The sequence below is a fragment of the Chelatococcus composti genome (assembly GCF_014201415.1).
GTDB classification, from domain to species: Bacteria; Pseudomonadota; Alphaproteobacteria; order Rhizobiales; family Beijerinckiaceae; genus Chelatococcus_A; species Chelatococcus_A composti.
This window is the reverse complement of sequence record NZ_JACHEH010000003.1, coordinates 334,509-390,230: the sequence shown is the minus strand read 5'-3', so window position 1 is coordinate 390,230 and position 55,722 is coordinate 334,509. Positions and strand designations below refer to the sequence as shown.

Here is a 55,722-nt window from a genome sequence, read left to right as displayed (position 1 = left end):
TACGGCCGCCGTGTGGATGAAGCTGATGGTGGCGCACTGGGAGCGCCAGCGGCAGGCCGCCCGGGCCCTTGGGCTGGCCGTGCCCAGCCTTGGCCCCTCCCCCGGCTTTCGCGACCTCAAGTGGCTGAAGCCGGTCTTCGCCGGGGACGAGCTGACCTACACGGTGCAGATCGTGGAAGCGCGCCCCTCCGCATCGCGCCCCGGCTGGGGGCTCGTGACCCAGCACAGCACGGCCGTGAACCAGAAGGGCGAGCCGGTCTTCGCCTTCACCGGCACAGTGATGTGGCAGAGGGCTTCCGCTGGCTGACAGGAAAACGGATGGCCAGCCGGCGTTGAAAGCCGGCCCCCGATATGGTCCCCTTGCGGCGCGCAACGTGCCTGCGCGTCAGCCGCCAACTCGGGGACCTTTCGGGGATTCATGAAGCTTCTCATCACGTTCGCCTGGCTCTGCCTCGCCACTCTCGTCCTTGCGGCCGCGCCGGCGTCGGCCCAGATGCCCCCGGCCCTCGCGATGGGATCGAACGAGGCCTCGGCAAAGGCGGACGTAGATGCCCTCATCAGGATCCTTGAGGACGATGCCATCCGCCGGGTGCTGATCGAGCGGCTGCGCGCGGCCGCGGCCGAGCCGGCCCCGCCGGCCGAACCGCCGACTTTCGCCCGCTGGCTGGCCGAGCACACGGCCGACGCATCGGCTGCCATCAAGGACGCGCTCGCATCGGCTTGGACCTTCACCGAGCGCCTCGGCGAGGTGCTGTCGGGCACCGCCTCGCTCGACCTGCTGCGCCTGTGGGAGGTGCTCGCAAGCCTCGGCTCGGTGATGGTCGTCGCCTTCCTGCTGCTCTTCGCCGCGCGGCTCATCACCGGCCGGTCCCTGGACCGGACGGCACAGCGCGCCCAGGGCGCGCCACTCGTGACCCGCCTCGCCCTCGCACTCGTCGCGGGCCTGGTCGATGCCATCGCCGTCATAAGCGCCTGGGGGGCCGGCTATCTCATCGCGCTCCAGCTCGGCGGCGAGCCCGCCCTCAGCTTCGGCGAGACGCTGTTTCTCAACGCGCTCGTCATGCTCGAGCTAGGCAAGGTTGGCCTGCGCTTCCTTCTGGCGCCGCGCCACGCATCCCTGCGGCCGCTGCCGCTCGACGATACAGACGCCAACTACTGGTATTTCTGGCTGAGCCGCCTCGTCAGCCTCATCGGCTACACTTTTCTGTTCGTCGCGCCTCTCGTCGCGACGACCACAACCTTCGCCGCCGCGCGCGCCGTGCGCGTCATCGTTCTGATGGCGGCGCTGTTCATCGGCATCGCCATCATCCTGCAGAACCGGGACGGCGTCCGCGCGCGCCTGGCATCGGCGGGACGCGACTGGGGCCATGCAGCGCGGCAGGTTCTCCTCGTGCTCAGCCGCGTCTGGCACGTCCTCGCCATCGTCTATCTCGTCGCCCTATTCGCCGCCTGGCTGTCGAACCCGCTGACCGTCCTGCCCTTCATGCTCAAGGCGACGGTGCAGACGGGCATCGCGGTGCTTGTCGGCAGCCTCGTCATGGCCTTCATCTCACGGGCCCTGCGCGGCGGCATGTCCCTGCCGCAGGACGTGAAGGCACGCCTGCCCCTGCTGGAGGCGCGGCTCAACGCCTTCATTCCTTCGGTGCTGCGCGTTGCGCGGACGGTGGTGCTCGTCATCGTGATGCTGGCCATCGCCGACGCATGGGCCATTCTCGATCTCGAAGCCTGGTTCGCGAGCGAGACGGGCCGCAACGTCGTGGGCGCGCTGGTCTCAACCTCGCTCGTGCTCATCCTCGGCTGGCTTGTCTACGTCGCCGTGTCGAGCTGGGTGGAGTACCGGCTGTCGGAAGACTACGGCCGCGCGCCGAGCGCGCGCGAGCGGACCCTGCTCTCGCTCTTCCGCAACGCCTTCACGGTGGCGCTCGTCGTGCTCGTGGGCCTGCTCGCCCTGTCGGAGCTTGGGGTGAACATCGGCCCCTTGCTTGCGGGCGCCGGCGTCATCGGCTTGGCCGTCAGCTTCGGCTCACAGAAGCTGGTGCAGGACATCATCACCGGCGCCTTCATCCAGATCGAGAACGCCATGAACGAGGGCGACGTGGTGAGCCTCGGCTCGATCTCGGGCGTGGTGGAGAAGCTCACCATCCGCTCCGTCGGCATCCGCGACCTCGACGGCGTTTACCACCTCGTGCCGTTCAGCGCCGTCACGACCGTGTCGAACTTCATGCGCGGCTTCGCCTTCCATGTCGCGGAGATCCGCGTCGCTTACCGCGAGGACATTCCGCAGGTGAAGGAGGCCATGCAGGAGGCCTTCGACAGGCTGACGCAGACCCCGCACGGCTCCGCCATCATCGGCCCGCTCGAGATGCACGGCGTCACGGCCCTCGACGAATCGGCCGTGAAGGTGCGGGCTCGCATCCGCACCGTCGGCGGACAGCAATGGGCCGTCGGCCGGGCCTACAACGAGATCCTCAAGGCCGTCTTCGACGAGCGGGACATCGAGATCCCCTACCCGCACGTCACCGTTTACATGGGCCGGGACAAGAGGGGAGACGCGCCACCCCTGCGGCTCGCGACCGACGCGGCAGGCGACGGCGACACAGCCCGCAAGGGCGCGCCTGCCGCCTCAGACGGGCAGCCGCAGCGACGCCCTTCGCGCCGGCGGCGCTCCGCAAAAACCGCCTCGAAATCGGACCAGCAGGCGTCCCGCACCGGCGAAAAGGCCGGCGAGCCGTGAAGCTCAGTGCCCCTCGAAGGACATGAGCGTGCGCACGGTGACGCCGAGGCGGCGCAGACGCTCCGCGCCGCCGAGATCGGGCAGGTCGATGACAAAGACGGCCGCAACCACCTCCGCCCCCATCTTGCGCAGGAGCTCGACGGCAGCCGTCGCCGTGCCGCCGGTGGCGATGAGATCGTCGACCAGGATGACTCGCTCGCCGGGCGCGATCGCGTCGCGGTGCATCTCCATCTCGTCGACGCCGTATTCCAGCGAATAGGCGATTGTCACCGTCTCGTGCGGCAGCTTGCCCTTCTTGCGGATGGGTACAAACCCTGCCGCGAGCTGGTGTGCCACCGCGCCGCCAAGAATGAAACCGCGCGCCTCGATGCCGGCCACCTTGTCGATCTTGGAGCCGGGCCACGGCTGCACCAGCTCGTCCACCGCACGCCGGAAGGCACGCGCATCGCCCAGCAGGGTCGTGATGTCGCGAAAGAGGATGCCGGGCTTCGGATAGTCCGGAATCGTCCGCACCGCCGCCCTGAGATCGCTGCGCTCGTCCATGCCGTCGTTCCACCGCTTGGTTTCGCCGAAGTCATCCGCCCGGAGGCCTCGCTCGTCAAGGAGTACCAGGCCCCCAATGAAAAAGGCGCCCGAAGGCGCCTTTCTTGTCGATGATGGCCGGGTCAGCCGTGTGCTTCCTCGGCGTAGGCGCGGGCCCAGATCTTCTTCTTGGTGAAGTAGAGCAGAGCCGCGAAGACGATGAGGAAGATGATGACCTTGAAGCCCATGGCCTTGCGGGCCTCGAGATGCGGCTCGGCCGCCCACATCATGAAGGCCGCGACGTCGCGCGCATACTGGTCGACCGTCTCCGGCACCACCGGGTTGCCGGCCTCGTCCTTCGGATATTCCACCTGCCCGTCGCTGAGGGGCGGCGGCATGGCGATGGCATGGCCCGGCATGTACTCGTTCCAGTACTGGCCGGGCTGCAGGGTGGTGCCTGCCGGCGCCTCGCGATAGCCGGTCAGCAGCGCGTAGATATAGTCCACGCCGTGCTCGGCATATTCGAAGAACGGGATGGCATCGATGAGGAACAGCGGGAAACCGCGCTCATAGGTGCGCGCCTTGGCAAGCAGCGAGAAGTCCGGCGGATAGGCGCCGCCATTGGCCGCACGCGCCGCATTCTCGTTGGGGAACGGCGGCGGAAAGTGGTCGGCCGGGCGGCCGGGACGCTCGAACATGTCGCCGGCCTCGTTCGGCCCGTCCTGGATCTGGTACTCGGCCGCAAGCGCCTTGACCTGCCCCTCGGTGAACTCGGGACCGCCAGGCTGCGAGAGGTTGCGGAAGGCCACGCGGGTGAGACCGTGGCAGCTCGCGCAGACCTCGCGATAGACCTTGAAGCCGCGCTGCAGCTGCGCCCGATCGTAGGTGCCGAAGGGGCCGGCGAAGCTCCAGCTCTGGCGCGGCGGCTTGGCCTGCTCGGCCGCGGAGGCCGGCACCGCCGTTGCGACGGCGGCAGCGAGGAAGCCGGCGATGAGAAGGGTCGTCTTTTTCATGTCGTCATTTCCCCCGCGCCGCTAGGCGCGATCAGCCCCAATCTCAGCCCTTGGAATGCGGCTCGGCACTGGCGCCCGAGGCGAGGCCGACCGGCGCACCGCCATGCTTGCGCAGCACATCCTCGGCAATGCTGCCCGGCATGGGACGCGGCTTCTCGATGAGGCCGAGGATGGGCAGGATGACCAGGAAGTGCAGGAAGTAGTAGGCCGTCAGCACGCGCGCGGCGATGACATAGCCCCCCTCCGGCGGCTTGGCGCCGAGATAGCCGAGGCCGATGCAGCACAGCACGAAGACCCAGAACAGCTGCTTGTAGAGCGGCCGGTAGGTCGCCGAGCGCACCTTGGAGGTGTCGAGCCACGGCAGGAAGGCGAGGACCGCGATCGCGCCGAACATGGCGAGCACACCGGCGAGCTTGTCCGGAATAGCGCGCAGGATCGCGTAGAAGGGCAGGAAGTACCACTCCGGCACGATATGCGCGGGCGTCACCGCCGGGTTCGCCTCGATGTAGTTGTCCGCATGGCCGAGATAGTTCGGGATGTAGAACACGAACCATGCGAAGAAGATGAAGAAGCAGACGACGGCGAAGAAGTCCTTGATCGTCGCGTAGGGCGTGAAAGGTACCGTGTCCTTCTTCAGGTTCTTCACGTCGAGGCCGGCTGGGTTGTTCTGCCCCACGACATGCAGCGCCCAGATGTGCAGCGCGACAACGCCGGCGATCATGAAGGGCAGCAGGTAGTGCAGCGAGAAGAAGCGGTTCAGCGTCGGGTTGCCGACGGAGTAGCCGCCCCACAGCCAGGTCACGATCGGCTCGCCAACGATGGGCAGCGCCGAGAAGAGGTTGGTGATGACGGTGGCGCCCCAGAAGCTCATCTGCCCCCACGGCAGCACGTAGCCCATGAAGGCCGTGGCCATCATGAGGAGAAAGATGATGACGCCGAGGATCCACAGCACCTCACGCGGGGCCTTGTAGGAGCCGTAATAGAGGCCACGGAAGATGTGGATGTAGACCGCGATGAAGAACATCGAGGCCCCGTTGGCGTGCAGGTAGCGCAGCAGCCAGCCGTAGTTCACGTCGCGCATGATCTGCTCGACGGAGGTGAAGGCCAGCGACGCATTCGGCGTGTAGTGCATGACGAGCACGACGCCCGTCACGATCTGCGCCACGAGCATGAAGGACAGGATCGCCCCGAACGTCCAGAAGTAGTTCAGGTTGCGCGGCGTCGGATAGGCGACGAAGGACGAATGGACGAGGCCGATGATCGGAAGCCGGCTCTCGAACCATTTCGCCACTGCGCTCTTCGGAACGTAGGTGGAATGTCCGCTCATGGTCTTGGGTCGCCTGATGTTGCTCGGTATCGCGGGCGTGATGCTGGAAGCGCGTCAGCCGATCTGGATCTTCGTGTCGCTCACGAAGGTGTAGGGCGGGATCGGCAGATTGGTCGGCGCCGGCCCCTGACGGATGCGCCCGGAGGTGTCGAACACGGAACCGTGGCACGGGCACAGCCAACCATCGTAGGCACCCGCATGGCCGAGCGGCACACACCCGAGGTGCGTGCAGTTGCCATAGACGACCAGCCACTGGGCATGGCCCTCCTTCACGCGGGCCGAATCGGCCTCCGGATCCGGCAGCGAGGCGACGTTCACCTCCTCCGCGGCCTTGATTTCCTCGGGCGTGCGATGGCGGACGAAGATGAGCTTGCCGCGCCAGAAGAGCTTGACGATCTGCCCCTCGGCGATGGGCTCGAGGTCGACCTCGACCGGAGCACCAGCAGCGATGGTGGCAGCATCCGGGTTCATCTGCGCGATGAAGGGCCATGCCACCGCGGCAACACCAACGGCACCCACGGCACCGGTCGCGATGAAGAGAAAGTCTCGCCGGGTCGGTTCGGCGGTAGCGGTCTCAGCCACGTTGGCTCCCCAGTCTCACAATCCTGGCTCGGCGTTGCCGCCGCGACGGCCCCTCGCATACCCGCACACGGCAGGGTTCGCGGAATCCGTCGGTCACGGCGGCGCGCCGACTTCAAAGCATGGACGCGACAGCCCCGCAATGCGACCGGGAGTCGCCGCGCGGCGCGCTGTTTGGCATGGTTCCAGAAGCATGTCCATACTTTCCCGCGACAAAGCGGTGCGCTACGTCGTCGGGCCGGTCTTCTCCGCGCCCGCGCCTCCTTGCCCGACGCCGCCATGCCCGTCCGTCTCGCTCTCTTCCAGCCCGACATCCCGCAGAACACCGGCACGATGGTGCGCCTGTGCGTCTGCCTCGGCCTCGGGCTCGATATCATTGAGCCGGCCGGCTTTCCCGTGTCCGACAGGGCGTTCCGCCGGGCGGGGATGGACTATCTCGACGCGGTCGAGATCACCCGGCACACGAGCTGGAGGGCCTTCGAGGCCGCGCGCGCCACCGCCGGCCGGCGCCTCGTGCTCGCCACCACGCGCGCCGCCCAGCCCTACCACGCCTTTTCCTTCGCCCCCGGCGACATTGTGATGATGGGCCGGGAATCGGCCGGCGTGCCAGAGGAGGTGCATTCGGCAGCCGATGCGCGCATCCTCGTGCCGATGCGCCCCGGCCTGCGCTCGCTCAACGTCGCCGTGGCGGCGGCGATGATCCTGGGCGAGGCCCTGCGCCAGTTGGACGCCTTCCCCGGCGGGCAGGAGGCTTCTACACCGGCGGGGCGCTGACCGGCCCCCAGCCAGGGCCGCCGCTCGCACCAGGAAGCCGCGGAAGGAAGCACCATGACCGACGCCACGCAGATCGACCCTGCCCTCGTCGCGCGCCTCAAGGAGGAGGCGGGAAGCTGGTTTGCGGAACTGCGCGACGCCATCTGCGCCGATTTCGAGACCATCGAGGACGAGGCGCCGGGCCCGTTCTTCCCCGAGGCGGGCGGGCCGGGCCGCTTCGAGCGCACGCCCTGGCAGCGCACGGACCACACGGGCGCGCCGGGCGGCGGCGGCACCATGGCCATCATGCGCGGCCGCGTCTTCGAGAAGGTGGGCGTGCATGTCTCCACCGTCTTCGGCGAGTTCTCGCCCGAGTTCCGCGGCCAGATCCCCGGCTCGGCCGAGGATCCGCGCTTCTTCGCCACCGGCATCTCGCTCATCGCCCACCCCTGGAACCCCAACGTGCCCACGGTGCACATGAACACACGCTTCGTCGTCACCACGAAGCCGTGGTTCGGCGGCGGGGCGGACCTGACGCCGATGCTGGACCGGCGCCGCACGCAGGACGACCCGGACTCCGTCGCCTTCCACGCCGCCATGCGCCAGGCCTGCGAGGCGCACGCTGCCGTTGCCCCCTACGAGAAATACAAGGCCTGGTGCGACGAGTACTTCTTCCTCAAGCACCGCAACGAGCCGCGCGGCATCGGCGGCATCTTCTACGACTACCACTGGTCGGGAGACCCGGACGCCGACCTTGCCTTCACCCGCGCGGTGGGCGAGGCCTTCCGCGACGTCTACGGCCGCATCGTTCGCGCCAACTGGGCCACACCCTGGACGGAGGCGGACCGCCACGAGCAGCAGGTGCGCCGCGGCCGCTATGTGGAATTCAACCTGCTCTACGACCGCGGCACCATCTTTGGCCTCAAGACCGGCGGCAACGTCGCGTCGATCCTGTCGTCGATGCCCCCGACGGTAAGGTGGCCGTGAGACCTTGCCGAAAAACTGCCGCCATCACGGGAAATGAGAGAAGGGACAACGCCGGGAATTGCGGAATATTTGCCGGACTGCACCCGCGCTGGCCATGATTGTTCATCACAGGACGGTGACAAAACATCCGAACAAATACAGCAGCCTCCGCATTGGGTTAAGCGCCCTCAATCCGCGCTCGGCAGGCGCCGCATCGTGAACTCGATGCGGCCGTCGCCGAGGTCTCGCCAGCTCTCGACCTCCGTCATGTAGGCGGCCTTCGGGAAGCGCGCGAACCATTCGCGCGCCTTGGCCCTGGCGGCCTCGCGCTCAAGCACGAAAGTCTCGCGCCGCCAGGTGGCGCCGGTCTCGCCGCTCGGGCGGCCGGCCTGGGCCCTGTCGCGCCGCCCGGCGAGGCGGCGGGCCACATCTGCCGGTCCGTCTCCTGCCGCCGGTCCACGCCCTGCCCGTGCCATCGCCGTCCCTCCCAGAGAGCGTCGGCCGTGATGCCCGCCGCCGATGCTAGAACAGGACGCCGGCCGAGGGAACGTTCAGCCCTCTCGCACGGCAGCCACCGCCTCGCGCAGGATGCGCTCAAGCGCCGCCCTGTCCGCCGGGCAGTCCGCGTCGAGCCAGCGCTCCCGCGCGGCGGCGAGCACGGCGCCGACGCGCGGCCCCTTCTCCACCCCGGCGGCGACCACATCCCCGCCCGAGAGGGGGAAGGCCGGCACCACCTCCTCCCCCCGCGCCGCGGCGGCGAGCAGGTCCCGCCCGCGCGGCTCCACCTCGGTCTGCGGCGCAACCGCCGCGAAGGCGGCGGCGATGACCTCGGGCGGGAAGGCGGACGCGAGAGCCCTCAGGTCCCGCAGCCGCCAGGGACCGGCAGCTCCCCGCAGGCGCTCGGCAAGCGCCGCGAAGGCGTGGACGCGCCGCGTCTCGGCGTTCGACAGGCGCAAGCGCTCGCGCAGGCGCTCGGCATCCTCGGCAATCTCCGCGCCGAGCGCGGCGAGCCGCAGCACCGCATCCGGCGCACGGCCGGCGGCAGCCTCCCAGGCGGTGAGGCGGCCGAGGCGCTCCTCGTGGGTCACGCCGGCGAGGACGCGCTGCATAATGCCGGCCTCGGCCATGATGCGACAGGTCTCGAGCGCGCGGGGGGCGACGAGGAGCTTGGCGATCTCGGCCCTCAGCCGCTCGTGGGAGAGGCGATCGAGCCCCGCGCGCGCCTTCACGGCGGCGCTGAAGCCGGCGGCATCGATGTCCCCCGCCCCGTAGGCGGCATGGAAGCGGAAGAAGCGCAAGATGCGCAGATAGTCCTCGGCGATGCGGCGGGCAGGGTCGCCGATGAAGCGCACGTGCCGCGCGGCAAGGTCCGCGAGCCCGCCGACGAAGTCGTGCACCTGCCCCATACGGTCGGCGTAGAGCGCGTTCATGGTGAAGTCGCGCCGGCGCGCGTCGGCAGCGAAGTCGCGGCCGAAGGCCACCTTGGCCCGGCGCCCGTCCGTCTCCACGTCCTCTCGCAGGCTCGTCACCTCGAAGGGCGTGCCGTCGACGATGACGGTGACAGTGCCGTGCTCGACGCCCGTGGGCACCACGCGGAAGCCGGCCGCGCCGGCCCGGCGCATGGTCTCCTCGGGTGTCGCGGTCGTGGCGCAGTCCACGTCGCTCACCGGCCTGCCGATGAGCACGTCGCGCACCGCCCCTCCCACGATCCAGGTCGTCTCGCCGGCCCCGTCAAGCGCACCGAGCAGCTTCTGCAGCGCCGGGCGGGCAACGAGCGCGGCGACGGCCGCCCGGTCCACGGTCATTGGAACCGCCCCGGCACGAGTCGGCCGTTCTCCAGATGCGTCGGCACGTAGGCCCCCATGTGTCGCTCAGCCGTGAGGCCGAGATAGAGAAGCGCGCCAATCGCCAGCACCAGTCCGGCAATGACGAGCCAGGGCACGTGCCCGTCCCACGCGTGCCGCGTGAAGGGGTTGCGCCGGCGCAGCAGCAGGTAGATCCCGAACAGGATGAACGGAACGAAGAAGAGAACCAGCTCCTGCAGAATCGCCCGTGTCATGGGCCGTAGAGCCTCTCGTACAGATTGCGGATGATACCGGCCGTGACGCCCCAGATGTAACGCTCCCCGAAGGGCATGGCGTAATAATGCCGCAACGTGCCGCGCCACTCGCGCGAATGGCGCTGGTGGTTGGCGGCGTCCATCAGGAAGTCGAGCGGCACCTCGAAGGCCTCGTCCACCTCGGCCCGGTTGACCGTGAGCGTAAAGCCGGGCGTTACCTGCCCCACCACCGGCACGATGCGATAGCCGGTGGAGGAGAGGTATTCGTCGAGATAGCCGAGCGGCCGCACATGGCCGCTGTCGAGGCCGATCTCCTCCCGCGCCTCGCGCAGTGCCGTCGTCAGCGGCGTTGCATCCTCCGGGTCCATCTTGCCGCCGGGAAAGGCGATTTGCGCCGAGTGCTGGCGCAGGTGCGCAGCCCGCTGGGTGAGAAGCAGGCTGACGCCCGTGGCGCGGGTGACGACGGGCACGAGGACGGCGGCAGGGCGCGCCACCTCCACGGCCACCTCGGGCCGCCCGCCGGCAAGGTCGTGGTCGCCGCGCAACCGCACCGTGCCCGCCAGCGCAGGCGGATGCGGCAAGAGGCGCCGGCGCGCCCGCTCGAGAAAGGTCGCCTCGTCCACAATTGCGTTCTGGTCCGCCACTGGCTTTCCGTCCCCGCGCGCCTGCCCGATGCCCGTCACGCCCGGCCCGCCCCGTCCTCGGAGGGGATGGGGAAAAAGGCGCCGGCCGAGGCGATGCCCATCACCTCCGCGCCCGACGCGTCCTGCCGCGTCTCGACAAGTTCGGCAAGGTCGTGCGCGAGGGCGCGCGTCAGCCGCGCCCACAGGCCGCCGCGTATGTGGACATAAGGCTTCAGCCCGCCCTTCGCATCCGTCTCGAAGCGCATGGGATGCTCCGGCCCCGCCTGCACCACGTCGTCCACGTTGGTGCGGAAGCCGATGACGCGCTGGCCCGCCTCCTCGCTCACGGCCATCTCGACGGCGAGAAAGGGCACGTCCTCGACGGTGATGCCCACCTTCTCCACCGGAGTTACCAGCACATAACCGTCCGGGTCGCGCCGCAGGATGGAGGCGAACAGCTTCACCAGCGCCGGCCGGCCGATGGGCGAGCCCTGGTAGTGCCAGGTGCCGTCGGCCGCGATTCGCATGTCGATCGTGCCGCAATGGGGCGGGTTCCATTTCTCCACGGGCCGCGCCCCCGCAGCCGGCCCGGCGGAGGCGAGGAGCGTCGCAAGGCCCGGCGGCAGCCCCTGCGGCGCTGCCCCGCCGCCGTCCTGCGGCTTGCCCGTCTTGCTGGCCTCGTCGCTCACGTGTTCGTGTCCCCGCAACATCGGCGGCCCATTTCGGCGCGCGCCGCTTGTAATCTGGTTCGCGCCACTACTATCGCAAGAACGGGCGCGGCGGGGAACCTGCGGCGTCCGCCCTCAAGCGGCTTGAATAAGACATGATCGCCGATGCAGACTGCTCCCGCGGGGGCACAGAAGGAGAGTTGCCGATGACGAGCGGCACCGACCGTACCGCTGTGGCCCAGACGCCGACCACCATCGACGACGCCGTGATCCAGGCCGCCGAGGCCGCCCTCGACCACGTGGCCAGGGCGCGCAGCGCCATCGGCTCCGTCATCTTCGGCCAGGAGCACGTCGTCGAGCTCGCCCTCGTGACGGTGCTCGCCGGCGGCCACGGCCTGCTCGTCGGCGTGCCGGGCCTCGCCAAGACCAAGCTCGTCGAGGCGATGGGCACCGTCCTCGGCCTCAACGGCCAGCGCATCCAGTTCACGCCCGACCTGATGCCGTCGGACATCCTCGGCACCGAGATCCTCGACGAGAGCGCCGACCGGCAACGCAGCTTCCGCTTCATCAAGGGGCCCATCTTCGCCCAGCTGCTGATGGCGGACGAGATCAACCGCGCGAGCCCGCGCACCCAGTCCGCACTCCTGCAGGCGATGCAGGAATATCACGTGACGGTGGCCGGCGTGCGCTACGACCTGCCGCGCCCCTTCCACGTGCTCGCCACCCAGAACCCCATCGAGCAGGAGGGTACCTATCCCCTGCCCGAGGCGCAGCTCGACCGTTTCCTGCTCCAGATCGACGTCGGCTACCCGGACCGGGAGGCGGAGCGCCGCATCGTCCTGGAGACGACGGGCCTCGAGGAACATCGCCCGACCGCCGCGATGAACGCGGAGACGCTCATGGGCATCCAGCGCCTGGTGCGCCGCCTGCCGATGGGCGAGAGCGTGCTCGACGCCATCGTCTCGCTCGTGCGCTCCGGCCGTCCCGGAGATGGACCGGAGGAGCTGACGCGCGACCTCGCCTGGGGCCCCGGCCCGCGTGCCAGCCAGGCGCTGGCGCTCGCCGTGCGCGCCCGGGCGCTCATCGAGGGGCGCCTCGCGCCGTCGGTCGATGACGTGGCGGCCCTCGCGGAGCCGGTGCTGAAGCACCGCATGGCGCTGACCTTCGCCGCCCGCGCGGACGGCCGCACCATGTCCGAGGTCATCGCCCGTCTCGTGGAGCGGCTCGGCTAGGAGCGCCCATGGCCCGCGTCCGCACCCTCCCGGAAGCCGAGCGCGTACCCGGTGTTCCGCACGCCCTGGCGGCGCACGAGCTCAGCGCGCGGTTGCCGCACCTCATGCTGGAGGCGCGGCGCGTTGCCGCTTCCGTCAGCCACGGCATCCACGGCCGCCGGCGCGCCGGCCCCGGCGAGAGCTTCTGGCAGTTCCGCCCCTTCATGTCCGGCGAGTCGGCCTCGCGCGTGGACTGGCGGCGCTCGGCGCGCGACGGGCGGCTCTATGTGCGCGAGCGAGAATGGGAAGCGGCGCACAGCATCTACCTGTGGGTCGACCGCTCGGCCTCCATGGGCTTCGTCTCCTCCCTCGCCGCGCAGTCGAAGGTGGAGCGGGCGCTTGTCCTCGCGCTCGCGCTGTCCGAGGCGCTCGTCGATGCCGGGGAGCGCGTCGGCCTCATCGGCCTCGCGCCCCCACGCGCGAGCCGCAACATCGTCGAGCGTTTCGCGGAGCTCATCGCCAAGGACAGCGCCGGGCAGGACGCCGACTTGCCTGCGGCCGAGGCGCTGCCGCCCCTGAGCGAGGTCGTCCTCGTGAGCGATTTCCTGGTGGAGCCGCCCGCCTTCGACGCCGTCGTGGGGCAGCTCGCCGCCCGCGGGGCCCGCGGCCATGCAATCATGATCGTCGACCCCGTGGAGGAGAGCTTCCCCTTCACCGGCCAGGCCGAGCTGGAGGAGCCGGAGGCAGGCCTGCGCCTGCGCATCGGCGACGCGGCACGGTGGGGCGAGGACTATCGCCGCCGCATCGCCGCCCACCGCGAGGCCATCGGCGAGGCGCTGCGGCGGCGGGGCTGGACGCTGACCCTCCACCACACCGACCGCCCGGCGAGCGAGGCGGCCCTGCGCGTCCTGACGCAGCTGTCGGCCGCCCGCGGCGGCCGCAGCGGTCTCGTAGCGGCACGGGGAGGCTGACATGCTCGCCGGCCTCGGCTTCGGAGCGCCACTCGTCCTCATCGCCCTCGCCGCGCTGCCGGCGATCTGGCTCATCCTGCGCATCACGCCGCCGCAGCCGCGCCGCATCCCCTTCCCGCCGCTGCGCGTTGTGGCCGACCTGATGCCCCGGCGCGAGACACCGGCACGCACACCCTGGTGGCTGCTGGCCCTGCGCCTGGCGCTGGCGGCGGCCCTCATCCTCGCCGTGGCTGGCCCCGTGTGGAACCCCGCCACGAGCGGCCTGCCGGCCTCCGGGCCGCTCGTGCTCGTCGTCGACAACGGCTTCGCCGCCGCACACGACTGGGATGAGCGCATGGCGCTCGCCGAGGAGCGCATCAGATCGGCCGAGCGCCAGCGCCGGCCGGTGGCCGTCGTCGGCCTTGCCGACAGGCCGGATACTGTCGAGGCGCTCGCCCCCGGCGCCGCCATGGAGAGGCTGCGCGCGCTCGCCCCCCAGCCGCACGTGCCGGACAGGGCGAGCCATCTTCCGACGCTGCGCGCCTTCCTCTCCGATGCGGCCGACGCCGAGATCGTCTGGATCAGTGACGGCATCGCCGTCGGGACGGACACCTTCGCCGCCGGCCTCGGCGAGGCGCTCGCGGGGCGCGCAGAGGCCATCACCGTCTACCGCAACCCCGTGGCCGAGCCGCTGATGATTGCCGGCGCGCACAACGGCCCGGGCGGCATCGAGGTGCGGCTGGTGCGGGCGGAACCGAACGGCCGCGACACCGGCATGTTGCGTGCGCTCGACGGCAAGGGCCTGCTCCTCGCCGAGACACCCTTCGGCTTCCCGGACGGCGCGACCGAGACGAAGGCGAACTTCAACCTGCCGGTGGAGCTCAACAACGCCGCGGCGCGGCTGGAGATCGCGGGAGAGACCTCGGCCGGCGCCGTCGCCCTCATCGACGAGAGCGGCAAGCGCCGGCGCGTCGGCCTCGTGTCCGGCGGCACGGTGGACACGGCCCAGCCGCTGCTGTCACCCTCCTACTATGTCTCGCGCGCCCTCGCCCCCTATGCCGAGCTGCGCGAGGCGCGACGCGGCATCCCCGACCCTATCGGCGACCTTGTCGACCAGGGCGTCAACGTTCTCGTCCTGGCGGACGTGGGTTCGCTCGACAGCGAGACGGAGGCGCGCCTTGCCCGCTTTGTCGAGGAGGGCGGGCTGCTCATCCGGTTCGCGGGAACGCGCCTCGCCGCCGGCAACGATGATCTGGTGCCGGTACGCCTGAGGCGCGGCGGGCGCAGCCTCGGCGGCTCGCTTTCGTGGGATGCGCCCAAGACCTTCGCCCCCTTCCCGGAAACGAGCCCCTTCGCGGGCCTGCCCGTGCCCGAGGAAATCACCGTTTCGCGCCAGATCCTCGCCGAGCCGGACGGCGAGCTGTCGCGCCGCACATGGGCGGTGCTGGCCGACGGCACGCCCGTCGTCACCGCCGCCGAGCGGGGCGAGGGCCTGATCGTGCTCTTCCACGTCACCGCCGACCCGAGCTGGTCCAGCCTGCCGCTCTCGGGCGTATTCGTCGAGATGATGCGGCGCACCATCGCCCTCGCGGGCCGGAGCGTCGCGGCGGGAGGCAGCGAGGGAAGCAACGGCACCGAGATGGTCGCGCCGCAGCGCACGCTCGACGGGTTCGGCGTCTGGCGCTCGCCGCCAGCGACAGCCAAGCCCATCCCGCGCAACCATGCCGGCCGCGCCACGCTCGACCATCCACCCGGCTTCTATGGACCGAGCGAGGCGAGCATCGCCCTCAACGCACTGCTGCCCGACGACCGGCCGGCCGTGCTCGACTACGGGCCACTCGTCGGCAGCCTCGTGCCCATCGAGCGGGCGGCGACGGTCGATCTGAGGCCGCCGCTCCTTCTCCTTGCGGCGGCGCTGCTCATCGTCGACACCGTCGCCTCTCTCCTCCTCGGCGGCCATCTGGGCCGGCTCGGCGGCCTATACCGGCGTGTACCGCTAAGGGCACGGGGCGCGACAGCGCCAGTCCTCGCGCTGGCCGCCCTCGCTCTTGCCGCCATGCCGGCCGGGGGGGCGCGCGCGCAGGGGGCGGCCACCGAAGCTCCCCAGGAGACGGCGCGTCCGCTGCCGCCTGTCACACCCGAGGACGTGGAGCGCGCGGCCGTCACCCGCCTCGCCTATGTCATCACCGGCAACGCCGACGTAGACAGCACCAGCCGGGCCGGGCTCGAGGGCCTGACGCGGGCGCTCATCATGCGCACGGCGCTGGAGCCGGGCGAGCCCGTGGGCGTCGACATCGAGCGCGACGAGCTCGCCTTCTACCCACTCCTCTACTGGCCCGTGGTGGCAGGCGCGCCGCTGCCTTCGCCGGCGGCGCTGCGCCGCCTCGACGCCTACATGAAGGGCGGTGGCACCGTGATCTTCGACACGCGCGACGCCATGGCCCTGCGCTTCGAGGGGGCGGTGACACCGGAGGGGCAGCAGCTGCGCCGCATGCTCGCGACGCTCGACATCCCCGAGCTCGAGCCCGTGCCGCGCGACCACGTGCTGAGCCGGGCGTTCTACATTCTCGACTATTTCCCCGGCCGCTACGCCACGGGCGAGACCTGGGTCGAGGCCCTGCCGCCCGAAGACGAGGCGAGCCGCCGTCCCGCGCGCGCCGGCGACGGCGTGAGCCCGCTCATCATCACCAGTAACGACCTTGCCGCGGCTTGGGCAGTGGGCAGCCGCGGCGAGCCGCTCTTCCCTGTCATCGGCCCCGACCCGCGCCAGCGCGAGATGGCCTATCGTGTCGGCATCAACATCGCCATGTATGCGCTGACCGGCAACTACAAGGCCGACCAGGTGCATGTGCCGGCGCTGCTCGAGCGGCTCGGGCAATAGGGGGCGCGGCATGTTGAGCCTTTCCTTCACCCCGCTCGTACCGCCGCTCATGCTGGCGGCCGTCGGCGCCCTCGCGGTGGCGGCGGGCCTCGCAGCCGTGCTCACCCGCGGCCTGGCCGGCCTCGTGCGCACCCTTGCGCTCGCCTGCCTCGTCGGCGCCCTCGCCAATCCATCGCTCGTGCGCGAGGAGCGCGAGCCCGTGAAGGACATCGTCGCCGTTGTCGTCGACCGCTCCACCTCACAGACGCTGGGGCCGCGCGCAGCCCAGACGACAGCGGCGGTCGAGGAGCTGCAGACCCGCCTCGGCGCCATGGAACGGGAGATCGAGGCGCGCTTCGCCACGGTGACGGACAATGCCGGCGGTGGCGACGGGACCCGCCTCTTCTCCGCCCTCGCCGATCTTCTCGCCGACGTGCCGAGCGAGCGCATCGCCGGTGCCATCCTCGTCACCGACGGGGTGGTGCACGACATTCCGGCCTCCACCGCCCTTCTCGGCTTCAATGCGCCGCTGCACGCCCTCGTCACCGGACGTGAGGACGAGCGCGACCGCCGCATCGCACTGCTGGAGGCTCCGCGCTTCGGCCTCGTCGGCAAGGATCAGACCATCCGCCTGATGGTGGACGAGCGCGGCGGCACGGGCACCGCGACGCTCACCGTGCGCCGTGACGGCCAGCTGCTGCGCACCCTCTCCGTCGCGACCGGGCGCCCCTTTGCCCTGCCGATCACGATCGACCACGGCGGGCCCAATGTCGTCGAGCTCGAGGTGGATGGCCTCGACGGTGAGCTGACGAGCGCCAACAACCGCGCCGTCCTCACCATCGAGGGAATCCGCGAGAAGCTGCGCGTGCTGCTGATCTCGGGCGAGCCGCACGCGGGCGAACGCACGTGGCGCAACCTCCTCAAGTCGGACGCCAATGTGGACCTCGTCCACTTCACCATCCTGCGCCCGCCGGAGAAGCAGGATGGCACGCCGATCAACGAGCTGTCGCTCATCGCCTTTCCGACGCGTGAGCTCTTCCAGCAGAAGATCAGCGAGTTCGATCTCATCATCTTCGATCGCTACGCAAACCAGAGCATTCTGCCGAACGTCTACTACGACAACATCGCCCGCTACGTCCGTGAGGGCGGCGCCCTGCTCGTCGCCGCGGGGCCGGAATTCGCCACCGCCGGCAGTATCGCCCGCACCGCACTCGGCCCGGTCCTGCCGGCGGCGCCGGACGGGCGGGTGCTCGAAATGCCCTACAAGGCGGCGGTCACCGACACGGGCAACCGCCACCCCGTCACGCGCGCCCTGCCGGGCAGCGAGACCTCGCCGCCCTCCTGGGGCGAGTGGCTGCGCCTCGTCGGCGCCCATGTCGACGCTGGCTCGGTGCTGATGTCGGGCGCGGAAGACCGCCCCCTCCTCGTGTTGCTGCGCGAGGGCGAAGGCCGCGTCGGCATGCTGCTGTCGGACCATGCCTGGCTGTGGGCGCGGGGCTACCGCAACGGCGGCCCCCACCTCGACCTGCTGCGGCGCCTCGCCCACTGGCTGATGAAGGAGCCGGCCCTGGAGGAAGAGGCGCTGCGTGCCAGCGCCCGCGGCGGCGAGATCGTCATCGAGCGTCAGACCATGGCGGATGCGCCGGAGCCCGTCGTGGTGACGAGCCCCGACGGCTCGACGCGCGAGGTCACGCTCACCCCCGGCGCACCCGGGCTGTTCAATGCTGTCATGTCCGCCGATCAGCTCGGTCTCTATCGGCTGACGAGCGGCGGCCTCACGGCCTTCGTCAACGTGGGGCCAGAGAACCCGCGCGAGCTGACCGATGTCTTCAGCGATACCGAGCGCCTGCGCCCGCTGGCGGAGGCGACGCGCGGCTCCGTGCGGCGCATCGCGTCGGGCCCCGCGGATGCCGTCGACCTGCCGCGTCTCAACCTCGTCTCAAGCGGCTCGCGCTTTGCCGGCGGTGACTGGATTGGCCTGAGGGCGAGCGGCAGCGCCGTGGTGCGCGGCGTCTCGGTGGTGCCGCTTGGCTATGGCTTCCTCGGCCTCGCACTGCTCTTGGGGATCGTGCTTGCGGTCTGGCTCGTGGAAGGCCGGCGCCGCGGCCTCAACGAGCCGGACGCAACGCGGTGACCGGCCCCCGCGCCCGCTCCATGACTCCCTCCCTCAGCGGACAGGCGAGGAAGCGGCGCGGGTCGACTGGCCCGGGCAGCGTGAACTGGCCCGGCGGCACGGGCGCGAAGCCGAAGCGCCTGTAATAGGGTTCGTCGCCGACGAGCAGGACGAGGCTGTGCCCGGCCTGGCGGGCAGCATCCAGCGAGGCATTCATCAGCGCAGAGCCGATACCCCGGTTCTCGAAGGCCGGATCCACCGTGAGCGGACCGAGCACGAGCGCCGGCTCGTCGCCCGCCATCACCGGCGAAACGCGCACGGAGCCGACGATGAGCGTGCCGACCAGCGCGGTGAAGGAGAGATCGGGAAGCGGCGGCACCCCCTCGCGCAGGCGGAAGGCCGTGCGCGAGAAGCGCCCCGGCCCGAAGGCGCGTTCGTGCAGCTTCTCTACGGCCTCGGCATCGGCGGGCAACTCACGCCGGATGGTGAGCTTGAGATCGGTCATGACGGATCTTGCAGAAGGGCGTTGTCTTCAATGCCGCCTCCCGCAGGGAAGCGGCGGTGCGCACGGTGCTGCGGCCGCTCGGCGCGGCCGTGCCGTTATCGTCGTCGCTGGACAGCCAAGATGCGCACGTCGTCATCCGCTCTCGTGAGGATTGCCGCTCTACCACAGACCCGGCGCCAGCGTCCATGGCCGTGATGCGGTTGCCGGCGGCCAGCCAGCCTCACCAGTCCGGCGAAGGGGGGCGCTCCTCCACGATCTCGACAATGCGGGCACGCGTGCCGGGCGTGACATCCTCGGGCAGCGCCGTCACGGGGAAGAAGCCGGTCTCGACGATCTCCCTGTCGGGCGGGCGCGGCCCCGCCACGAAGTCGCGCACCACGTAGATGGCAACATGGTCACGCCGCGACACCTTGCGGTTGAAGAAGATGCCGTGCAGCGTGACCTCGCCCTGGGGCACGATGTTGCCTTCCTCCGCAAGCTCGCGATAGAGCGCCTCCAGCATGCTCTCGCCGGCCTCCACCCCACCCCCGGGCAGGTGCCAGCCGGGCGTGTAGCTGTGACGCACGAGGAAAACGCGCTCGTCCTCGTCAATCACTGCGGCGCGCACGCCCAGCGTCATCGGCCGCGAGAAGCGCCACCACGTGTGCATCAAGCGCCGCGTTACGGGCTCCAGCCCGTTCATCCGCCGTGGAAGCCGGATGCCGCCCATCGGGAATAACTCCTGAACAAGTCGTTAACGCCGCACCGCCATACCATGCGCAGAACGCATACCAAATGTGCTCCCTTGCCTGAAGATATGACGTGCAGTCAGACAAAAGAATCGCCATATGAGGGGCAAGTGAAGTCAAGGACAGGACCAATGCTTCTCACCTTCATCCTCTCGCGGCTTTCCAGGCTCAGCGGCTACGCCTGGCAGCCCGCCGTCCAGCTCGACGACCCGCAGCTCATCTCGACCCTCATTCCCGATGCGCAGCACTGACTGCGCATCGGTATCTCCAATTTGTATCGCCTGCGGCTTGACGCGCGGGCTCTGAGCGGCGATGCCTTGGCGATCCGCCGGATAGCCAATGTATCTCATCGCCCACCTTTCCGATCCGCATATCGGCCCCATTCCACAGCCCAAGCTGCGCGAGCTCGTCGGCAAGCGCATGACGGGCTACGTCAACTGGCGCCGCGGCCGCAAGGTCGCCCACGACATGACGGTGCTGGAACGGCTGATCGAGGACATGCGGGCCCACAAGCCCGACCACATCGCCTTCACCGGCGATATCGCCAACATCGGCCTCGCCTCTGAATTCCCCATCGCGCGCGCCTTCCTCGAACGGCTCGGCTCGCCCGACTTCGTCTCCTTCGTCCCCGGCAACCATGACGCCTATGTGCGCGGTTCGCTGAAGCCGCTGACCAACGCACTGTGGCCGTGGATGGCGAGCGACGGCGCCTCCTCAAGCGCCTTCCCCTACCTGCGCCGGCGCGACGGCATCGCCTTCATCGGCCTCTCCTCGGCCGTGCCGACCATGCCCTTCGTCGCCAGCGGCACGCTGGGCAAGCCGCAGCTCGCCGCCTTCGAGGCGATGATGGAAGAGCTGGACCGCGAGGGCCTGTGCCGCGTCGTCATGCTGCACCATCCGCCCCTGCGCAGCGGCGCCGCCGTCGGACGCAGCCTCACCGACGCAGCAGCCTTCGAGAAAGTCATTGCCCGTGTCGGGGCCGAGGTCGTGCTGCACGGGCACAATCACCGCACCTCGCTCACCCACATCAAGGGCAAGCACGGGCCGGTGCCGGTGGTGGGCGTCCCGTCCTGCTCGGCCGTAAAGGGCACGTGGACGCACCGCGCCGGCTACCACCTCATCAGCATCGAACCGGACGGTCCCCGCTCGCGTATCACCGGGCTTACCCGCGGCCTGACGCCCGACGGCAACATTGCGGAAGTCGGCAAGCTCGACTTCTCGACGCGCTGACCCCCGACAGCCCGGCACAAGCGCGGCGGCCTAGATTCTACCCGCCCAGCACACCGTCACATCCTCCGCCATCCTGCCCGCCCGCGGACGGGGCGCCGGAGGCAACGGGGACATGTCATGGCGGACGTCAGCAGCGACAATACCATCCGTCTCTCGGACATTGCGGCACGCACGGCCACAGCGCGCGACCTCACCAATGCCAAGGTCGGGCAGATCCGCTCCGTGACGCAGCGCCTGCGCATCCTGGCCCTCAACGCCCTTGTCGAGAGCGCGCGGGCGGGCGACGCCGGCCGGGGCTTTCTCCGTGGTGGCGCAGGAGGTACGCGGCACCTCGACCGAGGTCGAGGGCATCGCAACCTCACTCGAGCAGGAGCTCGCCAGCGAGATTGCGGCCCTGGAACGCCTGACGCAGATGATGGCCGGCGAGGCGCAGGGCCAGCGTCTCGTCGACCTGGCCCTCAACGCTATCGAGATCATCGACCGCAATCTCTACGAGCGCACCTGCGACGTGCGCTGGTGGGCCACCGATTCGGCCATCGTCGATGCCGCCGCGCAGCCAACCGAAGCCCATTGCGACCATGCCAGCCGGCGCATGGGCGTGATCCTCTCCGCCTACACCGTCTATCTCGACCTGTGGCTCTGCGACCTCGACGGGCGCATCCTCGCTTCCGGCCGGCCGGACCGCTTCGCCGTCGCCGGGCAGAACGTGCGTGGCCGTGAGTGGTTCGCCTGCGGCAAGGCGCTCGCCAGTGGCAACGACTATCATGCCGGCGACATCGCCGTGGAGCCGCTGCTCGGCGGCGCCAAGGCCGCCACCTATGTCGCCACGGTGCGCGAGGGCGGCGTGGCCGACGGCAGGCCGCTCGGCCTGCTCGCCATCCATTTCGACTGGGAGCCACAGGCCCGCACGGTCGTCGAGGGCGTGCGCCTGCGCCCGGAGGGAAAGGCGCGCTCGCGCGTCCTCATCCTCGACGCCGCCAACCGGGTCATCGCCGCCAGCGATGGCCAGGGGGTGCTGACCGAACGGTTCAACCTCGTCACCGGCGGCCGCGAGTCAGGCTTCTACACGGAGCCCGGCGGTGCCATCGTCGCCTTCCACAAGACGCCGGGCTACGAGACCTATGCCGGGCTCGGCTGGCACGGCGTCATCCGCCAGGAACCATGACGCGCGCCGCGGCAGCCTATTCCAGAATCCTCCACCACAGGGCGAGGTAAAACAGCGTCGCCCCGACGAGCGCCCCCATAACGAAGGCGAAGAGAAGGTCCCCGCCATGGCGGCCCGCGGCCTCGTGCGACGGCGCCGCCGCCGGGGACGCATCGGCGGCAAGCGCCTTCTCGCGCTCCACGAGCCGCCTCGCCACGTAATCGGTCACGGCCCGCCGGATGACGTCCACATCCTCGCTGGCGGCCAGCAGGCGGCGCCCGTGCCGCGTATCGACGAGGAAACGGAAGGTTCGGCGGTCGCGGTCCACCTCGACGAAGGCGAGCACGTCCACATAGAAGCGCGGCCGCTCGCCCGCGACGAGGCCATGGTCGAAGAGGTCAATGCCTTCCGGCAGCTCCGCCAGGACCGGCGCAACCGCCGCCGCGACGAGCTCGAGCCGCGCCAGTGCCGCCGTCCGCAGCTCCGCTATCACCTCGGAGCGCTCGGCGTCCTCGAGACGGGCCCGGCGCACCGCGTCCTTGAGCTCGCTGGTCTTGTCTTGCACCGACGGGCTGTGCTCGTTCATCTCTCGTCCATACGCGGCACCACAACGCCGGCAGCCATGGTAGACCATCACCCGGCTGCTGCGAATGCCGCAAGGCGCAGGGAGTGTTGGAGGAGGCGACGGCATGAGCGAGACGACACAGGAACTGCCGCCGAGCTCGGCACGGGTGGCGGAGGCTGCCCGCAGGCTCGGCCTCACCATCGCCATCACTGTGCACGACCGGCCAACGCGCACCGCCGAAGAGGCGGCGGAAGCCTGCGGCACCCGCGTCGAGCGCATCGTCAAGTCGCTCGTCTTCGAGGGGATCGAGAGCGGCCGGCCCTATCTCCTCCTCGTCGCCGGCAACAACCGGGTCGACGAGAAGAAGGCCGCCGCGACGATCGGCGAGGCGCTGCGCCGGCCGGACGCCGGCAAGGTGCGGGCCGTGACGGGTTACGCCATCGGCGGCATCCCGCCCTTCGGCCACGCCGAGGCTCTGAAAACCTTCATCGACGAGGACCTGCTCGCCCACGACGTCGTCTGGGCGGCCGCCGGCACGCCGACCTCCGTCTTTCCCGTCGATCCGCGGCGCCTCGCCGAGATCACCGGCGCCACCGCGATCGCCGTCGCCTGAACCACCTGCCCTCTCAGCTCGTCAGCAGCCGGTCCTCGGTCAGGTCCTCGCCGCGCGCCTTGCGGAAGGCGTCGATCAGGTCCTCCACCGTCAGCTTGCTGCGATGCTCGCCGGCGACGTCGAGCAGGATGCGCCCCTCGTGAAGCATGATGGTGCGCGAGCCGAGATCGAGTGCCTGGCGCATGGAGTGGGTCACCATGAGCACGGTGAGCCCGAAGCGCGCCGCCAGGGTGCGCGTGAGATCCAGCACGAAATCGGCATTGCGCGGGTCGAGCGCCGCCGTGTGCTCGTCGAGCAGCAGGACGCTCGAGGGGGCGAGCGTCGCCATGACGAGGGACAGCGCCTGCCGCTGCCCGCCCGAGAGCGAGCCCATCGGCTGGTCGAGCCTGTCCTCAAGGCCGAGCCCCAATTCCCTGATGCGCGCGTGCAGCATCTCGGCCCGCTCGCGGCGCAGGGCGTAGCCGAAGCCGCGGCGGCTGCCGCGCCCCGCGGCGAGCGCGAGGTTCTCGGCAATCGATAGATTGCCGCAGCTGCCGGCGAGCGGATCCTGAAACACGCGGGCCACGTGCCGGGCCCGCGCCTCCGCCGGCTGGCGCGTCATGTCCTGGCCGGCGACGAGAATGCGGCCGGAGGTGGCGGGAACGTCGCCGGCAATGGCGCCGAGCAGCGTCGACTTGCCGGCCCCGTTCGAGCCGATGACGCAGACGAACTCGCCATTGTCGAGCGTCAGCGAGATGCCGCGCAGGGCCCGCCGCTCCAGCGGTGTGCCGGCGTTGAAGACGACAGACAGGTTCTCGACGGCGATCATGCCCGGGCCCTCCGGCCGAGGGCGCGGCCACGCAGCTTCGGCAGCACCAGTGCGACGAGCACCAGGACGGCGGTTGCGAGGTTGAGGTCGGACGCCTGCAGGCCGAGGAAGTCGGCGCTGAGCGCGAGCTGGACGGCGAGACGATAGATCACCGCGCCGACGATGCAGGAGACGAGCGCCACCGACAGGCGGCGCGAGGGCATCACCGTCTCGCCCACGATGACCGCGGCAAGGCCCACCACGATGGTGCCGACACCGGAGGTAACGTCCGCAAAGCCGTTGGTCTGCGCGAACAGCGCCCCCGCGAGGCTGACGAGCGCGTTCGACAGCATGACGCCGGCGATCACCTGCGCCCCGACCCGCACGCCCTGGGCGCGGGCCATGCGCGGGTTGGCGCCGGTAGCCCGCATGGCAAGCCCCGTCTCGCTGCGCAGGAACCAGGCGAGCCCGACGAGGGCGGCCAGCACGACGACGGCGAGGAACAGTGGACGCACCCACAGATCGTCGAGCCCCCGGCCAAGGAAGGGCGTCAGAACCGTGTCCTGCGTCAGCAGCGCCACGTTGGGCCGGCCCATGATGCGCAGGTTCACCGAGAACAGCGCGATCATGGTGAGGATCGACGCAAGCAGGTGCAGCACGCCGAAGCGCACGCTGACGAAGGCTGTGACGAAGCCCGCCAGCGCCCCGGCGGCGATGGCGATGGCGGTCGCGAGCCAGGGGTCGACGCCGGAGACGATCATCGTCGCCGCCACGGCCGCGCCGAGCGGAAAGGAGCCGTCCACCGTCAGGTCGGGGAAATCGAGCACCCGGAAGGAGAGATAGACGCCGAGGGCGACAAGGGCATAGACGAGCCCCAGCTCGACCGCACCCACAAGGGCGATTTGACTCATTCGTTGACCTGTTTGGCCTGCGCGCGGCACCGGGGAACGCCCCCGACCTCCCACCCGCGGCAGGGCTCATGACTGTGGCGCGGCGGGCGCCGCCCCGCAACGTTTCTCGCAAGCGGCGGGCGCACGCCGCCTTGCTGCGCGCGCCCCGGTTGGCAGCCAGGCTTCCTTGTCAGTCGACGACCTTGACGGCGCGGGCGAGCAGCGCCTCCGGCAGCGTGATGCCGAGCTTCGCCGCCATTCCCTTGTTGACGAAGAGCTCGGTGCCCTGCGCAAAGACCACCGGAATGTCGCCGGGCTTCTCGCCCTTCAGCACCTTCTCCACGATCTCGGCGGTCTGGAGACCGACCTGCTTGTAGTTGAAGCCGACGGAGGCCAACGCTCCGCGGGCGACGCTGTCGGTATCCGCGGCATAGACGGGGATGTTGCCCTGCTGGGCGGCGCCCACCGCGGCCTCGAGCGCCGAGACGATGGTGTTGTCGGTCGGGATGAACAGGGCGTCGGCCTTGCCGATGAGCCCGCGGGCCGCAGCCTGCACCTCGGCCGACTTGGTGGCCGGCCCCTCGACAACGGCAAGGCCGACCTTCCCGGCCGCCTCCTTGATCATGGCAAGGGAGGTGACGGAGTTGGCCTCGCCGGGGTTGTAGAGCACGCCGATGGTCTTCACGTTCGGCGTGATCTCCTTGATGAGGGCGAGCTGATCGCCGAACGGCGCCATGTCAGACACGCCTGTGACGTTGCCGCCCGGCTTCTCGGCGGACTTCACGAGCTGCGCCCCGACCGGATCGGTGACAGCGCTGAAAACGACCGGGATCGACTTTGTCGCAGATGCCGCGGCCTGGGCGGAGGGAGTGGAGATGGCGACGATGACCGAAACCTTGTCGCCAACGAACTGGCGCGCGATCTGCACAGCCGTCGCCGCCTGGCCCTGGGCGCTCTCGTAGACGAACTTGACGTCCTTGCCCTCGGCATAGCCCGCCTTGGCGAGGCCCTCCTTCACCCCGTCGCGCACTGCCTCAAGGGCGGGATGGTCGACGATCGCGGTAATGGCGACAGTCGGCGTCTCAGCCTGCGCCACGCCTGATGCCAGCAGCATCCCGGCCAGAGCGCCGACGATTGTTGTCCTGTGCATTCTCTCCCCTCCCGCCTGAATTGGCTATTCATGCTGTTTGCTGCCGCGCCCTGCGCGCTGCGTCAAGTCGCTCCTGCGCCAGGTCGACCGCGACGAAGTGGGGAGAGCGCCCTTCGCGCGCCGCCCGTATAAAGATCTCGTCGAGCGTATCGGCTATTCGGTCCACCCGTCGCAGCACCGCGGCGCGGTCGTAGTTGCCGGCGATCTCCGCCGCCACGTTCACGATGCCGCCCGCATTGATGGCGAAGTCCGGCGCGTAGAGGATGCCACGCATGTGCAGCGCATCGGCGCTGGCCTCGTCGGCAAGCTGATTGTTGGCCGCCCCGGCGACCACCGGCGCCGCGAGCCGGCCGATCGTCTCGGCATTGAGGATGCCGCCGAGTGCGCAGGGAGCGAAGACGTCGAGGCGCTCGCCGACGAGCGCGTCGACAGGGACGACACGGGCCCCGTACCGGTCAGCGATGGCGCGGCATCGGTCGGCGGCGATGTCCGCCACCACGAGCCGGGCGCCGGCCTCGTGCAGCAGCCCCGCGAGCGCGCTGCCAACGTGGCCGAGGCCGAGAACGCCCACAGTGGCGCCCGCAAGCCCGCTGCGCCCGAGGCGATGGCGCACCGCCACCTCGATGCCGCGCAAGACGCCGCGCGCGGTGACGGGCGAGGGATCGCCGCTCGCCGCCGGCCCCCGGTCGAGCCCCGCCACATGGCGCGTCTGGCGGCCGACGATGGCGATGTCGGCAGGGCTCATCCCCACGTCCTCGGCCGCGATGTAGCGCCCGGCGAGACGCTCCACCGCCCGTCCGAAGGCCGCGAGCAGCGCCGGTGTCTTGTCCCGCCGCGGATCACCGATGATGACGGACTTGCCGCCGCCGAAAGGCAGGCCGGCGAGCGCATTCTTGAGGCTCATGGCCGCGCTGAGGCGCAGCACGTCGTCGATGGCCTCCTGCTCGTCGCCATAGGCGTGGAAGCGCACCCCGCCGCAGGCCGGGCCGAGCGCCGTGGAATGTACGGCGATGATCGCACTGAGCCCGCAGTCTGGCTCACGGAAGAACACAACCTCCTCGTGATCGCGAAATGCAGTCGATGTCATCAGCACGATATTTTCCTCCCTATTGTTCGGAATAATAGCGCGCGACGACCCAAATGAACACACGTGGACAGCAATTGCCGCCTTCATATATCAATAATTCACGCAACCAGAAGCAGCGCGCAAGGTTATTACTTGCAGATTGCCTGATAGAATTTCTTTACTGCCGTCGAGCGTTTGCCGAAGCAATTTTATGACCGACCGCAGCACGCAGCCGTTCACAACATCACGACGGTTGATGATTGACCGGGAACGCCGGTCTCAGCCGCTGGAGCGCGCGAGCGTCACGCTCGGCCGGCGCGTGCCGATGAGCCCGCGCGGACGCCACACCATGACGAGCACCATGGCGGCGCCGAAGAGCAGCATGCGCAGCTCCGCGAACTCGCGCGTCAGCTCCGGCAGGGCGACCACGATGATGGAGGCGAGCACGACGCCGAGCTGGCTGCCCATGCCGCCGAGGACGACGATGGCAAGCACCAGGGCCGATTCGATGAAGGTGAAGCTCTCCGGGCTGATGAAGCCCTGCCGCGTGGCAAAGAAGGTGCCGGCGAAGCCGCCAAACATCGCCCCTATGGCGAAGGCGGAGAGCTTGACGCGCGTGGCGTTGACCCCGAGCGCCCGGCACGCCACCTCGTCCTCGCGCAGCGCCTCCCAGGCGCGGCCGATGGGCAGGCGCCGCAGGCGCGCCGAAATCGCTGCCGTCATCACCACCAGCACCAGGATGAGGTAGTAGAGGAACAGCACGCGGTGCATCGAGGAGAATGGGAGGCCGAAGAGCTCGTGGAACGGCACCTCGCCTTCCGCCGCCGTGCGCGTGAAGGGTGCGCCGAAGAAGCTCGGCCGCGGGATGTTGGTGATGCCATTCGGCCCACCCGTCAGCGCGCTCCAGTTGATGAGGATGATGCGGATGATCTCGCCGAAGCCGAGGGTCACGATGGCGAGATAGTCGCCCCGCAGGCGCAGCACCGGAAAGCCCAGGATGATGCCGAGAAACGCGGCCATGACGCCGGCGATCGGCAGGCACATCCAGAACGAGAAGGCGTAGTGTGTCGCAAGCAGCGCGAAGGAATAGGCGCCGACGGCATAGAAGGCGACGTAGCCAAGATCGAGAAGCCCCGCGAGCCCGACAACGATGTTCAGCCCGAGGCCGAGCATCGTGTAGATGAGCACCGTGGTGGCCGTATCGACGACGTAGCGGTCCGCGATCGGCAGGAAAGGCAGCGCGAAGGCAAAGATGGCCGCCGCAACGCCGATGGCCGTCTGCGACGCGAGCCCGCCGCGCACGGTGCGCTCGCCTGCCTGGGCAAAGCGCTCGCGCAGGTGCCCAAGCGCGGGCCGGAACAGGGCGAGCAGGAACCGCCCGACGGCCACGACGAGCCCCGCGATCACCACCTGGTCGAAACGATAGGCAATGCCGAGCCCCTGCCCCGGCGTCTCCTGCAGGCGGAAGCCCACGAGCGGAAGTGCGATGCCGATCATGATGATGCCGGCAATCGCCGCCTCGCGCAGGGCGGGGCGCAGCCTGTCGGAGAAGTCCGAGGAAGCGGAGGTGGCTTGCATCGTGGGTTCTCGAGGCCGACAAGACTTCGGTGCGGCAGGGGAAGGAACGGAGCGGGCGTTCGGCCCGCTCCATCGGCGTGGCGTCAGAGTTTCGTCGGCGCATAGGCGCCGTCACGCCACTCGAAGATGACGTATTCGGGGTCGATCAAGTCGCCCTTGGCGTCGAAGCGGAAGGAGCCGACCACCGTCTCGAAGCTGTTCTTACGCAGGTCTTCGGCCACCGCCTCGGGCTCCTTGCCAGCGCGCGCCACGGCATCGGCCAGCGCCTGCACCGCGGCATAGTAGTAGAAGGCGAAGTTGTCCGGCTCGCCGCTCTTCTTCAGCTCCTCGTAGACGTCCTTGGCCGAGGGCTTGGCCTTCACGTCGGCACTGAAGGTGAAAAGCGTACCGGCTCCGCCCTCGCCGGCGATGGACCAGAACTCATTGGTGGCGAGGCCGTCGGCACCGACGAAGCGCGTCTCGAGGCCGGCCTGGCGCGCCTGCCGCACGATGAGGCCGAGCTCCGTGTGATAACCGCCGTAATAGACGATATCGATACCCTCCTGCTTCAGGCGGGCGACGAGGGCCGAGAAGTCACGCTCGCCGGCGTTGACAGAACCTTCGTAGGCCGGCGTGACGCCCGCCTCGGCAAGCGTCTTCTTGGCCGCCTCGGCGAGACCCTGGCCGTAGACCTGCTTGTCGTGGACGATGGCGACCTTCTTGCCCTTGAACTTGTCGGCAATGAACTTGGCAGCGACGACGCCCTGCTGGTCGTCGCGCCCGCAGGCCCGGAAGACCAGCTTCATGCCGCGGTCGGTCAGCTCCGGCGCGGTCGCCGAGGCGGTCATCATCAGGATGCCCTCCTCGTCATAGACGCCGGAAGCCGCGATCGAGGCGCCGGAGCACAGGTGGCCGACGACGAAGCGGATGCCCTTCGACACCACCTGGTTGGCGGCGCTCACCGCGCTCTTGGGGTCGCACTGGTCGTCGGCGATCTCGAGCACCAGCTTCTCGCCCTTGATGCCGCCCTTGTCGTTGATGGCTTTCACCGCGGCCTCGGCGCCGAGGCGCGCCTGGGCGCCGATGGCGGCGATCTGGCCGCCGGTGGCGGGAATGCCGAGGGCGAAGGTCACGTCCGCCCGGGCCGGCGAGGCTGCCAGAAGCGCCGCAGCGCAGGCCGACAGCATCAGTTTCGTCATCGCATTCATGGTCTTCCTCCCTTGACCGCCCCCGCCCGGCAGCGCCGGCGGTGCGCATGTCTTGCGCTCAAACCTTCTCCACCTCCTGCCGGCCGAGCAGTCCCGTCGGCCGGAAGAGGAGGATGAGGACGAGGATGGCGAACACCGCCACGTCCTTGTACTGGATGTCGGAATAGGCCGACCACAGCGCCTCGATGAGGCCGATGAGCAGCCCGCCGAGCATGGCGCCGGGCAACGAGCCGATGCCGCCGAGCACGGCGGCCGTGAAGGCCTTGAGGCCGGCGAAAAAGCCGATGAAGAAGTCGATCGAGCCGTAATAGATCGTGTAGAGCAGCCCGGCGACGGCAGCGAGCGCGGCCCCGAAGACGAAGGTCAGCGAGATCGTGCGGTCCACGTTGACGCCGACGAGCTCGGCCATGCGCCGGTCCTGCTCGCAGGCGCGCTGGGCGCGACCGAGCGCGGTGCGCGACACGAGCAGGCTGAAGCCGGCCATCAGCACCACCGTGACAACCACGATCACGACCTGCACCATCGCCACCGAAATCTGATGGTCGCCGATGGAACCGAGGGGAATGCGCCCCGTCAGCACCGGCGGCAGCGGCTTAACCCGCGCGCCCTGCAGCAACTGCACCAGGTTTTGCAGGAAGATCGACATGCCGATGGCCGAGATGAGCGGCGCGAGGCGGAACGAGCCGCGCAGTGGCCGGTAGGCGATTCGCTCCACGACGAACCCCCACAGGGCGGTAAAGACCGCCGTGAGCACGAGCGCCACCAGGATGGCCAGCGGCACCGAGGCCACACCGAGCTGCGCCAGCAGCAGCAGCACGATGAGGGAAATGAAGGCACCGATCATGAAGACTTCGCCGTGGGCGAAGTTAATCATGCCGATGATGCCGTAGACCATCGTGTAGCCGATGGCGATGAGGCCATAAACGGAGCCGAGGGTGAGCCCGTTGATGAGCTGGTCCACAAAATAGCCCACGGCGTTCCCCCTGCTTTGTACAGCCTCTTGCGAGCCGTCACGACACTAATCGCGGACGACGCTTTTGCAAGGGACCGGTCAGTGCGCCTGACCGACATCGCATGTGCGTGCGACCGGATGCCCCCTAAAGAGCACCCCGAAGGCCGCAGGGCAATGCCGCCGGCGCCAACGCAGTCTTCGCCGGCTGCCCTTTCGACCGCCGGCGAGCCTTCTGCTGCATCGCTGCGCGTATCAGCGCAAGGGCGCGATCGTCACCGTCAGCGGGGTGAGGCCCTCAATGGTCCCCTCGATGACGTCGCCCGGTACGACGGCCCCGACACCTGCCGGGGTGCCCGTCATGACGAGGTCGCCGGGCTCCAGCCGGTAGAAGCGCGAAAGGATGGAGAGCATGGGCGCCACCGGCCAGATCATGTCGGCGATGTCGCCGCGCTGGCGTGTCTGGCCGTTGACCTTGAGCTCCATCGCGGCCTTCGTGAAGGGGCCCATTGTTGCTGCCGGCGTGATGGCGCCGATCGGCGCCGACTGCTCGACATTCTTGGCGAAGTCCCACGGACGGGCCAGCTCCTTCGCCGCCGCCTGCAGGTCGCGCCGCGTCATGTCGAGGCCAACGGCATAGCCGAAGACCAGCTTGGCAGCGGCCTCCTCGTCGAGGTCCTGCCCCGACCCGTCGATCGCGACCACCAGCTCCAGCTCGTAATGATAGTTCTTCGTCTGCCGCGGATAGGCGATCTCGCCGCCGCCCGGCACCACCGTCTCGGCCCATTTGGTGAAGAAGAAGGGCGGCTCGCGGTCCGGGTCGCGCCCCATCTCGCGGGCATGCTCCGCGTAGTTGCGCCCCACGCAGAACACGCGGCGCACGGGGAAGCCGGCCTCCTGGCCCACCACGGGGATCACGGGCACGGGCGGCAGGGCGAACAATGTCTTCATCGAGGGCCTCTGGGAATCGTCGCAGGGCCTCCGCTATAGGCCAAGGACGCAGGCGCGTCGATGGCCTGCCGCGCCGTCAGTCCCGCGACGGCAGATGCGCGGAGAGGCTGTCGATGTCGATGAAGTGCCCTGCGCGCTCGCGCTTGGCCGCCAGATAGCGGATGTTCTCGCTCGTCGGCCGGCCAATGACGCGCTGCTCGGCGACGACGGCAAGGCCCGCCGCCTTCAGCGCCGCGATCTTCTCCGGGTTGTTGGTCATGATGCTGACGCTGGTGACACCCAGCTGGCGCAGCATCTCGGCAGCGAAATCGAACCGTCGCTGGTCGAGCCCGAAGCCAAGGATCTCGTCGGCGTCGTAGGTGTCGAAGCCCTGCGCCTGCAGCTTGTAGGCGCGCATCTTGTTGGCGATGCCGTTGCCACGCCCTTCCTGGTCCAGATAGAGCAGGATGCCGCCGCCGTTCCCCGCCATCCACTGCACGGTGCTGCGCAGCTGGTCGCCGCAGTCGCACTTGAGGCTGCCGAAGAGGTCGCCGGTGAGGCAGGCCGAATGCAGGCGCACGGGAACGGTGCGTGAGAGGTCCGGCCGGCCGACGATGATGGCCACCTGGTCGCGCAGGCCCTCACCGCCGCGGAAGACCACGAACTCCGTCTCGCCCGCGCCCTCAAGCGGCACCGGCGCGCGCCCGACAATGCGCAGCGCGCGCACTTGGCTCTGCCGGTAGGCGAGGACGTCCGCCTCACGCACGGCCACCACGTCGGCGAGCGCCGGATCGTCGGGCGACACCGACACCGTGACGACCGCCGGCAGGACGAGCGACAGGCGCGCAAGCTCGAGCGCGGCCTCGTCGAGCGGCTGCAGGCAGCCCACGGGCGCATCGAGCCGGGCATCGGGCGCGAGCGACAGGTGCGTCACGCGCTTCAGGTCGATTTCCGGCAGGGCAATGATGCCGGCGCTCCCGCGCTCGGCGCCCAGGCGGCGCAGGCGCGCCCTGGGCAACACCAGCCGGGCTCGGTCGGCGGCCTTGCGTTCCAGAGCCTTCGCAAGATCCTCGTTAAGGCCCTCGATCCCCACGGCCAGCAGCGAGACGCCGTCGCCGGTGATGCGGACGGGGCGCCCCGCGCGGAACTCCGCCAGCGCCCTCTCGACGCTGATCTGGCCGCGATCCTGGATGAAATCTGAACTCATCGACGGTGAACTCTCGTGGGCCATCGCTCCTGGCCGTGAAGCCTGCCGGTTTTCACGTACCGCAAAACAGACAACACATGTGCATCGAAATAAGATCCGGCAAGGCTCTACCTGTCGCCTGACGGTCCCGGTCTCCTGCATAGCCGGCCGTGCCATGGCGGCCCAGCCGTTGCCGATGTATGAACGGGACATGCCTTCGACGAACGAGGACACTCCCTCCGGCGGGACAGCATGCAGCAGCAAGAGGGCCCTGTGACCACACCCGACGAGATGGACGGGCGTTCCGCGCCGATGGACTGCTTATCACATCGCGCGCTCCAACGCATAGCGGATGTGCCGGAGGGCCGCAGCTTCGTCGTCGCACAGCTCGGCCAGTCGCTCGACGGGCGCATCGCGACGGCAACGGGCGACTCCCGATATATCAACCGCGCCGCGGCACTCGACCATCTGCACCGCCTGCGGGCGGCCGTCGATGCCGTGGTCGTCGGCGTCGGCACGGTCGTCGCTGACGATCCGCAGCTCACCGTCCGGCGCGTCCCCGGCCGCAACCCCGCCCGCGTCGTCCTCGACCCGCGCGGGCGCCTGCCGCCGGACGCCCGCTGCATGACGAGCCCGGACGCGCGGCGCCTCGTGATCCGCTCTGTCTCCGGCCCGTGTCCGGCCGGCGTCGAGGAGATCGTCCTGCCATCCGCCGCGGGCCGGCTCGATCCACACGCCATCGTCGCCGCCCTGGCCGCCCGCGGGCTGTGCCGGCTGCTCATCGAAGGTGGGGCGCGCACCATCTCCGCCTTCCTCGATGCCGGCTGCATCGACCGGCTGCACCTCCTCGTTGCGCCCATCATCATCGGCTCGGGCCGGGCCGGGCTCGAACTCTCGCCCATCGGCCCGCTGAGCGAGGCGATCCGGCCGCAGACCGACATCTACGTGCTTGCCGACGGGGACGTTCTGTTCGACTGTGATCTGAGGCGCTGCAACGGGGAGGCATGCTGTGTCCCCGAGACCGATGTACGAGGGCTACCGCCCGGCAGCTAAGTGGCTGCACTGGCTCACCGCCCTCGCCATTCTGACGACAATCCCGCTCGGCATCGCCATGGTCAACGCGGCGCCGGGCCCCACGCAGAACAGTCTCTACGACCTGCATCGCTCCTTCGGTGCGCTCGTCCTCGCCCTGGCGGCGGTGCGCCTTGCCGTGCGCCTGCTGAAGGGGGCGCCGGCGCCCCATCCGGCGCTCGGCCCGCTGCTGCGCGCACTATCGCTCACGGTGCACCGGGCGCTCTACGTGCTCATCGTCCTCGTGCCGCTGCTCGGCTGGGCCGGAACCTCGGCCTTCGGCGCGCAGATCACCGTCTTCGGCCTCTTCGTGCTGCCGCCGATCCTGCCCAAGGATGAGGCTCTGTCGGCCCTGCTGCTCAGTCTGCACAAGCTCGCCGCCTTCACGCTCGCGGCGCTGGCGGCGCTGCACATCGGCGCCGGCCTCTGGCACGGCTTCGTGCGCCGTGACGGCGTGCTGGCGCGGATGCTGCCCACCCGCCGCACTGACCCGCCGATGGCAGGGCGAGAAGATCGGCGTGGCCAATGAGGCAGCTCTCGGCAAGTCGGCGCGCCGCGCGCCAGGCGGCCAGCCGCTCGTCGGACAGTTGCCCCGTCTCGCCCGCCGCGGCGGCCGTCCCATCGGCGAGACTTGCAATCAGCGCCCGTTCCCGGCCGGTCAGCCGCCACGGGCTCTGCTCCTCGGAGACGGCATAGCCCGCCGCGCGGAAGCCGGCCGCGAGCAGCGCCGTCGCGTCCGGCCCGGCCGCAGGGCCAAAGCCCTTGTCCTGCCGCTGATGGGCGAGAAAGGCCCGGCGCACCGCCGCGTCGTCCGGGTGGGACGGCTCCCAGTCATAACGGCCGTCGAAGGTCAGCGCCGTGTAGAATGGCAGCCCCGCCGCCGCGACCGTGCGCACGAAGGCCGTGATCCACGCCGGCGATGCGAGATCGAAAAGCGCGGCTGCCGTGACCAGATCGACGGGCTCCACAAGGAGCGGCCCGACCCCGCCGGAAAGCTCGAACGCGATGAACGAAATCGCGATGCGCCGTCCGGAAAACGACAGCTCCAGCATGTCTTCCCCATCTCGCAGGACGGCATCCGCCCAGCGCCGGAGCTCCGCCCGCGCCTTCGCGAGCAGGAGCGGATCGTGGTCGACGAGCTGCCAGTGCTGGTTGCCCCCGAGATGCACCGCCATCGCCCGCAGGTTGGAGCCGGTCCCGCATCCAAGGTCGAGGACATGCACGGGCTGCCGGCCCGCGACCGCCGCCGCAGCCCTGTCGAGAAGCGCACGGCTGCGGGCGGCATGATCGGCCGGCTCGCGCAGCGCAAGCCAGTCGGCGGAAAAGCCGCTCATGCACCCTTCTCCCGGCCTGCGAGGGAGCGGACGACACCGGCGATGACCGCCGCAGTGTCCACCCAGCGCGGCAGGGCCTGCCCCGCACGCCAGGACGCCTCGGCCATGGCAAGGCGTCTTTCGCGGTCTCCAAGCACCGTCGCCAGTGCATCGCAGAGGGCGTCGGCGTCGCCCGGCGGCACCTTGAGCCCTGCGGCGTCGGGCACGCGCTCGTCCGCCGCGCCGACACGGGTCGTCACGATCGGCAGGCCACGCGCCAGCGCCTCCGTCAGCGCCATGCCGTAGCCCTCGTAGCGCGAGGCCATTACAAAGACGTCGGCCGAGGCGTAGAGACGCTCCAGAACCGCGTCCTCGCAGGTGCCCGCAAGCGCGATGCGCTCGCCGAGGCCGGCCTCTGCGATCGCCGCCCGCAGCCGCGCCGCTTCGTCCGGCATCCGCTCGAGGCTGCCGACAATGGTGGCGCGCCACGGCAGGACCACGAGCTTCGCCAGCGCCGTGACAAGCACGTCATAGCCCTTGCGCGGCGAGACGGACCCGACCGAGACGAGATGCGGCGGCTCGCCCCGGGCCGGGGCACGCGGGGCCGGATCGGTGCCGGGCTCCGCCACCGTCAGCCGTCCGGGCGCGACGCCAAACTCGCTCACCAGCACCCGCCCCGTCGGCACGCTTGATGTGATGACGGCATCCACCGCCGCGAGCGCCGCCTTCTCGCTGGCGAGCAGCCGCTGGCTGTCCGCTTCCGCGAGCCCCGTCTCGTGCCCGAGCGGATGGTGCACCAGGGCCACGCACCGCCTGCCGCAGTCGCGCAGCAGCGCGGGAGGCAGGACCCCGCAGGCAAGCCCGTCGATCAGCAGCACCGCATCGGGGGGCGTTGCCGCGAGGGCCGCGGCGGTCGCAGCAACATCCGCCTCGGAGGGAAAGGGGAAGGCGCCGGGCAGCGGCCGGTAGACGACATCGACGCCCTGCCCCGGCAGGTCGGCGAGCATGCGTCGCGCATAGGCGTAACCGCCCGTCGGGCTGGCGAGGTCGCCCGGTATGGCGAAGACGACATCAGGCACAGGCGACGGCTCCCTCGAACCACGCCCGTGCCACATGGCTCTCGTGCAGCGTCACGCGGATGTGATCGATGCCCTCGCCGCCCGGGCCCAGCGCACCGCTGCGCGCCGCCTCGGCCATCGCGTCGAAGATGTGGCGGCTCAGGAACTCCGTTGTCGTGTTGCGCCCGGCGAACTGCGGCAGCTCGTCGAGGTTGCGGTAGTTGAGGGGCGCGAGCACCGCCTTCAACGCCTCCGTGGCGCGTCCAATGTCGACCACCACGCCCTCGGCCATCAGCTCCGACCGGAAAAAAGCCACATCGACGATGAAGGTCGCCCCATGCAGGGCCTGCGCCGGCCCGAACAGGTCTCCGCGGAAACTGTGGGCAATCATGACGTGGTCACGCACCTCGACGGCATACATGGCCCTCTCCCTCAATCGCGCCGCTCATTGATAGCGCACCGCGGTCATCAGCCCCTGCGCCCCCTCATCGAGGATGGCCGGCAGCGCCGCGGGCAGATCGGCGAAGGCAACCTCGCCGGTAATGAGATCGTCGAGCCGCGGGTCAGCCAGCAGCGCGAGCGCCTTGGCGAGGCGTCGAGCCGGCTCCCAGCGCGGCCGGCGCGAGGCCGCCACCTGCCCCACCTGGGAGGAGACGAGCCTCAGGCGGCGGGCGTGGAACTCGCCGCCGAGATGGACCGACACCGCCTCGTCTCCATACCAGCTCATCTCGACGAGCGTCGCCTCGTCGCCGCACAGCTCCAGAGCCGTGGCAAGGCCGGCGGGCGTGCCGCTGGCGTGGATGACGACGTCGGCCTCGCCGCGCGCCCGCCCCGGCAGGGCGAAGCTGGCGCCAAGGCGCCGCGCCACCTCGGCCCGCGCGGGATCGGTGTCGACCACCGTCACCTCCGCGCCAGGCAGGCCCGCACACAGGAACGTGACCAGAAGCCCGACGACGCCTGCGCCCACCACCACGATCCGGTCGCCCGGCCCGGCGCCTGCATCCCACACGCCGTTCAGCGCCGTCTCCATGTTGGCGGCGAGAACCGCACGGCGCGCGGGCACAGCCTCGGGCACCACGGCGACGGCGACGGCGGGTGCCGTGAACAGCTGCTGGTGGGGATGGAGTGCAAAGACCGTGCGGCCGACGAGGTCAGCCGCCCCGGCCTCCACGACGCCGACAGCGCAATAGCCATACTTCACGGGAAAGGGAAAGGTCCCCTCCTGCATGGGCGCGCACATGCGCCGGTTGTGCCGAGGCCGGCACAGGCCGTTGAAGACGAGGCGCTCCGTGCCGCGGCTGATGCCGCTGAAGAGGGTACGGACCATCACCTCGCCCGCCCCGGGCACGACGGGCGCGACGGGTCGCAGCTCGGCGTGGCGCCGCGCCACGTACCACAGTGCGAAAATGCCGGAACCTTCGCCGTTGCTTGCGCTAATGCCCATCGCGCTTCCCTTCGTTCTGCCCTATATCGCCGCGGCACGGCAGAGGACGGTGCCCGATGACGGAATGGCTCGATCCTGCGACCCTCACGCTCGTCGAGGGTTCGTCCTCCCCATCTAAGACACCGGGCGGAATGCAGTCCACCGCCGCGCTGGCGTGGCGGCGGGCGCTGGTCGCGGTGCTCAACGTCGTCACGTGGGCCCTCCTCGGCGCGGCCATGGCGTGGATCCTCTCGGCCGGCGGGTGGAGCCTTCTCGACGGCATCCTCCTCACCTGCTTTTTTCTCGTAACGCCGTGGGTGGTCCTCGGGTTCTGGAATGCCGCGATTGGCCTGTGGCTGCTGCACGGACGCCGTGACGGGCTTGCCGAGGTTGCCCCCTTCGCCGGCGCCGGCACGTCGGGCGAACCGGTCTTCCTGCGCACCGCCGTACTGATGACGCTGCGCAACGAAGACCCGGCGCGCGCCTTCGCACGCCTCGCGGCCGTCGCCGGAAGCATCGCCCGCACCGGACAAGGCCACCACTTCGGCTATTTCGTCCTGAGCGATACCTCGCTGCCCGAGATCGCGGTCGCGGAGGAGGAGGCCTTCGCCGCCTTCCGCGCCTCGCTGGCAGACGGTGCCAGGGCCGTCTACCGCCGGCGCGAGGACAATGTCGGCTACAAGGCCGGCAACCTGCGCGACTTCTGCGCCCGCTGGGGCAACGACTACGAGCTGATGCTGCCGCTCGACGCAGACAGCCTGATGGCGGGGGAGACCATCCTCGCCATGGTGCGCATGATGCAGGCCCATCCCCGCCTCGGCATCCTGCAGAGCCTCGTCACCGGCCTGCCGGCCGCGAGCGGCTTCGCCCGCATCTTCCAGTTCGGCATGCGGCACGGCATGCGGGCCTACACCATGGGCAGTGCCTGGTGGACCGGCGACTGCGGCCCCTTCTGGGGTCACAACGCGCTCGTCCGCATCGCGCCCTATCGTGACGGATGCCGCCTGCCCGTCCTTTCCGGCCGCGGCCCGCTCAGCGGCGCCATCCTGTCGCACGACCAGCTGGAGGCCACCCTCATGCGCCGCGCCGGCTATGAGGTGCGCGTCCTGCCGGTCGAGGTCGGCAGCTGGGAGGAAAACCCGCCGACGGTGGTGGACTTCGTGCGCCGCGACCTGCGCTGGTGCCTCGGCAACATGCAGTACATCCGGCTCCTCGCCCTGCCCGGCCTGCATCCCGTCAGCCGCATCCAGCTCCTGTGGGCCACCCTGATGTTCGCCGGGCTGCCGGCCATGACGGCGATGGTCGCGCTGTCGCCGCTCGCCGTGCGCGAGGCGCAGTTGGCCGACGCCTTCCCCACGACCGCCGCCACTGCCCTCTACGGCACGTTCCTCTTCCTGTGCCTCTTCCCCAAGCTCGCCGGGCTCGCCGACATCGCGCTGAGGCGCGGCGAGGTTGCCCGCTACGGCGGGGCGATGCGCTTCGGCCTCTCGGCCTGCCTCGAGATCGTCTTCTCCTTCCTGCAGGGGGCTGTGTCCTCCTTCCGCACCAGCCTGTTCATGGCCGGCCTCCTCGCCGGGCGCGCGCATGTGGGCTGGAACGGCCAGGAGCGGGACGCGCATGCCCTGTCCTGGGTGACGGCGGCGGCCGGGCTGTGGCCGCAGACCGTGTTCGGCCTCGTCGTCTGTGGCGCGCTGGCGTGGATCTCGCCGGCGGCGCTCCTGTGGAGCCTGCCACTCACGGCCGGTTACCTGCTCGCCATCCCCTTCGCCGTCGTGACGGCGCGACCGGCCTTCGGCGCCTTCCTCGCGCGACACCGGCTCTGCGCCGTCCCTGAGGAGTTCGACGAACCAGCCGAGATCGCCGCCCTCGCCCGCCCGGCGCCGCCGCCCGTGGCCGTCGCCGCATGAGCCGGCTCCGCGCCACCCTCACCGAATGGCGCGGGCTCGCCCGTTCGCTCCTGCTCTATCACGGCAATCGCGCCCGCCATCGCGCGATGGATGCCCTTTACCGCCGCTTCCTCGCTGCGGGTGATCTCGCCTTCGACATCGGGGCCCATGTCGGCGACCGCACCTCCTCCTTCCGTCGCCTCGGCGCGCGCGTCGTCGCCGTCGAGCCCCAGCCCGGCCCGATGCGCCTCCTGCGTCTCATCCATGGCCGGGACAGGAACGTGACTCTGGTCGAGGCGGCGGTCGGAGCCGCGGAGGGCTACGTCACGCTCCACGTCAACAGCGCCAACCCCACCGTCTCCTCCGCCTCCGGGACTTTCCTCGCCGCCGCGCGCGAGGCCGACGGCTGGCGCGACCAGCACTGGGACCACACCCTGACTGTGGCGATGACGACGCTCGATGTGCTCATCGCCCGCCATGGCATGCCCGCCTTCGCCAAGATTGATGTCGAGGGCTTCGAGGACGCCGTGCTGGCCGGCCTGTCGCAGCCGCTGCCCGCACTGTCCTTCGAGTTCACCACCATCGCCCGCGAGGTCGCCATGCGCTGCCTCGACCGGCTCGCCGCGCTCGGCCCCTACCGCTTCAACCTGTCGCTCGGCGAGGAACAGCGCCTCGTCTTCCCCGAGCCCGTCTGCGCCGAGGCGATGCGGGATCATCTGGCCACATTGCCTCTTCGGGCGAATTCAGGTGACGTTTATGCGACACTCGCCGCAACGGGGCCCCGAGCGGCCCAGAACAGCATCTTCACAGGATAACGCATGTCGAGAACCATCCGGGGTCTGCTCGTCGCCGGCCTGCTCGCCGCCGCCGCACCCTCCGCCGGCGCAGCCGAACTCGCGGCCCGCGTCGACAACGAGAGCGAGCCCGTGCTGTGCGCGGAGAAGGACAACGTCAGCCTTACCTTCACCAACCCGCAGGTGCGGCACTTCCGCATCCGGGCGGTGCACCCGGCCTATCTCGGCATGCTCGACACCGACCGCTGGGCCGCGGACTGGACGAGCTGCGACATGTCGGGCGATCCCGTGCACGTGGCCGAGCCGCGCCGCGTCACCTTCTACGAGACGCCGGACCTGTGGCTCGTCGGCTATACCTATCCCTCCTTCTGGCGGCCGAACGACGTGCCGGTGCGCGTCGGCGACCGTGTCGAGCACGGCCTGCACCTCATCCAGGTGTGGGTGCGCCACAGGGAGCGCGCCGAGGAGGTGCTCGTGCTCTATCCGCCGGACGGCTACTGGCGGGCCCGCCCGATACCGCCCGGCGACACGCGCTGGACAGCCTACGGCAGCTCCTTTCTCGTCGGCCCGGTCAAGAACGAGGGCCGCCCCATCGTGGCGCTGAAGGAGGTCGTCTTCGATCCCGCAACGCGGACCTTCACTCTCGCCTTCGCCGACGGCGGCGAGGGCAAGGTGAGGCTCGCCGCCCTCGATGACGAGCACATCGTGCTCGACGTGTCATTCTCAGGCGACATGCCGCGGGACAGGCCTTTCGCGGCGCTGCGCTCGATGTACGTGATGGAGACCAATGCCGACACCGCCCGCGTCGCCTGGCGCACGCCCGGCGCCAGGGGCTGGGGCGAAGCCCCGGTCATGACCTTTCCGGGCGCCGAGGCGCTGGAACTCTGGACCGGACGGGTCATGCCGTCGCGTCACAACACCAGCGCACCGGACATGATCTTCGGCAATTTCTCGGACATGCCGCTGCTGCCGGACAGGCGCGACGCCCCTCCGCGGGAAGCCACGAGCGCGCCGCTCGCTCAATAATCCCATTCCATGCCGATGCCGACGGCGCTGGAGCCGTCGGCCCCGGCCTCACCCTGCACCTTGATGTGGTCGGTAATGTCGATATCGACCGTCACGCGGCTGGAGTCGGGTGTCGCTCCCTGCTTCACCCCGAGATAGATGTTGTCATTGATGCGCTTGCCGACGCCGACCGCCACATTGCCGCTGGCATCGGTGTCGATGTCGACCGCATCAACGCCGAGCGAGCGGCTGAGATCATCGAGCACACGATTGCCGCCGGCAAACTGTGCCACTGCCTGCGCCAGCTGCAACGCCTGCCCCGCCGTCAGGTTGCCCGAAGGCTTGCCGAAGAGCAGGCGCGCCAGGACCTCGTCCTGCGGCAGCTCGGGCGAGGAGGAGAAGCGTATCTGCGGGCTTGAGGCGATGCCGTCGACGGCAACGCGGGCCGTCACGTCGCCGGCCGGAGCCTCGGCCACGAAGTCGATCTGCGGGTCAAGCGTGCCGGGGAAGGTGACGTTGCCGCGCGTGAAGGTGAGGCGCCGGCCGAGCACCTGGAAGGTGCCGCGGCGCATGGAGAATCCGCCGTCGATGACCGGGTTGGACGACGTGCCGCGGATGGCGAGCGTGCCGCCAAGTTCGGCGTTGATGCCCTGTCCGCGCACCAGGACCCGCCCGGACGAGGCATCGACCGTGATGTCGAGCGCCGCGTCGAAGCCCCCGCCCGCCGCACGTGCGCGCTGCTGCCGCTCCTGCGCCCGGACGCGCTCGGCGACGCGCGGCGGCGCATTCTTGTGCCGCACCTCGATGGGCGTCACGGAGGGCGGCAACCGGTCGGGCACGAAAATCTGCAGGTTGTCCACCGTCACCCGCCCCGTCACGCGCGGCGCCGTGGCCATGGGGCCCGCGACGGAAAGGTCGAAGCCGACGATGGCGTTGGTCGTGTCGTTCGACACGAGCTGGGCATTCGCCGCCCGCAGGCTGATGCTGCCCGGAAAGCCCGCCGCCGGATCGAGCGCGATGCGCCCGCTGCCGGTGATCCGGCCGCCGTTGCGCGCCCGCGCCGCCAGGCTCTGGATGACAAGCTCGCGCTCGGAGCCCGTGACGGTCGCGTCGATGTCGGACAGGAGGATGCCGTTGACGACGTCCTCGAAGCGGCCGCCCGTGAGGCGCACGGTGCCCTCTGCCCGCGGCGCGGCGAAGGTGCCGGCGAGGCGCAGGTCCGCAGTGGCCGTGCCCCCATAGCGCTGCCCGTCCGCCGCCGCGAGACGGTTCGCAACGGCAAGGTCGATGCGGCCGGCGACGGCGAGGTCGAGATTGCCCTCAGCCGTCGTCGGCAGCGAGCCGGTGATGCGGATCGGCGCGTCGGAGATGCCCCGCACTGAGGCGTCGATGCCCGCCCGCCCGTCGGCCAGCGTGCCGTTTGCCTCCACGGCGAGCGGCGCCAGGCCCGCATCGCGGATCTGCGGCATGGTGAAGCCGCTGACCGAGAGGCGGTAGCGCCCGTCCGGCCGTGAAGGGCTGCCGGTTATCTGCGCCTCGCCGGAGAGCTGACCGGCAAGGCCGAGGCCCGGCGCCGCAAGCTCGGCCAGGGCAAGCGGCAGGTTGCGCATGGTGGCAGAGAGATCGAGCTGCTCGCCTGCCGAGCCAGACACAGCAAGCGAGCCGCCATTGGCGTTGAGCGTGAGGCCGCTGACGGCGACAGTACCGTCACGCAGGGTGAACACCGCCCCGCGGGCGACGGTGACGCGCTGGCCGCCGCGCGAGGCGCTGGCGCTGTCCAGCGTCACGACGGTCTCGTCCGGGCGCATGGCGAGCCGTGCGTCGGCGGCCACGTCGATGCCGCGCACGGAGCCGCCGAGGGAAAGGCGCGTCGCCTCGCGCGTGCCCTCGGCGGAGATCTCGGCGCGCGGCACGTCCACACCCGCGACAGCCAGCCTCTCGAGCATCACCTTGCCGTCGGCCGCGAACCGGCCGAGCACGTCACGCGCGCTCAGGTCGATGTCGGCCCTGGCGAGGGAGGCATCGAAGCCCGAAAAATCCGACACGCGCCCCTTGGCGACGAGATTCTGGCGGCCATCCTCTGAGGAAAGGGTCAGGTCGAGGTCCACGGCACCTGCCAGCTTCGTGAGCAGCAGCGGCGCGATGTCCGCAAGGTCTCCGGCCCGCAGCACCAGCCGGCCGCTCGTGAGCGAGGCCGGCGAAATGTCGAACGCCCCCTGCGCACGGACGGAGCCGAGCCCGATGTCGAGATCCGACACCCTCACCGCCCCTGCCGCATCGCGGGCAAAGCGGCCGCTGCCCGTCGCCGGCTTGCCGTCCACGCTGCCCGACAGGGAGAGCGTGCCGGTGGCGGCGCCCGTGAGGTCGCGGGCCTCGATGTCCGCCGCCAGCCGCTCGACGGGCCGGCCGAGCGCGCTCGCCCCGTCGATCACGAGGCGCAGGCGCGCATCGAGCGCATCAAGCGAGCCGGTCAGCGTCGCATCGACATCCGCGCGTCCGGTGACACGCGCGTCGAGCTGCGACAGGTCCGGCAGGTCCAGCTTGGCCGTGACATTGGCACGGTTCTCGGTCGCCGAACCGTCGGCGATAAGGCCCACGTGGGCGCCGGAGACGGTGAACCGTTCGAAGCCGAAGCTGCCGTCGGCATTGCGGCGGAAGCCGCCGGACAGGCGCACGTCGCGCCCAAGGAGGCCGTCGGCCTGCGCCACGCCGGTCTCGAGCCCGCGCGCCATGCCGTTGAGCGTCACCGCGAGCCGGGATAGATCGAAGCTCGCCGAGACGTCCCCCGTGAGCGCGACGACGCCGGCGAGCGGCCGGTCCATGAAGGCGCGCAGGGCAGCGAGGTCCGCCCGCTCCACATTGACCTTGCCGTCCACCGCTTCCGTGGAGACGGTGCCGGAGAAGGTGGCGGCGAGCGGCGCGAGGTCGAGGCGGAGGGCGGCGATGTCGGCGCCGTCCAGCGTCGCGGTGCCATTCGCGGTGAGGTGTGCCTCGCTGCCGACGACACCGGCAAGCTCGGAAGACTGTGGCGCGAGATCCCGCAGATCCGCCGTGAGGTCGAAGGCAAAGCGCGTGTCCGGCTGCAGCGGTGCGCCGTCCGCCTCGGCCCTGAGCCCGAGGATGGCGCGACCGATGGCGTTCTGCTCGATGGAAAGGCCGTCACCGGTGGCGGTTAAGGCGAGCCTCGGCCGCGACAGTGGGCCCTCAACGGTCGCCGTCGCCTCGAGACCCCGCCAGGACAGCGCGACGGGCGCGAGCGCCGCATAGGGCATGGCCGACGGCAGGGAGAGCGTGAGCCGGCCGCTGACGGCATCGCGAGCCTCGTCGAGCGTGCCCGTGCCCGTCACGCGGCCACCGGCCCCCTCGGCGAAGAGCTCGCCGACCTCGATGCGCCCGTCGTCAAAACGCTTCGCGCGCAAGTGCAAGGTGGCCTCGCCGGCTGCGAGCGGCGCGTAGCGATCCGGCAGCAGGGCGGCGATGTCGGCCGTGCCGTCGAGGGCGAGCTGCCGCCCGTCGGCATCGCGCGTGATGGTCGCCGTCGCCTGTGCGCGCGCGCTTGCGCCGAGCGTGAGCGCGAGGTCTCCGCGCCAGTTGTCGAGCGGGCCGTCCCCGCGCAGGGAGAAGTCGAGCGGCGGCAGGTCCGGCAGACCGGCAAGGCGAGACACGATGTCCCCCGCAGGCTCCACCGCCCTCACGTCGACGACGAGCTGCCCGGTGTCGGGCACGAAGCGCAAGGTGCCGTCCACTGTGGCCGCCACGCCATCCGTGCGCCGGATGGCGATCTCGCCCGACAGCCCGTCGGCAGGGTCGACGAGCCGCGCATCGCCGCTGACGGCGAGACTGACCGGTTCCCCCACCAGCGCTTCGCCGAGGGCGACCTCCTCGACGGCGAGACGCTCGACGATGACGCCAAACGGCAGGCGCGGCGGGCCCGAGCCTTCGGTGGCCGGCCCGGTGCCGGGAACGGGCGGGCGGGCCACCGCCACGCGGCCGGCCTCAAGGACGTTCACCTCCACGACCCCGGACAGGAGCGACAGTGGCCGCCAGGCAAGATGCGCCCGGTCGAGCGTCAGCCACACGCCCTCGCGGTCAGCGACGGAAACGTCGCTTACCGTCATGTCGAAGGGCAGCGCACCGTCGAGCCGGCCGATGGAAAGGCGCATGTCGGGGCCGCTCGCAAGGGTCTCGACGAGCCGCACGAGCTGCCCGCGCCCGACATCGGTGCGCAGCATCAGCACAGCGGCGACGGCGAGGAGGATCACCGCCCCGGCGACGGTGAGGAGAATGGCGCGGGCGACGCGGCCCGCCTTGCTCGAGCGGTGCATCAGAAGGCCTGCCCCAGGCTGATGTAGAGGCCGAAGGGCGGGTCACCCTTCTCGCGGTTAAGGCCCCGGGCGATATCGAGCCTCAGCGGCCCGATGGCGGTGTAATAGCGCAGGCCGATGCCCGCCGAGTAACGCATCGGCCCCTCGAAGTCGGGATAGCTCGAGCGATAGGCCATGCCCGCATCGACGAAGGGCACGATGCCGATGGTGTCCGTCACCTTCATGCGCAGCTCGGCCGAGGCCTCGAGGAGGCTGCGCCCGCCGATGGGCTGACCGAAGGCATTCGTCGGCCCAAGGCTCTGGTAGTCGTAGCCGCGCACGGACCCGCCGCCGCCGGCATAGAACCGGCGCGGCGGCGGGATGTCGCCGAGATCGGCGCCGATGAGACTGCCGAAGCCGACCCGTCCGGCCAGCACGAAACGCTCCCCGGAATCGATCGGCCAGTAGGCGGAGAGGCTCGCCTTGACCATGGTCATGTCGACGGTCGAACCGAGGAGGCTGGTGAACGGTTCCACCGTCACCGAGGCACGGATGCCGCGCTTGGGATCGAGCTTGTCGTTCGTGCTGTCGTAGTCGACCTGCACCGGCACGCCGACGAGCGTGTACCAGCGGCCGGTGTCGAACTCCGTGTCGTAGCCACGCAGGTACTTGGCCCGCTCGAGATCGAGACCGATCTGGCCCGACCACTCGCGCGTGAAGCGGCGCTTGAGCGCGACGGCGCCGACGAAGCCCTGGCGCGAATAGCTCTCCGTGACCTCGCGCAGGTAGGTCGCCTGCACGACGAGATCGTCCCGCGCCGTGATGATGCCAGGCTTGGTAAAGGTGGCGCCGAAGCGGTAGCCGAGCTTGTCCTGCCACTCGGCCTTCCTGCCCGTCACGCCGGCAGTTTTGATGTCGGTGCCCGACACCTGTGCATCGAGCCGCAGCCGCTCCGCCCCGCCGAAGAGGTTGCGATGGCCCCAGTAGGCGTTGATGCCTGGTCCCTCGGTGGTCGAATATCTGGCGCCGAAGCCGATGAAACGGCGCGCCCGCTCCTGCACCTCGATGGTGATCGGCAAGGTGCCGTCGGCGTCGAGCGCCTCGCCCTCGCGGATGCGCACGGAGCTGAAGACGTCATATTCGCCGAGCTCGCGCCTCAGCTCGGCCAGCGGCTCGGGCGAGAAGAGATCGCCCGTCTTGAACGGAACCCGTTCCTCGACGAAGGACGGGTCGAGCCGATCCGTCCCCTCGACCGTCACTCGACCGAAACGCGCCTTGCGCCCGGGCACGACATAGAACGTCACGTCCATCGTGTGGGTGGCGTGGTCGACCACCGCCTCGCGCCGCGGCACGGCGGCGAAGGCATAGCCCTCGTCGCGCAGGGCGGCGACGATGGCCCGCTCGCCGGCAAGCACCGCCGCGCTCTGGGCCGGCTCGCCCGGCGCCAGTCCGGCCGCGGCCCAGCCCGCGGGCGGCGGCAGCGGCCTGCCCGTCGCCTCGTCGACGATGGCGAGGCGCGAGAAGGTGAAGCGCGGCCCGAAGGTCACCGTGACGCGCACCGGCACCGATCCGGCGCGGCGGGCGGCATCGATGCGCTGCGGTGCCCGCGGCGAGGAGACGTCGACACCCGCCACGGTGATGTCGATGCGCGGCTGGTAATAGCCGAAGGCCGACAGCGCCCCGAGAAGCTGCTGCCTGTCGCCCTCGGCACGCCGCTGCAGCCCGATGGCGCCCGAAGGCGGCTCGTTCTTCAGCTTCTCGAGGTTGGAGAGCTCCTTCAGCCGCTCGCCGAGATCCTCGGTATCGCCGCGAAAGTCGAAGGTGACGTCATAGGTCACGGGGTCGGGAACCGGGAAGGCCGGGCCCTCCTCCTTCTCCTCCGCACCGAAGAGGCGCGCGAAGAAGCCGGGCCGGTCGTCGGCCTGCGCCTCGGCCGCCACGAGGACGAGCGCCAACGCGGTGCCGGCAGCGAGCCAGCTGCACCGTGGCGGGCGACCCATGCCGCCCTTCTCTTCCTTTGGCACCTGACTACGCAATACACCTCAGCCGCTCGCGCGGTCTCCTTCCGCCTCCCCCGGCTCCGCTATATTCGCCGGATTGCGCCGTAATCGAGGCACAAGACCCGGCCCATGGGCGGCGCACGCATCTTTGCCGGTATCTTGCACGATAAGGTGCAGAATTCGCTAACGATGCTTGCGATCAGTTCTCGCCACCGTTCGCCGCCAGGAAGGCCTCGTAGCGGGCCTTGTTGGCCTCGTTTGGCGGATAGAGGCCCGGCAGTGCGGCGCCGTTCTCGACCTCCCGCATGATCCAGTTCTCAAGCTTCTCCTGCGCCACCGCGGCCTTGACCACGTCGTCGAGGAGGGCGCGCGGAATGAGCACAGCCCCGTCCTCGTCGGCCACCACGATATCATTGGGAAAGACGGCAACGCCGCCGCAGGCGATCGGATCCTGCCAGCCGACGAAAGTGAGGCCCGCGACGGAGGGCGGCGAGGCCGCGCCCCGGCACCACACCTTGAGGCCGGTGCCGAGCACGCCGGCCACGTCGCGCACCACGCCGTCGGTAACCAGGGCGGCCACGCCCCGCTTCTGCATGCGCGCGCAGAGGATGTCGCCGAAGATGCCGGCATCGGTGACGCCCATGGCATCGACCACTGCGATGGCCCCTTCCGGCATCGCCTCGATGGCGGCGCGGGTCGAGATGGGAGAACCCCAGGATTCCGGCGTCGCCAGATCCTCCCGCGCTGGCACGAAGCGCAGCGTGAAGGCCGGGCCGACCACACGCTTCTGCCCCGGCGCGAGCGGACGCGTGCCCCGCATCCACACGTTGCGCAGCCCCTTCTTGAGCAGGACCGTGGTCAGCGTGGCGGTGGAGACTTCGGCAAGGGCGGCGGCGACGGCGGGATCGAGGCTCATGGCGGTCCTGTGGCAGTTGGGGTGGCCCGGCGAGACAACGGGCGGGAGCCGAAGTCATAGGCCCTGCGGGCGGTGCCAGGCAACCGCCGCACCTGGGCGCCGGTTGCAACACACGCGGCTCACACCCCGCGCCAAGGGCGGCGCCGTCTCCCGCTTGCCGAGCTGGCACGCCCCATGCACGCTGATGCCGCCTGCCGGCACGGGCGGGCGATTCACCGGGAGCTGGGCATGGGTGCAATCCTCTGGGAGTGGCTCAACTTCGGCGTACGCTGGCTGCACGTGATCGCCGGCATCGCCTGGATCGGCTCGTCGTTCTACTTCGTGCACCTCGACCTCAGCCTCAAGCCGCGCAAGGGCCTGCCCGAGGAGGCCTACGGCGAGGCCTGGCAGGTGCACGGCGGCGGCTTCTACAACATGGTGAAGTATCTCGTTGCGCCGCGGTCGCTGCCGGACAAGCTGACGTGGTTCAAGTGGGAGGCCTATACCACCTGGCTGTCAGGTGCGGCGCTGCTGGTGCTCGTCTACTACATGGGGGCCGAGCTCTACCTCATCGACGAGAGCGTCCTGCCCCTGCCCGCCTGGGCGGCAATCGCCCTTTCGGTCGGCGGCCTCGCGCTCGGCTGGCTCGTCTACGACGGCCTGTGCCGTTCGCCGCTCGGGCGCAACGACACGCACCTTGCCATCGCCGGTTTCGTCTTTCTCGTCGCGCTTTCCTACGGCTTCAGCCACGTCTTCTCGGGCCGGGGCGCCTTCATGCAGATGGGGGCGCTCATCGGCACGATGATGGTGGCGAACGTTTTCCTCGTCATCATTCCCAACCAGCGCAAGGTGGTGGCGGCGCTGATCGCGGGGCAGACGCCAGATCCCTCCCTCGGCGCGAAGGGCAAGCAGCGCTCGCTGCACAACAACTACCTGACGCTGCCGGTTGTCTTCGTCATGATCGGCAACCACTACCCGCTCGCCTTCGCGACGCAGTATTCCTGGGCCATCCTCGCCTGCATCATCGTGATGGGCGCGCTCATCCGCCACTTCTTCAACACCATGCACAAGACGGGCGAGATGAAGACGTGGCCGTGGTTCGTCTCCGCCCTGCTGATGCTGCTCGTGATGTTCCTGAGTGCGCTCGGGCCGAAGGGGCCGGTGCGCGGCACCATGGACGCGGCTGCACCGGCCGGGCCGGTGACCTTCGCCCGCGTGGAGGAGATCGTCACCAGCCGCTGCAGCATGTGCCATGCGATGGAACCGGTGTGGGACGGCGTCGTCGTGCCGCCGAAAAACGTGCTTCTGGAAAACGGCGACGAGATCCACCTGCGCGCCCACGACATCGCCATGCAGGCCGCCTTCACCCACGCCATGCCGCCCGGGAACGTCACGCAGATGACGCCGGCCGAGCGGGCTGTGCTGGCGCGCTGGTTCGAGGACGGGGCACGGCGAGAGTGACCGGCGCCGCCGCGCCGGTCGTCACGCCGCGACGGTAGCCTTCGCGTCGGCCAGAGCCGCAAGGCCGCGGGCGCGCGCGAGGCAGGCCGGCAGCTCCGGGTCAAAGCGTTCCGTGATCTCCATGATCATGGTCGTGCCGGCCGGGAAGGTCAGTTCCTGGAAGATCTCCTCCCACGGGATGTCGCCCCAGCCGAGCGGCATGTGCAGGTCACCGATGCCGAGGGCCATCGGCTCGCCTTGGTGGAAGAAGCGCGTCATCGTGTAGGGCCGGCCGAAGGAATCATGCACGTGCAGGTGCCCGGCAACAGGCGCCATGGCGCGGATCTCCGCCCGCCAGTCGAGGCCGCGGCGCGTGGATTCGATGTAGGCGTGACTGAAGTCGATGAGGGCGCACAGGTTCGGATGGCCGATGGCGGCCACCGTCGCCGCGACATCGGAGGGTGTCTTGCGGTATTCGTCGTCGCTCATGGCGAAGATGTTCTCAAGCGCGATGCGCACGCCGTAGCTGCGCGCAACCTCCGCCATTTCGGCGAGCGCGTCGCGCTCCATTGCCTCGATCCGCGCCAGCTCTTCGGGCCCCTTCCTGGTGGCGACGCCGGAGTGATGCACGAGAACGCTCGCCCCCACGCGGTCGCACAGCTCCAGCATCGCGCGCATCGCCGCCTTCTGGTAGGGCAGGTTCACCTCGTCCATGAAGTTGGAACAGACGAGGCCGTGCACCGTGTAGCCGAGATTGTAGCGCTTCGTGATCTCGACGAGCCTCGCGGCGCGCTCCGGCAGCACGCGACCGCCGGCGACGAGATCCTCACTGTAGAGCGACAGCTCGGCAATATCCGCGCCGAGGTCTGCATAGCGGGCCAGCGCCCGCTCCAGCACCGAAAGGTCGCCAGTGCCGTTGCCGGTGCAGAAGCCGACGCCGGCGATGATCTTGCTTGCGTGCGCCATGTCCCTTCCATCCTCCCTCGGGTTGTGCAGGCAGCGACAACCGCCCCTTCCTGCCATCGAAGCAACATCGGTCCGGCAGCACCAGCGCGACAGGGGCAGGCCGGCCATGCGCAGGCTTGTGCGAGGCGTTTTCTAATGCCCCTGTCTGACAGTTCTGTTTCAGTCCGCCGGGTTCGCCGCCGCCGGCAAGGCGCAGGGCAGGGCCAGGACAACCCGAAAGAAAACGCCGCCCCGGGGGCGGCGTCCGTCAGCTTTCGGCCTTCTCGTAGGTGTAGCGGAAGTCGCAGTGGCTGGCGCCCTGCATGATGGTCTGCGAGCGGGCGAGCTTGAGGCGCTTGTCGTAGCCCTCGCAGAAGGTGCCGTCCCGCTGGCACGACAGCAGGTGGCCGATCTCGCCGAGCCCCATCTGCCGATACATCTCGGCATAGCGGCAGCGTGTGACGTTGAACGAGAACGTCGTATCCGTCTTCTCGATCACGTCGATCTCGAGGGCGTTCTCCATGGTCCACAGCGGCTGCAGCGCGGCAAAACTCTCGATGGAGGTCTGCCCGTCCTGCATCGCGGCGAAGCGCGCCCCCTGCTCGATGGACGAGCGGCGCACCGCGTCGGCCACCGTCTTCTGCGCCACCTCGAGGCCGTGACTCTCCTTCAGCGTCTCGTAGACGTGCTTGAGGATCTCGGCCTCGATGCGCCGGCGCTCGATCATCGGCATCGGGGCGGAGGTTGCTGTTTCCCTGGCGGTCGTGTCCTTGGCTGAAGCCATCATCCTCTCCTTCCCCCGGCGACATGGCCGCCGAGATAGGCCTCGACGATACGCGGGTCGCTGGCCAGTTCAGCGGCCGGCCCGGAGAGGACGACGCGCCCGCTCTCCATCACCGCGGCCCTGTCAGCCACCCTGAGCGCCCCGCGCGCATTCTGCTCGACGATCAGGATCGACACGCCCTGCTCGCGGATCTGCGCGACGAGATCGAAGATAAGCTTGACGAGCTTGGGCGCAAGGCCGAGCGAGGGCTCGTCGAGCAGGAGCACTCGGGGGTTGCGCATCAGGGCGCGGGCGATGCACAGCATCTGCTGCTCGCCGCCCGAAAGCGAGCCCGCCGCCTGCCCCATACGCTCGCCGAGGATGGGAAAGAGCTGCAGCACCTCATCGAGGCGGGCGAGGCCGTGCGGTCCCCCGCCGAGCACCAGGTTCTCGCGCACGCTCATGGTGGCGAAGATCTGCCGCCCCTCGGGGGCCTGGCAGAGGCCGCGCGCCACGATGGTGTGCGAGGGCGCATTGGTGATGTCCTCACCGGCGAGCGTGATCGTGCCACGCTTGACGCGGTAGATGCCCGAGAGCGCACGCATCAGCGTCGTTTTGCCGACGCCGTTGGCGCCGAGCATGGCGACGATCTCGCCCTCGCCCAGATCAATGTCGATGCCGTGCAGGATCTCCTGCACGCCCATGGAGACGTGAAGGTCGCGGACTTCGAGAAGCGCCATGCCCTATTCCTCCACGCCGAGATAGGCCTCGAGCACGGCCGGATCCTTGCGAACCACCTCCGGCGGCGCATCGGCGATCTTGCGGCCGCTCGCGAGCACCACAACCCGCTGGCAGATGCCCATGACGAGCCCCATGTCATGCTCGACGAGCAGCACCGTCATGCCCGCGCCGTGCAGACGCTGGATGAAGGCCGCGAGTTCGCGCGTCTCCGTATCGTTGAGGCCGGCCGCCGGCTCGTCGAGAATGATGAGCTCCGGCTCCATGGCAAGCGCACGTGCGATCTCGAGATACTTGCGCCGGCCATAGGAGATGTTGGCTGCAAGCTCTCCGGCGAGATCCTGCAGCCCCACCTGCTCCAGCGCTGCCCAGGCCCGGCGCGAGATGGCCTCGCTGCGTGCCCTGCCGCCGAACACGGCCTCCGCGGCGCTGACGCCCAGCATGCCCGCCGCCCCGACCGAGACGTTGTCGAACACGCTCATGTTCGGGAAGATGCGCAGGTTCTGGAACGTGCGGGCGATGCCGAGCCGCGCGATGCGGAAGGGCTTCAGCCCGTCGATGCGCCGGCCCTTGAAGTGGACCGCGCCCGAGGAGAGCGGCGTGAAGCCCGAGATGAGGTTGAACAGCGTCGTCTTGCCGGCGCCGTTCGGGCCGATGACGCCCACGAGCTCGCCCTTGGCGACCGTGGTCGAGACGTTGTCCACGGCGGTGAGACCGCCGAAGCGGCGCGTCGCGCCGTCGATGGTGAGAAGCGCCGTCATCGCCAGCCCACCTCCGGGCCCGCCTTGGTCCCTTCGCCGCGCCAGGCGCCGCCGAGCTGCCGCCGCACGAGGTCGAGCGCCGAGACCTCGCCGATGATGCCCTTGGGCATCAGCAGGATGGAGAAGAACAGGACCCCGCCCACGATGATGTTGCGGAAGTCTCCGACGGGCCGCAGAACCTCCGGCAGCAGGATGAGAATGAGCGCGCCGATGACAGCGCCCGGCAGGCTGCCGAGCCCGCCCACCACGACCATCGCCAGGATGAGGATGGACTGCGGAAAGGCGAAGTCCGCCGGCGAGATGTAGCCGGCCGTGTGCGCCCACAGCGCCCCGGCGATGCCGGCAAAGAAGCCCGACACAGCGAAGCTCTCGATCTTCAGCCGCACGGTGTCGAGCCCCATGGCATCGGCGCACTGGTCGTCCTCGCGCAGCGCGCGCAGCGCGTTGCCGTAGTAGGAGTGCGACAGGCGGTGGATCACCCACAGCGAAACGAGGGTGATGATCGCCACCACGAAATAGGCAGGTGCCGAAGCCGACAGGTCGTAGCCGAAGAGCTCGAGGCCGCTGGTGACGAGGATGCCGTTCGGCCCCTTCGTCACCGGCACCCAGTTGAGCATGACGAGATAGATCATCTGCCCGATGCCGAGCGTCGCCACCGCGAAATAGATCGACACGAGCCGCATCGTCGGCAGCGCCACGAGGACGGCGACGAAGGCGGCGCTGAGCCCGGAGAGCGGCAGTGTCCAGCCGAAGGTCAGACCCGCCTCGGTGGCGAGCAGCGCCGCCGTGTAGGCGCCGATGCCATAGAAGGCGGCATGGCCGAGCTGAAGCAGGCCCGCGACACCCGTGACGAGATGCATGGAGGCCGCGAGCAGCACGAAGATGAGCGCGAGGTTGGCCACCTGGTAGAGGTAGCTGCGATCGAGGGCGCCGAGCACGGCAGGCACGACCCCGAGGACGAGGACGAGCGCGGCCGCGACGACGAGAAGGGGGCGCAGACGGTCAGACACGGTCGCGAGCTCCGCCGAAGATGCCGCGCGGGAAGAAGATGAGCGTCACGATGAGAAATCCGTAAGCCACCATGTCGGCCCAGACGGAGGGCACGAAGATGGTTGCGATGCTCTCGCTGAAGCCGAGGATGAGCGCACAGATGACGGCACCGGGAATGGACGAGAGCCCGCCCATGACCATGGCCACGAAAGCCTTGATGCCGGGAATGAACCCCATGCTCGGAAAGATGGCACCATAGTAGAGGCCGACGAGGATGCCGGCCGCAGCCCCCATCATCGACCCCACGGCGAAGGTCCAGATGATGGTGCGGTCGGTATTGATGCCGACATATTTGGCGCCGAGCGGGTTGCTGGAGACGGCGCGGATCGACAGCCCCACGTTGGTGCGCTTGAGGACGTACTGCAGCCCGCCCAGCATCAGCGCCGCAACGACGAAGATGATGACGTCACCCGAGACGATGGTGACGGGGCCGAGGCTGATCGGCTTGTTGAGCAGCCGGTCAAGCGGCACGGTCTGGAACTGCGAACCGAAGCCGATCTCGATCGCCTCACGCACGATGATGGACACGGCGAGCGACGACATCAGCGTCGCCTCACGCATGGCACGCGACTTGAGCGAGGCCTCGTCGCTGAATCGCCGGAAGGGCTTGAATGCGATGCGCTCCAGCCCGACACCAGCGAGCGCGCCCACCGCCACGACGATGAGTAGCACGACGAAGAGCGGCGGCGCGAAGGCGGTGATGACCACGAGCCCGGCGAAGGCGCCGATCGTGTAGACCTCGCCATGCGCAAAGTTCACGACGTTGAGCACGCCGAAGATCAGCGTGAAGCCGATGGCCATCAGGGCATAAACCATGCCGAGCGAGAGGCCGATGGCGAGCTGCTGGAGATAGTAATCCATCGGGACCGCGAGGTTGGGGCGGCAAGGCCGCGGGATTCAAGCGTTGTCGCAACCGGGGTTCCGGTGTCGGCCGGGCCACGCCCGGCCACGCCGCTCCCGTGCCCGCGGCAGGCGCGGGCACGGCGCGGCGGACGGACGGGCCGCTGCTTCCGGCCCGCCGCCCCCTCCGGTTCAGTCGGTAACGGCGACGAACTGGCCGTTCTTGACGACAGCCTTGGTCAGCTTCTTGGCCGGCTCGCGGTTGGCGTCGAAGGTGGTGTCGCCGGTCACGCCCGGGAAGTCCTTCGTTGCGGCGAGCGCATCCCGCACCTTCTGGCGCGTCGGCTCCGGCCAGGCCTTCTCGACCGCAGCGAGCATGATGTTGACGGCATCATAGGCCTGGGCCGGGAACTGGCCGGGCTCGGCCTGGCCTGTCTTCTCCTTCCACGCCGCAACGAACTCCTGCACGTGCGGCGCCGGGTTCGACGGCAGGAAGGTCGCCGTCAGGTGCATGCCCTCGGCGTCGGCGCCGGCGAGCTCGATGAGCTTC

General features: G+C 69.8%; 50 protein-coding genes and 2 pseudogenes (2 of these 52 running past the window's edge). 17 read left to right on the top strand and 35 right to left on the bottom strand.

What is annotated here, in order from left to right; genetic code table 11:
• Together HNQ73_RS08085 and HNQ73_RS08080 are read left to right on the top strand one after the other, a co-directional pair.
• Positions 1–307, top strand: the 3' portion of a protein-coding gene (locus HNQ73_RS08085; RefSeq protein ID WP_183334027.1) for a MaoC family dehydratase. The gene continues 713 nt to the left of window position 1, outside the view; 307 of the gene's 1,020 nt are visible here — the last part of the coding sequence; the start codon falls outside the window, past its left edge; its stop codon occupies positions 305–307.
• A 111-nt stretch (positions 308–418) separates the two neighbouring features.
• Complete coding sequence (locus HNQ73_RS08080) at positions 419–2,734, top strand: mechanosensitive ion channel domain-containing protein (RefSeq protein ID WP_183334024.1); 2,316 nt, start codon at positions 419–421, stop codon at positions 2,732–2,734.
• A 3-nt stretch (positions 2,735–2,737) separates the two neighbouring features.
• On the opposite strand, the gene HNQ73_RS08075 is transcribed toward HNQ73_RS08080, so the two are convergent.
• The 4 genes from HNQ73_RS08075 to petA form a co-directional block, all read right to left on the bottom strand.
• Positions 2,738–3,277: an adenine phosphoribosyltransferase gene (locus tag HNQ73_RS08075; protein WP_183334022.1), complete on the bottom strand. Its 540-nt coding sequence runs from the start codon at positions 3,275–3,277 to the stop codon at positions 2,738–2,740.
• Positions 3,278–3,399: 122 nt separating this feature from the next.
• Positions 3,400–4,269: a cytochrome c1 gene (locus tag HNQ73_RS08070; RefSeq protein ID WP_183334020.1), complete on the bottom strand. Its 870-nt coding sequence runs from the start codon at positions 4,267–4,269 to the stop codon at positions 3,400–3,402.
• A gap of 43 nt (positions 4,270–4,312) precedes the next feature.
• Positions 4,313–5,596, bottom strand: a complete 1,284-nt coding sequence (locus HNQ73_RS08065) for a cytochrome b (protein WP_183334019.1) — start codon at positions 5,594–5,596, stop codon at positions 4,313–4,315.
• 54 nt (positions 5,597–5,650) lie between these two features.
• On the bottom strand, positions 5,651–6,178 hold the full coding sequence (gene petA, locus HNQ73_RS08060; protein ID WP_183334018.1) for a ubiquinol-cytochrome c reductase iron-sulfur subunit: 528 nt from the start codon (positions 6,176–6,178) through the stop codon (positions 5,651–5,653).
• 276 nt (positions 6,179–6,454) lie between these two features.
• On the opposite strand from petA, the gene HNQ73_RS08055 reads away from it, so the two are divergent.
• Together HNQ73_RS08055 and hemF are read left to right on the top strand one after the other, a co-directional pair.
• Positions 6,455–6,949, top strand: coding sequence for a tRNA (cytidine(34)-2'-O)-methyltransferase (locus HNQ73_RS08055; RefSeq protein WP_183334017.1), 495 nt, complete (start codon positions 6,455–6,457; stop codon positions 6,947–6,949).
• 54 nt (positions 6,950–7,003) lie between these two features.
• The gene (hemF, locus tag HNQ73_RS08050) at positions 7,004–7,915 is read left to right on the top strand and encodes an oxygen-dependent coproporphyrinogen oxidase (RefSeq protein WP_183334013.1); all 912 of its coding nucleotides are present in this window, start codon (positions 7,004–7,006) and stop codon (positions 7,913–7,915) included.
• Positions 7,916–8,082: 167 nt separating this feature from the next.
• Here hemF and HNQ73_RS08045 read toward each other — a convergent pair whose 3' ends face one another.
• The 5 genes from HNQ73_RS08045 to HNQ73_RS08025 form a co-directional block, all read right to left on the bottom strand.
• Complete coding sequence (locus HNQ73_RS08045; protein WP_183334010.1) at positions 8,083–8,370, bottom strand: hypothetical protein; 288 nt, start codon at positions 8,368–8,370, stop codon at positions 8,083–8,085.
• 75 nt (positions 8,371–8,445) lie between these two features.
• Entirely contained in the window at positions 8,446–9,699 is a 1,254-nt protein-coding gene (locus HNQ73_RS08040) for a CCA tRNA nucleotidyltransferase (RefSeq protein ID WP_183334008.1), read from the bottom strand.
• Positions 9,696–9,953: a DUF6111 family protein gene (locus HNQ73_RS08035; protein ID WP_183334006.1), complete on the bottom strand. Its 258-nt coding sequence runs from the start codon at positions 9,951–9,953 to the stop codon at positions 9,696–9,698. Before HNQ73_RS08035 ends, HNQ73_RS08040 begins: the two co-directional genes overlap by 4 nt.
• On the bottom strand, positions 9,950–10,597 hold the full coding sequence (locus tag HNQ73_RS08030; RefSeq protein WP_244649966.1) for a CoA pyrophosphatase: 648 nt from the start codon (positions 10,595–10,597) through the stop codon (positions 9,950–9,952). The genes HNQ73_RS08035 and HNQ73_RS08030 overlap by 4 nt, the downstream gene beginning before the upstream one ends.
• A 35-nt stretch (positions 10,598–10,632) precedes the next feature.
• Complete coding sequence (locus HNQ73_RS08025; RefSeq protein WP_244649968.1) at positions 10,633–11,265, bottom strand: DUF1285 domain-containing protein; 633 nt, start codon at positions 11,263–11,265, stop codon at positions 10,633–10,635.
• A gap of 185 nt (positions 11,266–11,450) precedes the next feature.
• On the opposite strand from HNQ73_RS08025, the gene HNQ73_RS08020 reads away from it, so the two are divergent.
• From HNQ73_RS08020 to HNQ73_RS08005, 4 genes are read left to right on the top strand one after another with little or no spacing between them, the layout of a single operon-like run.
• Positions 11,451–12,476, top strand: a complete 1,026-nt coding sequence (locus HNQ73_RS08020) for an AAA family ATPase (protein WP_183334001.1) — start codon at positions 11,451–11,453, stop codon at positions 12,474–12,476.
• 8 nt (positions 12,477–12,484) lie between these two features.
• A complete protein-coding gene (locus HNQ73_RS08015; RefSeq protein ID WP_183333998.1) occupies positions 12,485–13,426 on the top strand; it encodes a DUF58 domain-containing protein in 942 nt (313 codons plus the stop codon).
• A gap of 1 nt (position 13,427) precedes the next feature.
• On the top strand, positions 13,428–16,286 hold the full coding sequence (locus tag HNQ73_RS08010; RefSeq protein ID WP_183333997.1) for a DUF4159 domain-containing protein: 2,859 nt from the start codon (positions 13,428–13,430) through the stop codon (positions 16,284–16,286).
• Between the two features lie 10 nt (positions 16,287–16,296).
• Entirely contained in the window at positions 16,297–18,399 is a 2,103-nt protein-coding gene (locus HNQ73_RS08005) for a hypothetical protein (protein ID WP_183333995.1), read from the top strand.
• On the opposite strand, the gene HNQ73_RS08000 is transcribed toward HNQ73_RS08005, so the two are convergent.
• Positions 18,374–18,883, bottom strand: coding sequence for a GNAT family N-acetyltransferase (locus HNQ73_RS08000; RefSeq protein ID WP_183333993.1), 510 nt, complete (start codon positions 18,881–18,883; stop codon positions 18,374–18,376). The genes HNQ73_RS08005 and HNQ73_RS08000 overlap by 26 nt on opposite strands.
• A gap of 220 nt (positions 18,884–19,103) precedes the next feature.
• Positions 19,104–19,592 (bottom strand): NUDIX domain-containing protein, encoded by a 489-nt coding sequence (locus HNQ73_RS07995; RefSeq protein WP_183333992.1) that lies wholly within the window; start codon positions 19,590–19,592, stop codon positions 19,104–19,106.
• 358 nt (positions 19,593–19,950) lie between these two features.
• On the opposite strand from HNQ73_RS07995, the gene HNQ73_RS07990 reads away from it, so the two are divergent.
• A complete protein-coding gene (locus HNQ73_RS07990) occupies positions 19,951–20,841 on the top strand; it encodes a metallophosphoesterase family protein (RefSeq protein WP_183333990.1) in 891 nt (296 codons plus the stop codon).
• Between the two features lie 117 nt (positions 20,842–20,958).
• Positions 20,959–22,006 (top strand): annotated as a pseudogene (locus tag HNQ73_RS18070) (methyl-accepting chemotaxis protein).
• A 16-nt stretch (positions 22,007–22,022) separates the two neighbouring features.
• Here HNQ73_RS18070 and HNQ73_RS07980 read toward each other — a convergent pair.
• Positions 22,023–22,571 carry a hypothetical protein gene (locus HNQ73_RS07980; RefSeq protein WP_183333988.1) on the bottom strand — a complete coding sequence of 183 codons (549 nt, stop codon included), beginning with the start codon at positions 22,569–22,571 and terminating at the stop codon, positions 22,023–22,025.
• Positions 22,572–22,674: 103 nt separating this feature from the next.
• Here HNQ73_RS07980 and HNQ73_RS07975 point away from each other — a divergent pair, with 103 nt between their 5' ends.
• Entirely contained in the window at positions 22,675–23,163 is a 489-nt protein-coding gene (locus HNQ73_RS07975; protein WP_183333986.1) for a YbaK/EbsC family protein, read from the top strand.
• A 13-nt stretch (positions 23,164–23,176) separates the two neighbouring features.
• Here HNQ73_RS07975 and HNQ73_RS07970 read toward each other — a convergent pair whose 3' ends face one another.
• The 9 genes from HNQ73_RS07970 to ribA form a co-directional block, all read right to left on the bottom strand.
• Positions 23,177–23,971 (bottom strand): ABC transporter ATP-binding protein, encoded by a 795-nt coding sequence (locus HNQ73_RS07970; RefSeq protein WP_183333985.1) that lies wholly within the window; start codon positions 23,969–23,971, stop codon positions 23,177–23,179.
• Positions 23,968–24,861, bottom strand: coding sequence for an ABC transporter permease (locus tag HNQ73_RS07965; protein WP_183333983.1), 894 nt, complete (start codon positions 24,859–24,861; stop codon positions 23,968–23,970). Before HNQ73_RS07965 ends, HNQ73_RS07970 begins: the two co-directional genes overlap by 4 nt.
• Positions 24,862–25,030: 169 nt before the next feature.
• Positions 25,031–25,990: an ABC transporter substrate-binding protein gene (locus tag HNQ73_RS07960; protein ID WP_183333980.1), complete on the bottom strand. Its 960-nt coding sequence runs from the start codon at positions 25,988–25,990 to the stop codon at positions 25,031–25,033.
• Positions 25,991–26,018: 28 nt separating this feature from the next.
• Positions 26,019–27,077 carry a Glu/Leu/Phe/Val family dehydrogenase gene (locus tag HNQ73_RS07955; RefSeq protein ID WP_183333978.1) on the bottom strand — a complete coding sequence of 353 codons (1,059 nt, stop codon included), beginning with the start codon at positions 27,075–27,077 and terminating at the stop codon, positions 26,019–26,021.
• A 258-nt stretch (positions 27,078–27,335) separates the two neighbouring features.
• On the bottom strand, positions 27,336–28,634 hold the full coding sequence (livM, locus tag HNQ73_RS07950; RefSeq protein ID WP_244649970.1) for a high-affinity branched-chain amino acid ABC transporter permease LivM: 1,299 nt from the start codon (positions 28,632–28,634) through the stop codon (positions 27,336–27,338).
• Between the two features lie 83 nt (positions 28,635–28,717).
• Positions 28,718–29,821: an ABC transporter substrate-binding protein gene (locus tag HNQ73_RS07945; RefSeq protein WP_183333977.1), complete on the bottom strand. Its 1,104-nt coding sequence runs from the start codon at positions 29,819–29,821 to the stop codon at positions 28,718–28,720.
• A 58-nt stretch (positions 29,822–29,879) separates the two neighbouring features.
• Positions 29,880–30,794, bottom strand: a complete 915-nt coding sequence (locus tag HNQ73_RS07940; protein ID WP_183333976.1) for an ABC transporter permease subunit — start codon at positions 30,792–30,794, stop codon at positions 29,880–29,882.
• A 231-nt stretch (positions 30,795–31,025) separates the two neighbouring features.
• Positions 31,026–31,721 carry a fumarylacetoacetate hydrolase family protein gene (locus HNQ73_RS07935; RefSeq protein ID WP_183333975.1) on the bottom strand — a complete coding sequence of 232 codons (696 nt, stop codon included), beginning with the start codon at positions 31,719–31,721 and terminating at the stop codon, positions 31,026–31,028.
• A gap of 76 nt (positions 31,722–31,797) precedes the next feature.
• Complete coding sequence (gene ribA, locus HNQ73_RS07930) at positions 31,798–32,907, bottom strand: GTP cyclohydrolase II RibA (protein ID WP_183333974.1); 1,110 nt, start codon at positions 32,905–32,907, stop codon at positions 31,798–31,800.
• A 291-nt stretch (positions 32,908–33,198) separates the two neighbouring features.
• On the opposite strand from ribA, the gene HNQ73_RS07925 reads away from it, so the two are divergent.
• Together HNQ73_RS07925 and HNQ73_RS17930 are read left to right on the top strand one after the other, a co-directional pair.
• Positions 33,199–33,939, top strand: a complete 741-nt coding sequence (locus HNQ73_RS07925) for a RibD family protein (protein WP_183334311.1) — start codon at positions 33,199–33,201, stop codon at positions 33,937–33,939.
• Positions 33,911–34,372, top strand: a pseudogene (locus HNQ73_RS17930) (cytochrome b); the annotation flags it as partial. The gene HNQ73_RS07925 and the pseudogene HNQ73_RS17930, both read left to right, overlap by 29 nt.
• Here HNQ73_RS17930 and HNQ73_RS07920 read toward each other — a convergent pair.
• The 4 genes from HNQ73_RS07920 to HNQ73_RS07905 are packed head-to-tail and all read right to left on the bottom strand — an operon-like array spanning position 34,341 to position 37,772.
• Positions 34,341–35,291 carry a methyltransferase domain-containing protein gene (locus HNQ73_RS07920; RefSeq protein ID WP_183333972.1) on the bottom strand — a complete coding sequence of 317 codons (951 nt, stop codon included), beginning with the start codon at positions 35,289–35,291 and terminating at the stop codon, positions 34,341–34,343. The pseudogene HNQ73_RS17930 and the gene HNQ73_RS07920 sit on opposite strands and share 32 nt — an antisense overlap.
• Positions 35,288–36,349: a glycosyltransferase family 4 protein gene (locus tag HNQ73_RS07915; protein ID WP_183333971.1), complete on the bottom strand. Its 1,062-nt coding sequence runs from the start codon at positions 36,347–36,349 to the stop codon at positions 35,288–35,290. Before HNQ73_RS07915 ends, HNQ73_RS07920 begins: the two co-directional genes overlap by 4 nt.
• Positions 36,342–36,749, bottom strand: coding sequence for a 6-pyruvoyl trahydropterin synthase family protein (locus HNQ73_RS07910; protein ID WP_183333969.1), 408 nt, complete (start codon positions 36,747–36,749; stop codon positions 36,342–36,344). Before HNQ73_RS07910 ends, HNQ73_RS07915 begins: the two co-directional genes overlap by 8 nt.
• Before the next feature lie 24 nt (positions 36,750–36,773).
• Positions 36,774–37,772 carry a zinc-dependent alcohol dehydrogenase gene (locus tag HNQ73_RS07905; protein WP_183333967.1) on the bottom strand — a complete coding sequence of 333 codons (999 nt, stop codon included), beginning with the start codon at positions 37,770–37,772 and terminating at the stop codon, positions 36,774–36,776.
• Between the two features lie 56 nt (positions 37,773–37,828).
• On the opposite strand from HNQ73_RS07905, the gene mdoH reads away from it, so the two are divergent.
• From mdoH to HNQ73_RS07890, 3 genes are read left to right on the top strand one after another with little or no spacing between them, the layout of a single operon-like run.
• Complete coding sequence (mdoH, locus tag HNQ73_RS07900; protein ID WP_183333965.1) at positions 37,829–39,658, top strand: glucans biosynthesis glucosyltransferase MdoH; 1,830 nt, start codon at positions 37,829–37,831, stop codon at positions 39,656–39,658.
• A complete protein-coding gene (locus HNQ73_RS07895) occupies positions 39,655–40,452 on the top strand; it encodes an FkbM family methyltransferase (protein WP_183333962.1) in 798 nt (265 codons plus the stop codon). Before mdoH ends, HNQ73_RS07895 begins: the two co-directional genes overlap by 4 nt.
• A 3-nt stretch (positions 40,453–40,455) precedes the next feature.
• Positions 40,456–41,457, top strand: a complete 1,002-nt coding sequence (locus HNQ73_RS07890; protein ID WP_183333959.1) for a hypothetical protein — start codon at positions 40,456–40,458, stop codon at positions 41,455–41,457.
• Here the strand turns inward: HNQ73_RS07890 and HNQ73_RS07885 are convergent.
• The 3 genes from HNQ73_RS07885 to HNQ73_RS07875 form a co-directional block, all read right to left on the bottom strand.
• Positions 41,451–45,761, bottom strand: a complete 4,311-nt coding sequence (locus HNQ73_RS07885; RefSeq protein ID WP_183333958.1) for a translocation/assembly module TamB domain-containing protein — start codon at positions 45,759–45,761, stop codon at positions 41,451–41,453. The two genes, HNQ73_RS07890 and HNQ73_RS07885, sit on opposite strands and share 7 nt — an antisense overlap.
• Complete coding sequence (locus tag HNQ73_RS07880) at positions 45,761–47,740, bottom strand: autotransporter assembly complex protein TamA (RefSeq protein WP_183333957.1); 1,980 nt, start codon at positions 47,738–47,740, stop codon at positions 45,761–45,763. Before HNQ73_RS07880 ends, HNQ73_RS07885 begins: the two co-directional genes overlap by 1 nt.
• A 199-nt stretch (positions 47,741–47,939) precedes the next feature.
• Positions 47,940–48,656, bottom strand: a complete 717-nt coding sequence (locus HNQ73_RS07875) for a ribonuclease activity regulator RraA (RefSeq protein WP_183333956.1) — start codon at positions 48,654–48,656, stop codon at positions 47,940–47,942.
• A 228-nt stretch (positions 48,657–48,884) separates the two neighbouring features.
• Between HNQ73_RS07875 and HNQ73_RS07870 the strand changes: the two genes are divergently transcribed.
• Positions 48,885–50,096, top strand: a complete 1,212-nt coding sequence (locus HNQ73_RS07870) for a urate hydroxylase PuuD (RefSeq protein ID WP_276513667.1) — start codon at positions 48,885–48,887, stop codon at positions 50,094–50,096.
• A 21-nt stretch (positions 50,097–50,117) separates the two neighbouring features.
• Here HNQ73_RS07870 and HNQ73_RS07865 read toward each other — a convergent pair whose 3' ends face one another.
• The 7 genes from HNQ73_RS07865 to HNQ73_RS07835 all read right to left on the bottom strand — a co-directional run.
• Entirely contained in the window at positions 50,118–51,041 is a 924-nt protein-coding gene (locus HNQ73_RS07865; RefSeq protein WP_183333954.1) for a TIM barrel protein, read from the bottom strand.
• Positions 51,042–51,288: 247 nt separating this feature from the next.
• Entirely contained in the window at positions 51,289–51,804 is a 516-nt protein-coding gene (locus HNQ73_RS07860; protein WP_244649972.1) for an L-2-amino-thiazoline-4-carboxylic acid hydrolase, read from the bottom strand.
• The gene (locus HNQ73_RS07855; RefSeq protein WP_183333951.1) at positions 51,804–52,523 is read right to left on the bottom strand and encodes an ABC transporter ATP-binding protein; all 720 of its coding nucleotides are present in this window, start codon (positions 52,521–52,523) and stop codon (positions 51,804–51,806) included. Before HNQ73_RS07855 ends, HNQ73_RS07860 begins: the two co-directional genes overlap by 1 nt.
• Before the next feature lie 3 nt (positions 52,524–52,526).
• The gene (locus HNQ73_RS07850) at positions 52,527–53,282 is read right to left on the bottom strand and encodes an ABC transporter ATP-binding protein (protein WP_183333949.1); all 756 of its coding nucleotides are present in this window, start codon (positions 53,280–53,282) and stop codon (positions 52,527–52,529) included.
• Positions 53,279–54,292 carry a branched-chain amino acid ABC transporter permease gene (locus HNQ73_RS07845; protein WP_183333947.1) on the bottom strand — a complete coding sequence of 338 codons (1,014 nt, stop codon included), beginning with the start codon at positions 54,290–54,292 and terminating at the stop codon, positions 53,279–53,281. The genes HNQ73_RS07850 and HNQ73_RS07845 overlap by 4 nt, the downstream gene beginning before the upstream one ends.
• A complete protein-coding gene (locus HNQ73_RS07840) occupies positions 54,285–55,193 on the bottom strand; it encodes a branched-chain amino acid ABC transporter permease (protein ID WP_183333946.1) in 909 nt (302 codons plus the stop codon). The genes HNQ73_RS07845 and HNQ73_RS07840 overlap by 8 nt, the downstream gene beginning before the upstream one ends.
• A 171-nt stretch (positions 55,194–55,364) precedes the next feature.
• Positions 55,365–55,722: the 3' portion of an ABC transporter substrate-binding protein gene (locus HNQ73_RS07835; RefSeq protein WP_183333945.1), read on the bottom strand. It continues 761 nt past the right edge of the window; 358 of the gene's 1,119 nt are visible here — the last part of the coding sequence; its start codon lies beyond the right edge, outside the window; the stop codon is at positions 55,365–55,367.

What these genes read in the sequence shown, in the direction of transcription:
- HNQ73_RS08080 (WP_183334024.1), top strand. Translation starts at nt 419, where the DNA reads ATGAAGCTTCTCATCACGTTCGCCTGGCTCTGCCTCGCCACTCTCGTC.
- HNQ73_RS08075 (WP_183334022.1), bottom strand. Translation starts at nt 3,277, where the DNA reads ATGGACGAGCGCAGCGATCTCAGGGCGGCGGTGCGGACGATTCCGGAC.
- HNQ73_RS08070 (WP_183334020.1), bottom strand. Translation starts at nt 4,269, where the DNA reads ATGAAAAAGACGACCCTTCTCATCGCCGGCTTCCTCGCTGCCGCCGTC.
- HNQ73_RS08065 (WP_183334019.1), bottom strand. Translation starts at nt 5,596, where the DNA reads ATGAGCGGACATTCCACCTACGTTCCGAAGAGCGCAGTGGCGAAATGG.
- HNQ73_RS08055 (WP_183334017.1), top strand. Translation starts at nt 6,455, where the DNA reads ATGCCCGTCCGTCTCGCTCTCTTCCAGCCCGACATCCCGCAGAACACC.
- hemF (WP_183334013.1), top strand. Translation starts at nt 7,004, where the DNA reads ATGACCGACGCCACGCAGATCGACCCTGCCCTCGTCGCGCGCCTCAAG.
- HNQ73_RS08045 (WP_183334010.1), bottom strand. Translation starts at nt 8,370, where the DNA reads ATGGCACGGGCAGGGCGTGGACCGGCGGCAGGAGACGGACCGGCAGAT.
- HNQ73_RS08040 (WP_183334008.1), bottom strand. Translation starts at nt 9,699, where the DNA reads ATGACCGTGGACCGGGCGGCCGTCGCCGCGCTCGTTGCCCGCCCGGCG.
- HNQ73_RS08035 (WP_183334006.1), bottom strand. Translation starts at nt 9,953, where the DNA reads ATGACACGGGCGATTCTGCAGGAGCTGGTTCTCTTCTTCGTTCCGTTC.
- HNQ73_RS08020 (WP_183334001.1), top strand. Translation starts at nt 11,451, where the DNA reads ATGACGAGCGGCACCGACCGTACCGCTGTGGCCCAGACGCCGACCACC.
- HNQ73_RS08015 (WP_183333998.1), top strand. Translation starts at nt 12,485, where the DNA reads ATGGCCCGCGTCCGCACCCTCCCGGAAGCCGAGCGCGTACCCGGTGTT.
- HNQ73_RS08010 (WP_183333997.1), top strand. Translation starts at nt 13,428, where the DNA reads ATGCTCGCCGGCCTCGGCTTCGGAGCGCCACTCGTCCTCATCGCCCTC.
- HNQ73_RS08005 (WP_183333995.1), top strand. Translation starts at nt 16,297, where the DNA reads ATGTTGAGCCTTTCCTTCACCCCGCTCGTACCGCCGCTCATGCTGGCG.
- HNQ73_RS08000 (WP_183333993.1), bottom strand. Translation starts at nt 18,883, where the DNA reads ATGACCGATCTCAAGCTCACCATCCGGCGTGAGTTGCCCGCCGATGCC.
- HNQ73_RS07995 (WP_183333992.1), bottom strand. Translation starts at nt 19,592, where the DNA reads ATGGGCGGCATCCGGCTTCCACGGCGGATGAACGGGCTGGAGCCCGTA.
- HNQ73_RS07990 (WP_183333990.1), top strand. Translation starts at nt 19,951, where the DNA reads ATGTATCTCATCGCCCACCTTTCCGATCCGCATATCGGCCCCATTCCA.
- HNQ73_RS07980 (WP_183333988.1), bottom strand. Translation starts at nt 22,571, where the DNA reads ATGAACGAGCACAGCCCGTCGGTGCAAGACAAGACCAGCGAGCTCAAG.
- HNQ73_RS07975 (WP_183333986.1), top strand. Translation starts at nt 22,675, where the DNA reads ATGAGCGAGACGACACAGGAACTGCCGCCGAGCTCGGCACGGGTGGCG.
- HNQ73_RS07970 (WP_183333985.1), bottom strand. Translation starts at nt 23,971, where the DNA reads ATGATCGCCGTCGAGAACCTGTCTGTCGTCTTCAACGCCGGCACACCG.
- HNQ73_RS07965 (WP_183333983.1), bottom strand. Translation starts at nt 24,861, where the DNA reads ATGAGTCAAATCGCCCTTGTGGGTGCGGTCGAGCTGGGGCTCGTCTAT.
- HNQ73_RS07960 (WP_183333980.1), bottom strand. Translation starts at nt 25,990, where the DNA reads ATGCACAGGACAACAATCGTCGGCGCTCTGGCCGGGATGCTGCTGGCA.
- HNQ73_RS07955 (WP_183333978.1), bottom strand. Translation starts at nt 27,077, where the DNA reads ATGACATCGACTGCATTTCGCGATCACGAGGAGGTTGTGTTCTTCCGT.
- livM (WP_244649970.1), bottom strand. Translation starts at nt 28,634, where the DNA reads ATGCAAGCCACCTCCGCTTCCTCGGACTTCTCCGACAGGCTGCGCCCC.
- HNQ73_RS07945 (WP_183333977.1), bottom strand. Translation starts at nt 29,821, where the DNA reads ATGAATGCGATGACGAAACTGATGCTGTCGGCCTGCGCTGCGGCGCTT.
- HNQ73_RS07935 (WP_183333975.1), bottom strand. Translation starts at nt 31,721, where the DNA reads ATGAAGACATTGTTCGCCCTGCCGCCCGTGCCCGTGATCCCCGTGGTG.
- ribA (WP_183333974.1), bottom strand. Translation starts at nt 32,907, where the DNA reads ATGAGTTCAGATTTCATCCAGGATCGCGGCCAGATCAGCGTCGAGAGG.
- HNQ73_RS07925 (WP_183334311.1), top strand. Translation starts at nt 33,199, where the DNA reads ATGGACTGCTTATCACATCGCGCGCTCCAACGCATAGCGGATGTGCCG.
- HNQ73_RS07920 (WP_183333972.1), bottom strand. Translation starts at nt 35,291, where the DNA reads ATGAGCGGCTTTTCCGCCGACTGGCTTGCGCTGCGCGAGCCGGCCGAT.
- HNQ73_RS07910 (WP_183333969.1), bottom strand. Translation starts at nt 36,749, where the DNA reads ATGTATGCCGTCGAGGTGCGTGACCACGTCATGATTGCCCACAGTTTC.
- HNQ73_RS07905 (WP_183333967.1), bottom strand. Translation starts at nt 37,772, where the DNA reads ATGGGCATTAGCGCAAGCAACGGCGAAGGTTCCGGCATTTTCGCACTG.
- mdoH (WP_183333965.1), top strand. Translation starts at nt 37,829, where the DNA reads ATGACGGAATGGCTCGATCCTGCGACCCTCACGCTCGTCGAGGGTTCG.
- HNQ73_RS07895 (WP_183333962.1), top strand. Translation starts at nt 39,655, where the DNA reads ATGAGCCGGCTCCGCGCCACCCTCACCGAATGGCGCGGGCTCGCCCGT.
- HNQ73_RS07890 (WP_183333959.1), top strand. Translation starts at nt 40,456, where the DNA reads ATGTCGAGAACCATCCGGGGTCTGCTCGTCGCCGGCCTGCTCGCCGCC.
- HNQ73_RS07885 (WP_183333958.1), bottom strand. Translation starts at nt 45,761, where the DNA reads ATGCACCGCTCGAGCAAGGCGGGCCGCGTCGCCCGCGCCATTCTCCTC.
- HNQ73_RS07880 (WP_183333957.1), bottom strand. Translation starts at nt 47,740, where the DNA reads ATGGGTCGCCCGCCACGGTGCAGCTGGCTCGCTGCCGGCACCGCGTTG.
- HNQ73_RS07875 (WP_183333956.1), bottom strand. Translation starts at nt 48,656, where the DNA reads ATGAGCCTCGATCCCGCCGTCGCCGCCGCCCTTGCCGAAGTCTCCACC.
- HNQ73_RS07870 (WP_276513667.1), top strand. Translation starts at nt 48,885, where the DNA reads ATGGGTGCAATCCTCTGGGAGTGGCTCAACTTCGGCGTACGCTGGCTG.
- HNQ73_RS07865 (WP_183333954.1), bottom strand. Translation starts at nt 51,041, where the DNA reads ATGGCGCACGCAAGCAAGATCATCGCCGGCGTCGGCTTCTGCACCGGC.
- HNQ73_RS07860 (WP_244649972.1), bottom strand. Translation starts at nt 51,804, where the DNA reads ATGGCTTCAGCCAAGGACACGACCGCCAGGGAAACAGCAACCTCCGCC.
- HNQ73_RS07855 (WP_183333951.1), bottom strand. Translation starts at nt 52,523, where the DNA reads ATGGCGCTTCTCGAAGTCCGCGACCTTCACGTCTCCATGGGCGTGCAG.
- HNQ73_RS07850 (WP_183333949.1), bottom strand. Translation starts at nt 53,282, where the DNA reads ATGACGGCGCTTCTCACCATCGACGGCGCGACGCGCCGCTTCGGCGGT.
- HNQ73_RS07840 (WP_183333946.1), bottom strand. Translation starts at nt 55,193, where the DNA reads ATGGATTACTATCTCCAGCAGCTCGCCATCGGCCTCTCGCTCGGCATG.